This window comes from Bradyrhizobium cajani, assembly GCF_009759665.1.
GTDB classification, from domain to species: Bacteria; Pseudomonadota; Alphaproteobacteria; order Rhizobiales; family Xanthobacteraceae; genus Bradyrhizobium; species Bradyrhizobium cajani.
Map to the genome: position 1 here is coordinate 56,781 of NZ_WQNE01000015.1, position 57,671 is coordinate 114,451.

Annotated in this window: 47 protein-coding genes (2 of these 47 cut by a window edge); 22 read left to right on the forward strand and 25 right to left on the reverse strand. The window is 64.4% G+C overall.

The annotated features are described in order from the left end of the window. The 5 genes from GPL20_RS19115 to GPL20_RS19135 form a co-directional block, all read left to right on the forward strand. Positions 1-717: the 3' portion of a sensor histidine kinase gene (locus tag GPL20_RS19115; protein ID WP_157331050.1), read on the forward strand. 1,176 nt of this gene lie to the left of the window's left edge; 717 of the gene's 1,893 nt are visible here — the last part of the coding sequence; its start codon lies beyond the left edge, outside the window; its stop codon occupies positions 715-717. A gap of 85 nt (positions 718-802) precedes the next feature. Further along, positions 803-1,783 (forward strand): ABC transporter substrate-binding protein, encoded by a 981-nt coding sequence (locus tag GPL20_RS19120; RefSeq protein WP_157331051.1) that lies wholly within the window; start codon positions 803-805, stop codon positions 1,781-1,783. Positions 1,784-1,893: 110 nt separating this feature from the next. Beyond that, positions 1,894-3,573, forward strand: coding sequence for a DUF3300 domain-containing protein (locus tag GPL20_RS19125; protein WP_157331052.1), 1,680 nt, complete (start codon positions 1,894-1,896; stop codon positions 3,571-3,573). After that, complete coding sequence (locus GPL20_RS19130) at positions 3,570-4,487, forward strand: DUF2950 domain-containing protein (protein WP_157331053.1); 918 nt, start codon at positions 3,570-3,572, stop codon at positions 4,485-4,487. The genes GPL20_RS19125 and GPL20_RS19130 overlap by 4 nt, the downstream gene beginning before the upstream one ends. A gap of 13 nt (positions 4,488-4,500) precedes the next feature. After that, a complete protein-coding gene (locus tag GPL20_RS19135) occupies positions 4,501-4,941 on the forward strand; it encodes a hypothetical protein (protein WP_309143217.1) in 441 nt (146 codons plus the stop codon). Between the two features lie 17 nt (positions 4,942-4,958). On the opposite strand, the gene GPL20_RS19140 is transcribed toward GPL20_RS19135, so the two are convergent. The 13 genes from GPL20_RS19140 to GPL20_RS19200 form a co-directional block, all read right to left on the reverse strand. Beyond that, the gene (locus GPL20_RS19140; RefSeq protein ID WP_157331055.1) at positions 4,959-8,111 is read right to left on the reverse strand and encodes an efflux RND transporter permease subunit; all 3,153 of its coding nucleotides are present in this window, start codon (positions 8,109-8,111) and stop codon (positions 4,959-4,961) included. Continuing rightward, positions 8,108-9,349 (reverse strand): efflux RND transporter periplasmic adaptor subunit, encoded by a 1,242-nt coding sequence (locus GPL20_RS19145; RefSeq protein WP_157331056.1) that lies wholly within the window; start codon positions 9,347-9,349, stop codon positions 8,108-8,110. Before GPL20_RS19145 ends, GPL20_RS19140 begins: the two co-directional genes overlap by 4 nt. A 44-nt stretch (positions 9,350-9,393) precedes the next feature. Further along, positions 9,394-9,711, reverse strand: a complete 318-nt coding sequence (locus GPL20_RS39590) for a hypothetical protein (protein ID WP_157331057.1) — start codon at positions 9,709-9,711, stop codon at positions 9,394-9,396. A 17-nt stretch (positions 9,712-9,728) separates the two neighbouring features. Continuing rightward, on the reverse strand, positions 9,729-10,286 hold the full coding sequence (locus GPL20_RS19155; RefSeq protein ID WP_167533104.1) for an HdeD family acid-resistance protein: 558 nt from the start codon (positions 10,284-10,286) through the stop codon (positions 9,729-9,731). 153 nt (positions 10,287-10,439) lie between these two features. Then, positions 10,440-11,552, reverse strand: coding sequence for an ABC transporter permease (locus tag GPL20_RS19160; RefSeq protein WP_157331059.1), 1,113 nt, complete (start codon positions 11,550-11,552; stop codon positions 10,440-10,442). Further along, entirely contained in the window at positions 11,553-14,333 is a 2,781-nt protein-coding gene (rbbA, locus tag GPL20_RS19165; protein ID WP_157331060.1) for a ribosome-associated ATPase/putative transporter RbbA, read from the reverse strand. Further along, positions 14,330-15,400, reverse strand: coding sequence for an HlyD family secretion protein (locus GPL20_RS19170; RefSeq protein WP_167533105.1), 1,071 nt, complete (start codon positions 15,398-15,400; stop codon positions 14,330-14,332). Before GPL20_RS19170 ends, rbbA begins: the two co-directional genes overlap by 4 nt. 81 nt (positions 15,401-15,481) lie before the next feature. After that, positions 15,482-15,967, reverse strand: coding sequence for a DUF992 domain-containing protein (locus tag GPL20_RS19175; protein WP_157331062.1), 486 nt, complete (start codon positions 15,965-15,967; stop codon positions 15,482-15,484). Next, complete coding sequence (locus GPL20_RS19180) at positions 15,968-16,567, reverse strand: hypothetical protein (RefSeq protein WP_157331063.1); 600 nt, start codon at positions 16,565-16,567, stop codon at positions 15,968-15,970. It lies immediately after the preceding gene. A gap of 6 nt (positions 16,568-16,573) precedes the next feature. Continuing rightward, complete coding sequence (locus GPL20_RS19185) at positions 16,574-17,695, reverse strand: AI-2E family transporter (RefSeq protein WP_167533111.1); 1,122 nt, start codon at positions 17,693-17,695, stop codon at positions 16,574-16,576. A gap of 31 nt (positions 17,696-17,726) precedes the next feature. After that, on the reverse strand, positions 17,727-17,966 hold the full coding sequence (locus GPL20_RS19190; protein ID WP_157331065.1) for a hypothetical protein: 240 nt from the start codon (positions 17,964-17,966) through the stop codon (positions 17,727-17,729). A 31-nt stretch (positions 17,967-17,997) separates the two neighbouring features. After that, on the reverse strand, positions 17,998-19,437 hold the full coding sequence (locus GPL20_RS19195) for a basic amino acid/polyamine antiporter (RefSeq protein WP_157331066.1): 1,440 nt from the start codon (positions 19,435-19,437) through the stop codon (positions 17,998-18,000). Between the two features lie 136 nt (positions 19,438-19,573). Continuing rightward, positions 19,574-19,804, reverse strand: coding sequence for a DUF6894 family protein (locus GPL20_RS19200; RefSeq protein WP_157331067.1), 231 nt, complete (start codon positions 19,802-19,804; stop codon positions 19,574-19,576). Positions 19,805-20,046: 242 nt separating this feature from the next. On the opposite strand from GPL20_RS19200, the gene GPL20_RS19205 reads away from it, so the two are divergent. Beyond that, a complete protein-coding gene (locus tag GPL20_RS19205) occupies positions 20,047-20,757 on the forward strand; it encodes a Bax inhibitor-1/YccA family protein (protein WP_157331068.1) in 711 nt (236 codons plus the stop codon). 18 nt (positions 20,758-20,775) lie between these two features. Here GPL20_RS19205 and GPL20_RS19210 read toward each other — a convergent pair whose 3' ends face one another. Continuing rightward, positions 20,776-21,279 (reverse strand): DUF1269 domain-containing protein, encoded by a 504-nt coding sequence (locus tag GPL20_RS19210; RefSeq protein WP_157331069.1) that lies wholly within the window; start codon positions 21,277-21,279, stop codon positions 20,776-20,778. Between the two features lie 408 nt (positions 21,280-21,687). Between GPL20_RS19210 and GPL20_RS19215 the strand changes: the two genes are divergently transcribed. The 8 genes from GPL20_RS19215 to GPL20_RS19250 all read left to right on the forward strand — a co-directional run bounded on the left by GPL20_RS19215 (position 21,688) and on the right by GPL20_RS19250 (position 33,002). Then, entirely contained in the window at positions 21,688-22,776 is a 1,089-nt protein-coding gene (locus tag GPL20_RS19215; RefSeq protein ID WP_157331070.1) for an efflux RND transporter periplasmic adaptor subunit, read from the forward strand. Then, complete coding sequence (locus GPL20_RS19220) at positions 22,773-25,832, forward strand: efflux RND transporter permease subunit (protein WP_157331071.1); 3,060 nt, start codon at positions 22,773-22,775, stop codon at positions 25,830-25,832. The genes GPL20_RS19215 and GPL20_RS19220 overlap by 4 nt, the downstream gene beginning before the upstream one ends. 109 nt (positions 25,833-25,941) lie before the next feature. After that, positions 25,942-27,375, forward strand: a complete 1,434-nt coding sequence (locus GPL20_RS19225) for a basic amino acid/polyamine antiporter (RefSeq protein WP_157331072.1) — start codon at positions 25,942-25,944, stop codon at positions 27,373-27,375. A gap of 25 nt (positions 27,376-27,400) precedes the next feature. Beyond that, positions 27,401-28,663: an arginine deiminase gene (gene arcA, locus GPL20_RS19230; RefSeq protein WP_157331073.1), complete on the forward strand. Its 1,263-nt coding sequence runs from the start codon at positions 27,401-27,403 to the stop codon at positions 28,661-28,663. 626 nt (positions 28,664-29,289) lie between these two features. Then, positions 29,290-30,510, forward strand: coding sequence for a sensor histidine kinase (locus GPL20_RS19235; RefSeq protein WP_309143216.1), 1,221 nt, complete (start codon positions 29,290-29,292; stop codon positions 30,508-30,510). A 56-nt stretch (positions 30,511-30,566) separates the two neighbouring features. Beyond that, complete coding sequence (locus tag GPL20_RS19240; protein WP_167533106.1) at positions 30,567-31,196, forward strand: response regulator; 630 nt, start codon at positions 30,567-30,569, stop codon at positions 31,194-31,196. Positions 31,197-31,354: 158 nt separating this feature from the next. Continuing rightward, positions 31,355-31,990, forward strand: coding sequence for a response regulator (locus GPL20_RS19245; protein ID WP_254125313.1), 636 nt, complete (start codon positions 31,355-31,357; stop codon positions 31,988-31,990). 85 nt (positions 31,991-32,075) lie between these two features. Beyond that, entirely contained in the window at positions 32,076-33,002 is a 927-nt protein-coding gene (locus GPL20_RS19250; RefSeq protein WP_157331075.1) for a cation diffusion facilitator family transporter, read from the forward strand. A 178-nt stretch (positions 33,003-33,180) separates the two neighbouring features. Here the strand turns inward: GPL20_RS19250 and GPL20_RS19255 are convergent, their stop codons facing one another. The 11 genes from GPL20_RS19255 to GPL20_RS19305 all read right to left on the reverse strand — a co-directional run bounded on the left by GPL20_RS19255 (position 33,181) and on the right by GPL20_RS19305 (position 44,046). Beyond that, positions 33,181-33,468, reverse strand: coding sequence for a YciI family protein (locus GPL20_RS19255; protein WP_157331076.1), 288 nt, complete (start codon positions 33,466-33,468; stop codon positions 33,181-33,183). A gap of 76 nt (positions 33,469-33,544) precedes the next feature. Continuing rightward, on the reverse strand, positions 33,545-34,519 hold the full coding sequence (locus GPL20_RS19260; RefSeq protein WP_167533107.1) for a sugar ABC transporter substrate-binding protein: 975 nt from the start codon (positions 34,517-34,519) through the stop codon (positions 33,545-33,547). A gap of 42 nt (positions 34,520-34,561) precedes the next feature. Next, on the reverse strand, positions 34,562-35,539 hold the full coding sequence (locus tag GPL20_RS19265) for an ABC transporter permease (protein WP_157331078.1): 978 nt from the start codon (positions 35,537-35,539) through the stop codon (positions 34,562-34,564). Further along, the gene (locus tag GPL20_RS19270) at positions 35,536-36,486 is read right to left on the reverse strand and encodes an ABC transporter permease (RefSeq protein ID WP_157331079.1); all 951 of its coding nucleotides are present in this window, start codon (positions 36,484-36,486) and stop codon (positions 35,536-35,538) included. Before GPL20_RS19270 ends, GPL20_RS19265 begins: the two co-directional genes overlap by 4 nt. Then, positions 36,479-38,002: a sugar ABC transporter ATP-binding protein gene (locus GPL20_RS19275; RefSeq protein ID WP_157331080.1), complete on the reverse strand. Its 1,524-nt coding sequence runs from the start codon at positions 38,000-38,002 to the stop codon at positions 36,479-36,481. Before GPL20_RS19275 ends, GPL20_RS19270 begins: the two co-directional genes overlap by 8 nt. Further along, entirely contained in the window at positions 37,999-39,393 is a 1,395-nt protein-coding gene (locus GPL20_RS19280) for an FAD-linked oxidase C-terminal domain-containing protein (RefSeq protein ID WP_157331081.1), read from the reverse strand. The genes GPL20_RS19275 and GPL20_RS19280 overlap by 4 nt, the downstream gene beginning before the upstream one ends. A 57-nt stretch (positions 39,394-39,450) precedes the next feature. After that, positions 39,451-40,335 carry an intradiol ring-cleavage dioxygenase gene (locus GPL20_RS19285; protein ID WP_157331082.1) on the reverse strand — a complete coding sequence of 295 codons (885 nt, stop codon included), beginning with the start codon at positions 40,333-40,335 and terminating at the stop codon, positions 39,451-39,453. Positions 40,336-40,350: 15 nt separating this feature from the next. Then, positions 40,351-41,253 carry an NAD(P)-dependent oxidoreductase gene (locus tag GPL20_RS19290; protein WP_157331083.1) on the reverse strand — a complete coding sequence of 301 codons (903 nt, stop codon included), beginning with the start codon at positions 41,251-41,253 and terminating at the stop codon, positions 40,351-40,353. Positions 41,254-41,274: 21 nt separating this feature from the next. Further along, positions 41,275-42,642, reverse strand: coding sequence for an amidohydrolase family protein (locus GPL20_RS19295; RefSeq protein WP_157331084.1), 1,368 nt, complete (start codon positions 42,640-42,642; stop codon positions 41,275-41,277). Positions 42,643-42,646: 4 nt separating this feature from the next. Continuing rightward, the gene (locus GPL20_RS19300; RefSeq protein WP_157331085.1) at positions 42,647-43,726 is read right to left on the reverse strand and encodes a maleylacetate reductase; all 1,080 of its coding nucleotides are present in this window, start codon (positions 43,724-43,726) and stop codon (positions 42,647-42,649) included. Beyond that, the gene (locus tag GPL20_RS19305; protein ID WP_157331086.1) at positions 43,723-44,046 is read right to left on the reverse strand and encodes a Dabb family protein; all 324 of its coding nucleotides are present in this window, start codon (positions 44,044-44,046) and stop codon (positions 43,723-43,725) included. Before GPL20_RS19305 ends, GPL20_RS19300 begins: the two co-directional genes overlap by 4 nt. A gap of 106 nt (positions 44,047-44,152) precedes the next feature. Between GPL20_RS19305 and GPL20_RS19310 the strand changes: the two genes are divergently transcribed. From GPL20_RS19310 to GPL20_RS19345, 8 genes are all read left to right on the forward strand, one after another. Further along, on the forward strand, positions 44,153-45,076 hold the full coding sequence (locus GPL20_RS19310) for a LysR family transcriptional regulator (protein WP_157331087.1): 924 nt from the start codon (positions 44,153-44,155) through the stop codon (positions 45,074-45,076). Between the two features lie 13 nt (positions 45,077-45,089). Then, on the forward strand, positions 45,090-46,535 hold the full coding sequence (gene xylB, locus GPL20_RS19315; protein WP_157331088.1) for a xylulokinase: 1,446 nt from the start codon (positions 45,090-45,092) through the stop codon (positions 46,533-46,535). 130 nt (positions 46,536-46,665) lie between these two features. After that, the gene (locus GPL20_RS19320; protein ID WP_157331089.1) at positions 46,666-48,189 is read left to right on the forward strand and encodes a sugar ABC transporter ATP-binding protein; all 1,524 of its coding nucleotides are present in this window, start codon (positions 46,666-46,668) and stop codon (positions 48,187-48,189) included. Further along, complete coding sequence (locus tag GPL20_RS19325; protein WP_157331090.1) at positions 48,182-49,222, forward strand: ABC transporter permease subunit; 1,041 nt, start codon at positions 48,182-48,184, stop codon at positions 49,220-49,222. The genes GPL20_RS19320 and GPL20_RS19325 overlap by 8 nt, the downstream gene beginning before the upstream one ends. Before the next feature lie 96 nt (positions 49,223-49,318). Further along, a complete protein-coding gene (locus tag GPL20_RS19330) occupies positions 49,319-50,266 on the forward strand; it encodes an ABC transporter substrate-binding protein (RefSeq protein ID WP_157331091.1) in 948 nt (315 codons plus the stop codon). 167 nt (positions 50,267-50,433) lie between these two features. After that, positions 50,434-50,901, forward strand: coding sequence for a MarR family winged helix-turn-helix transcriptional regulator (locus GPL20_RS19335; protein ID WP_254125311.1), 468 nt, complete (start codon positions 50,434-50,436; stop codon positions 50,899-50,901). A 46-nt stretch (positions 50,902-50,947) separates the two neighbouring features. Then, positions 50,948-52,648: an FAD-dependent oxidoreductase gene (locus GPL20_RS19340; RefSeq protein WP_157331092.1), complete on the forward strand. Its 1,701-nt coding sequence runs from the start codon at positions 50,948-50,950 to the stop codon at positions 52,646-52,648. Between the two features lie 552 nt (positions 52,649-53,200). Further along, a protein-coding gene (locus GPL20_RS19345; RefSeq protein WP_167533108.1) for an Ig-like domain-containing protein crosses the window boundary here: on the forward strand, positions 53,201-57,671 show its 5' portion. The gene runs 9,719 nt beyond the window's last position; the window shows 4,471 of its 14,190 coding nt (coding positions 1-4,471); it begins with the start codon at positions 53,201-53,203; its stop codon lies beyond the right edge, outside the window.

Sequence of the window (57,671 nt, forward strand, 5' to 3'; positions counted from 1 at the left end):
TCGCGCCAGCGGCTTGCAGAGCTTGCCCATGTCAACCGCTATTCGGCCGTCGGCGAACTGACGACGTCGATTGCGCACGAATTGAACCAGCCGCTCGGATCCATCCTGACCAACGCCGAGACGGCCGAGCTCATGCTCAAGGCCGCATCGCCGGACCTCGACGAGATCCGGCAGATCCTCGCCGACATCAGGCGCGACGATCAGCGGGCAAGCGAGGTGATCCGCAGGCTGCGCAGCGTCCTGAAGAAGACGCCGTTCGAGGTCAGGGATATCGAGCTCAACGACACGGTGCGGGAGGTGATCGGCCTGGTGACTGCCCTGGCCCACGGGCGCCGTGTCGCGTTGACCTATATGCCTGCCTCCGCCGATCTGCACGTCAAGGGCGATCCCGTGCAACTTCAGCAGGTCATCCTCAACCTGATCATCAATGCGATGGATGCGGTCTCGGACGCCGACGTGAAAAAGCGGGAGGTCTTTGTATCGACCGCACGCACCGGCAATCAGGCCGAGATCAGAATTTCCGATACCGGTCCGGGGATCGATTCCGCCGATCTTGGCAGTGTCTTCGATCCGTTCTTCACGACCAAGCCGCAAGGCATGGGCATGGGACTTGCGATTGCGCGGACCATCGTCGAGGCCCATCACGGCACGATCGCCGCCACCAACCTGCTATCGGGCGGCGCACTGTTCACGATCAAGCTGCCGATCATCCGCTGACCGCCGGTATCTTGATCTTGATCAAGACTTCAGATTCGGCAAGGCCGTTTCCTCTCGCAGTTGCGTGGGGGATTGGCGGGTGGCCATGAGACGCCGTGAGTTCATGTTGCTGGCGGGCGCGGTGGCTGCGTTTCCGGTCGTGACGACAGCCCAGGACAGGGTGCCGTTCGTCGGCGTGCTGACCGGCAATGTCGCCGGCGATCCCGGTGCGCAGATGCGTGTCGACGCCTTTCAGCAGGGGCTCGCCGATCTCGGCTGGATCGCCAATCAGAACTACCGGCTCGAAGTGCGCTGGCCCGGCCCCAATCCGGCGCGGCAGCAACTGGAGGCCCTCGAGCTCGTGGCGGCCGCGCCGGACGTGCTGTTTTCGACCAGTACGGGAACGACGCGGGCACTCCGCGATGCAACGCAGCGGATTCCCATCGTCTTCGTGGGGCTCTCCGATCCGGTCGGGACCGGCCTCGTCGCCAATCTGGCGCGGCCGACCGGAAATCTCACCGGCTTCTCGCTCTACGAGCACTCGATGAGTGGAAAGTGGCTCGGACTGCTCAAGGACATGGTGCCGGCCATGACCCACGCGTCGCTTCTGTTCAATCCGGACTCGGCACCTTATGCGCCGTTCTATCTTGGTGCCGCGCATCAGATGGAGGCCCGTCTGGGCCTGAAAGTCGGCGCCGCCAGTGTCCGAAGTGGCGCCGAGATCGCTGCGACCATCGAGACGGCGGCACGCGAGGGGAGCGGCATCGTCGTGCTGCCCGACGGCGGATTTTTCGGCACGCAGAGCGCAGCAACGATCGCGTTGCTCGCACAGCGCCGGGTGCCGGCGATCTTTGCGGTGCGCTTCTATGCAGCGAACGGCGGGCTGATGTCCTACGGCGCCGATCTCACCCAGCAGTTTCGCGACGGAGCCGGTTATGTCGATCGCCTTCTGCGCGGCGCCGACATCCGCGCGCTTCCGGTGCAATTCGCCACCCGGTTCGAGCTCGTCATCAACATGAGAGCGGCCAATGCCCTCGGGCTGACCGTACCCGGCCGGCTCTTGATGGAAGCCGAACTGATCGAGTGAAGAAGAACTCTTGCGTCGCGGCAACGGGCCGCGCCGTTTCGTTGATCTCGATCAACGAACACCGGTGTCGCGGCCCGATCTTCCCGACTGGAAGTCGAAGGGAGGACGTGATGTTTCGCTGCGGCAAGACCTTGATGGCGCTTTCGCTCGTCATGGCGATCCCGATCGCTGCGACGGCGCAGACCCCCACGCCGACGCCCCCGAGCACGCAGGCGCAGCCGGCTAGTTCGGCGGCGCCCGTGGCCGAGCTCCTGAAACCCGAGCAGCTCGAGGCCCTGGTTGCGCCGATCGCGCTCTATCCCGACGAGCTCTTGGCCAATGTGCTGGCCGCCTCGACCTATCCGCTCGAAGTGGTGCAGGCCGACCGCTGGCTGAAGGAGCGCAAGACCCTCAAGGGCGATGCGCTGAAGACGGAGGTGGACAAGCAGGGCTGGGACGACAGCGTCAAGGCGCTCGCCAGCACCGCCGAAGTTCTGACCATGATGAACGACCAGCTTGAATGGACCAAGAAGCTCGGCGATGCCTTTCTCGCCCAGCAGCCCGACGTGATGGACGCGATCCAGCGCCTGCGCAGCAAGGCCTACGACAACAAGAAACTGGTCACCACCAAGCAGCAGAAGGTCAGCGTCCAGACCCAGGAGGGCAAGCAGGTCGTCGTGATCCAGCAGGCCGATCCCGCCGCGCTGTATGTGCCGTATTACGATCCGGCGACGGTCTACGGCACCTGGCCCTATGCGGAGTATCCGCCATATTATTGGGGCTATCCCTCCTATATCGGCGCCGGAATGGTCGCGGCCGGCCTCGCCTTTGGCACGGCCTGGGCCATCGGGCGCTGGGGCAATTACTGGGGCGGCGGCTGCAACTGGGGCAACCGCAACGTCTACGTCAATCACCGCACCACGAATATTGGCAACGGCTGGCAGCACAATCCCGCGCATCGCCAGGGTGTGCGCTACAACAACACCAACGTCCAGCAGCGCTTCGGCAACAACAATATCAAGGCCGGCGCGTCGGACCGGATGGATTTCCGCGGCCGCGACGGCAACCAGGTGCTGCGCCCGGATCAGGGAGCACGTGATCGGGCTGGGGATCGGGCAGGCGATCGTGCGGGAGATCGCGCGGGTGACCGTGCCGGAGATCGGGGTGATCGTGCCGGCAATCGTGGCGATCGGCCCGGCGGTGGCGACCGCGCTGGTGCCGGAGATCGCGCCAAGGGCGGCGGTGACCGGGCGAAAGGTGGCGGCGATCGCGCCAAGGCTGCCAACCGTGCCGGCGGCGGTGCGGCTACCCGTGGCGGTGGTGGCAATCGCGGCGGCGCGATGAACGTTTCCTCCGGCCGATCGGCGGCCGCAGCATCGGCGCGCGGACGAGCCAGCATGGCGAGCATGCCGCGCGGCGGCGGCGGACCGAGCTTCGCCGGACGTGGTGGCGGTGGTGGCATGGCGATGCGCGGCGGTGGAGGCGGCGGCTTCCGCGGTGGCGGCGGAGGAGGCGGCTTCCGCGGCGGTGGTGGCGGTGGCCGACGTTCCGACATCGCTTTGAAGCACGATGTCGTCTTGCTTGGACACCTCGCCAGCGGCCTCGGCTACTACCGCTTCAGCTATATCGGCAGCGACAAGGCCTATGTCGGCGTGATGGCGCAGGAGGTCGAGCAGGTCGTGCCCGATGCAGTGACCCGCGGCAGCGATGGCTACCTGCGTGTCCACTATCAAAAGCTCGGGCTGAAATTTCGCACCTACCACGATTGGGTCGCTGGCGGCGCGAAGATCCCTGCGGAGGTGACGCCATGACCGGTCTGATATCGTTCCGTCGCGCGGTGTTGCCGGGAATCATGGCACTGGCGCTGCTTGGCTCCGCGTCACAGGCGCAGCAAGCCTACAAGACGCCGGAGGATGCGGCCGCCGCGCTCGCGGCCGCGGTCAAGAGCGGACCGAGCGACATCCTGAAAGTGCTTGGGAGGGCCGCCGAAGACATCGTCTCCTCCGGCGATGAGATCGCCGATACCGACATACGCCAGCGATTCACGTCGATGTATGACACCAAGCACGGCATCAAGGCGGAGGGCAACAAGACCGCGACCTTGCTGCTGGGACCGGATGATTTTCCGTTCCCGATTCCGCTGGTCAACACCAAGGCCGGCTGGGAGTTCGACACCGACGAGGGGCGCATCGAAGTGCTCCGCCGCCGCATCGGCCGCAACGAGCTCGACGCGATCCAGACCGCGCTCGCCTTTGTCGACGCGCAAAACGAATACGCCGACAAGGACCGCGGCGAGGGCGCCGGCGTCTACGCGCAGCGCATCGTCTCCTCACCCGGCAAGAAGGACGGCCTGTTCTGGCGCGACGACAGCGATCCGAGTCCGCTCGGCGCGCTGGCGGCCGAGGCCTCGAAGGAGGGCTATCGCGCAGGCGATGTCGGACCTGCGCCCTATCACGGCTATTACTTCCACATCCTCAAGGGGCAGGGCCCGGATGCGCCCGGTGGCGCGCTCAATTATGTCGTCAAGGGCAAGATGATCGGCGGCTTCGCCCTGATCGCCTGGCCTGCTGAATACGGCAATTCAGGCGTGATGACCTTCCTGGTCAATCATGCCGGCACCGTCTACCAGAAGGATCTCGGCAAGCGCACGGCGTTCATCGCCGAGCGCACCACGCTGTTCGATCCCGATCAGACCTGGAAGAAGGTCGATGCCGCAAAACCCTGAACGGCGTGCGTCCATGCGCTTGCACGCGCTCCGCCTGATCGCGGTCCTCTTGCTGGCACTCGGGTTCGCCGCACCGGCGACGCCATCCTTCGCACAAGCGGCCGGTCACGTCCGGATCAAGATCGTCAAGGCCGGCCTTTTGGTCGGCGGGGGCGCGGGAAGCGGTGCGCTGACCTATCGCGGCAAGAGCTACCCGTTCAGGGTCACCGGCACGAGCTTCGGCATCACGGTCGGCGCCACGATCGGCCGGCTCGACGGCTGGGCCTCGGGCATCCGCGAGGTCAGCGACTTCGCCGGCACCTACAGCTCCGTCGGCGGCGGCTTTGCCCTGGTCGGCGGCATCAATGGCGTCCATTTGCGCAACGAGAAGGGCGTGACGATCGTGCTGCAAGGCCCGAAGGCGGGCCTGGAGCTTGCGGCCAATATCAGCCGGATCACGATCGCTTTCAGATGATGGCGGCCTGAATTCTTCTAGACCGCATTGCGGTCCGACGAATTCGTTCGATGGCTTGATTTGAGACCCAGCTTCACACGCTCGCGCATGCGCTGGAAGATCACATAGAGCATCGGTACCAGGAAGATCCCAATTGAGCTTGCGGCCAGCATGCCGGCGAACACCGCAGTGCCCACCGCTCTGCGGCTGAGTGCAGCGGCTCCGGTTGCGATGACGAGCGGCAGGAGGCCGAGGATGAAGGCCACCGACGTCATCATCACCGCGCGAAAGCGCGTATGGGCGCCCCGGACCGCAGCTTCCTCGAGCGCGACACCCGCCTCGCGCTGCTCCTTGGCGAATTCGACGATCAGGATGCCGTTCTTGGCGGCGAGGGCGATCAGGACGACCAGCCCGATCTGGCCGTAGAGATCGAGGTTGAGGCCCGCGACCTTGATGCCGAGATAGGAGCCAAGCACGCCAACGACCACCGACAGCAGAACCGGAATCGGAATGACCGTGCTTTCGTAAAGTGCGACCAGGAACAGATAAGCGAACAACACAGCCAGCATGAGCACGATGCCGGTCTGGCCGGCGGCCTGCTGCTCCTGATAGGCGGTGCCGGTCCATGCGAAGCTGTAGCCTGAGGGCAGCACGGTATCGGATATCTGCGCCATCGCGGCCAGTGCGGTGCCCGAGGAGACGCCGGGTGCGGGGCTGCCGTTCACCGTTGCGGAGCGGTAATTGTTGTAGCGGGTGATGACCTGCGGCCCGGTCACGATCTTGATGCCGGCCAGCGACCGTATCGGCACCATTTCGCCGGTGCTGTTGCGCACGTAAATCCGCCAGATATCCGACATATCGGCGCGATCGAACGCCTCGCCCTGAACATTGACCTGCCAGGTGCGTCCGAACAGGTTGAAGTTGTTGACGTAGATGCCGCCGAGGGTCGCCTGCAGGGCGGTGAAGATGTCGTTGACAGCGACGCCCAGCGCCTGGGCCTTGCGGCGATCGATATCGAGATAGAGCGATGGGTTGGTGGCAGTGAAGGTGGAGAAGACGCGCGCAAGCCGCGGATCGGCATTGGCGGCGCCGATCAGCGCATTCGTGACGCTGGAGATCGCGGCCGGGCTCTGCCCCTCCAACGCCTGAAGCTGGTACTCGAAGCCGCCCCCGGTTGAGAGCCCGATGATCGGCGGCAGGTTGAACGGCAGCACGTTGGCCTGGCGGACCTGCGCGCCGGCCGCGAATGTCTTGCCGATCAACGCCTGCGCCGAATCTGCGGCCGCCCTCCGGTCGGCGAATGGCTTCAACCGTGCCACCACCAGCGCGCTGTTCGGCTCGGAGGCGCCGTCGAGCAAGGAGAAGCCGATCACCGCCAGCACGTGATCGACGGCGGGCATCTGTTTCAGCGTGTCCTCGATCTGCCGGGTCACCTCACTGGTCCGCGCCACCGACGCGCCGTCAGGCAGCTGCACCGAGGTGAAGAAGGCGCCCTGGTCCTCCTCCGGCAAGAATCCGGTCGGCGTTATCAGCGACATGCCGAAGATGCCGGCCGCAAAGCCGGCCACCAGCAGGAGTGACAGGGCGGCCCTGCGTACGAGATAGCGGACGCCGCCGCCGTAGCGGTCGCGCAGCCAGTCGATGCCGCCGAGCACGCGTCCCATGATGCCGCGCCGGGGTCCGCCGTGGCGCAGCAACAGCGCGCACAGTGCCGGAGACAGCGTCAGGGCGTTCAACGCCGAGATCGCCATGGCGGCGCTGATCGTCACGGCGAATTGACGAAACAGGGTGCCCGAGATGCCGGGAATGAACGCGATCGGCACGAACACCGACAGCAGCACCAGGGTGATCGCGATGATCGGGGCGGTGATCTGGACCATCGCCTTCTTGCTGGCCTCGGACGGAGACAGGTCCGGCTCCTCCGCCATGACGCGCTCGACATTCTCCACCACGACAATGGCGTCGTCCACGACGATGCCGATGGCGAGCACCATTGCGAGCAGCGACACCGTGTTGGCCGAATAGCCGAACACGAGCAGGACGGCGAAAGTGCCAATCAGGCTCACAGGCACGGCGACCGCCGGAATGACCGTGGCGCGGAGATTGCCGAGGAACAGATAAACCACGAGCACGACCAGGAGAAAGGCCTCGCCCAGCGTTTGCAAGACCTCCGCGATCGTATCCCGCACGAAGCTCGTGGAATCGTATTGCACGAGATAGCTCAGCCCTGCGGGAAAGCGGGTGGACAACCGCTGCATCGTGTCCGCCACCGCCCGTGCGGTGGTCACGGCATTGGCGCCCGGCGAAAGATAGATTGCGATCGGAACGGCGGCGCGTCCGTCGATCCGCGCTTCGCTGTCGAGATTTTGCGCGCCCATCTCGACGCGCGCGACGTCCTTCACCAGCAGCGAGGAGCCATCCGGATTTGCGCGCAGCACGATGTTGGCGAACTGGTCGACGGTGGCGAGCCGGCCCAGGGTCTGCACGTTGAACTGAAACTGCTGATCGTCGCTGATCGGCCGCGCGCCGATGCGGCCGACGGCGGCCTGGACACTCTGGGTCCGGATAGCGGCGATGACGTCCGACGGGGTCAGATTGAGGCTGGTAAGCCGCTGCGAATCGAACCAGATCCGCATCGAATAATTCATTTTGGCGAACAGATTCGCCTGACCGACCCCCGGCGTGCTCGCAAGCGCATCGAGAACGTTGATGATGGCGTAGTTGGTGATGAACAGCGGGTCCTGGCGGCCATCGGCACTGTAGAGCACCAGGAATTGCAGGATCGACGAGGAGCGCTTCTGCACCGTCACGCCCTGTTGTTGCACTTCCGTCGGCAACTGGGACAGCGCACTCTGCACGCGATTGTTGACATTGACCGTGTTGATGTCGGCATTGGTGCCGAGCGCGAACGAAACCGTCAGCGTGTAGCTGCCGTCGTTGCCGCTGGTCGATTTCATGTAGAGCGCGCGGTCGACACCGATGACCTGCGCCTCGAGCGGTTGGGCGACGCTGCTTTCCACGACTTCGGCGGAGCCGCCGGGGAAGTTCGCGGCGACGGTAACTTGCGGCGGCACGATGTCCGGGAATTGCGCCACCGGGATCTGCGTGAGCGCCAACGCGCCGGCGATCGTGATGATGAAGGCGATCACCATCGAGAGCCGGGGACGATCGACGAAAACTCCCGAAATCATTTGCTGCGGTCCGCCGGGCCCGTCCGAACCGGGGCCCCGTGATTGGTTCGAGGAGCTGCCTCGCTGGCTGCGTCCTTCATGCTTGACAGGATGAGTGCACTCGCCGGATCCGCAGAGACGGTCTGACCCGGCCGAACCCGTTGCAAGCCTTCGGCGATCACCTTGTCGCCGGCCGCAAGCCCGTCGATGACGGAGGCGATCGTCGGGGTCGATTGTCCGAGCTGGATGCGTCGCTGCTCGGCCTTGTTGTCCGCGCCGACCACGAGAACGTAGTCGCCTCGCTGGTCCGACAGCACCGCCGAACGCGGAATCGCGAGCACTTCGATCGGCTGAACGCCTTCGAGCACGACGGTGACGAACTCGCCGTCGGTCAGCTCGTGCACTGTGACGCCTGCCGCGGACGGGGCGCGCAGGATCGGGTTGACGATCTCGCCCCGCACCGTGATCGTGTCGGTATTCTGCGCGATGCTGTTGTCGACGAAATTCAGCTTGCCGGACTGACCGTACATGCGGCCGTCGGGCAGGCGCAGCCGGATCGTCACCGCCTCGAGGCCGCCTTGCGGACCGTATCGTTCGCGCAGCTCGAGCCCCTGGCGCAGCGGTACGGGAAACGTGACGTACATCGGATCCTGGCTGACGATCGTGGCCAGCACGCCCGAGGAGGGGCCGACGATGTTGCCTTCCGTCACCGTCGTGCGACCGATCTTGCCGTCGATCGGTGCACTGATCACGGTATAGTCGAGATTGATCTGCGAGGCCTTGACTTGCGCCTGCGCGGCCTGCACCTGGGCCTCCAGGCTGCGCTGGTTCGCGAGCGCCGCATCATAGGTCGATTGCTGTCCGGCCGGCCCCCCGAGCAGAGTCCGCGCGCGCTCCGTCGTCAGCCTGGCATTCTCCAGCGTCGCCTCGAGCTGCGCCACCTGCGCCTGTTTGGCCGCGAGATCGGCTTCGAACGGACCGCGCTCCAGGCGATAGAGCTGGTCGCCCTTCCTGATCTCGGCGCCCTCGGTGAACAGCCGCTGTTCCAGAAACGCGGTGACGCGCGCGGCAACATTGACCCGGTTGATCGCCTCGATCCGACCGAGAAACTCGCTGGTCTCGGTGATCGGTCGCCGCGTCGCCTCGACGACGCCGACCGCCGGCGCGGGCGGGGCAGGTTGCGTCGGGGCAGCGCGGTGGGCCAACACGATCACCAGGCTCGCCGCCAGCAGTCTTATCGGGACATCAGCAAGGTTCATTGTCCGCTTCCTTGCTCAGGCCAGAACTGGCTTCGGAAGGCGCGCTAGCGCCAGCGCCATCCGCAATGGCGGCGGCCGCGATGCCACCAGCAAACCCAGCGGCGGCGCCGGCGCGGTGGCGGCGGACGCCAGCCGGGACGAGGAGGCGCGCCCCAGCCCGGCTGCTGCGGCGGTCCCCAGCCTGGCTGCGGTCCCCACTGTGCCTGCATCAGGTCCGCCGGCTTGTCGACCCGCCCGAGATCGGGATCGATCGGCATCGCTTGCGCGACGCCGACGAGCCGGGTGCCGGCGGCGCCGATCGCGGCGGCGGCAAGGGCATTCGTTGCGAAGCCGAGGAAGGCACGGCGGCTGGCGGCATCCATTGGGCTGTTCTCCTCTGTCATGCGCTCGTTCGCAGCGATTGCAGGGCGTAGAGCAACCACGCGAGACCATGCGAGATCAGGTCGATGCCTAGCAGGAAGCCAAGTGCCCACACGCTGATGTCGGGAAAGCCGAACAGGATGAGCACCCCGGCGACGACGGCGAAGACGCCGGAGATCAGCATCATCCAGCCGTTCTGTCGCCAATAGGCGAAACTCAGCATGCATCGAATGATGCCCGATGCGAACAGCACGGCGCCGAGCAGATAGGTCAGGATCAGTGCGCCCGATGCCGGCTGGGTGAGCAGGATGAGACCGAAGACAAGGTACAGCGCGCCGAGAACGATGCGCCACAAGAAGCCGCCCCATCCCTTGGTCCAGAACGCATGTGCGATCTCGAACCCGCCGGCAGCGATCGCGGTGAGCCCGATCAGCTTCACGCTGATGATGGTGGCGAACGCAAGGTCGCCAAGCGCGAACAGGCCGGCGGCGATCAGGACGATACCGAGGAGCGCGCAGGCCCACAGCGGCGGGGCACCCACGGCATCGAGGCTCCCGCGACCGTCATACACTGTCATGCGATCCTCCTGGGCAACGGCGGCTCGATCGACATGCATCGGACGGTAGCTACGAACAGCCCGCGCGGACATCGGACGAAACCCTGAGCAGCAGGGCGGGAATGTTCCCATCCATTCCCTGCGGCCGCGGGCGTGATCGGATCCTGCGGAACCTCATCGCAGGAACTGCCGGAAGCGACGAAGGGACAGGAAGAACAATGCGCCGCCAATGGCGAGCAAGGCGGCGAGCTGCGGCCATACGACGGCCAGCCCGGCACCGCGAAACAGGATGGCCTGGGCCAGGATCACGAAATGGGTGTTCGGCGCAGCGAGCATGATGGTCTGAATCACATCGGGCATGCTCTCCCTCGGGGTTGTGGCGCCCGACAGCATTTGAAGAGGCATCAGCACCAGCATCAGGAGCAGACCGAACTGCGGCATCGTGCCGGCGGACGTGGCAAGAAAGATGCCCATACTGGTTGTCGCGAACAGATAGAGCGCGGTGCCGAACAGGAACAGCGGGACCGAGCCGCCGATCCGGACCGCCAGCAATCCCTGCACGACGAAGACGAGGGATACGCTCGCCGCGACAAGGACAACGAGCCCCATCGACCAGATCTTGCTCGCCATCACCTCGAAGGGCGTCACCGGCATGACCAGCAGGTGTTCGATGGTGCCGTGCTCGCGCTCCCGGATCAGCGCTGCGCCGGTCAGGATGATCGACAGCATCGTGACCGAGGAGATGACGTTGTTGATGGCCCCGAACCAGCCCTTGTTGAGCTCGGGATTGAAGCGGGCGCGCAGCGCCAGATCGATCGGCAGGGGCGCGGCCGAGCGATAGCGAGACAGGAACTCGCCGACCTCGTCGCCGACGATGGACTGGATGTAGCCGCTTCCGGTGAATGCCTGCGACATCCGCGTCGCATCCACATTGAGCTGGATGGCGGGCGATCGTTGCGCCAGCAGATCGCGCTGAAAGTTGGGCGGGATGTTGATGGCGAAGGTGTCCAGGCCGGCATCCATGCGGGTCATCATCTCCGCTTGCGGGATCAGGCGAGGCACCGTGAAATAGGGCGGTTTGAATGCGGTGATGATGCGCGTGGCGGCCGGGGACCTGTCCTCGTCGACAATGGCGAGCGCCGCCTGGTTCAGCGTCTCCGGCTGCGCCCTGGAGGCGGTATAGATCGAGACCGTGAAGGCATAGACGATCAGCGCGAGCATCATGGGATCGCGGAACAGGCCGCGGAGCTCTTTGATGCCAAGCTGAACGATATTACCTGTCCGCATCTAATTCGCTTGCTTCTTGAGGAGCGCGACACCGAGTGCGAGCAGCACGGGGATGGTGACGATCAGGGCCAGAAACGGTCCGGACAGATCGCCGAAGTCCAGCCCCTTGGAGAAGGTGCCGCGGGTGATCGTGACGAAATGGGCCGTCGGATAGATCCGTCCGATGACGGCGCCGGCACCCTGGAGCGAGGAAACCGGATCGACCAGCCCCGAATATTGCGTGGCCGGGATCATGGTGAGCAGGGTGGTGGCGAAGATCGCGGCAATCTGGCTCGCCATGAACGAAGAGATCACAAGGCCCATCGCGGTGGTGACGATGACATACAGGAGCGCGGCCGACGTGAACGCGACGAAGCTGCCGGTGAAGGGAACGCCGAATGCGAATACGGCAAAGGCGGTCAGGAGAAAGAAGTTGAGCATGGCGAGCGCCACGTAGGGGAGCTGCTTGCCGATCAGGAACTCGAGCCGCGTCACCGGTGTGACGTAGAAGTTGATGATCGAGCCGAGCTCCTTCTCGCGCACGACGCTCAGCGTCGCCAGGATCGCCGGGATGATCAGGAGCAGGATCGGGATCACGGCCGGCGCCATCGCGACGATGCTCCTGATGTCGGGATTGTAGAGGAAACGAACCTCGATCTGGTAGTCGCCGGTGGTGGCGGTGTTGCCATAGAGCTGCCGTGCGCGCTGCGCGAGCCAGGTCGCGTGCATCGCCTGCACATAGCTGCGCACCGTCTCCGCGCGCGATGGCATCGCGCCGTCGACCCATGCGCCGATCTGGACGTTGCTGCCGCGCGCCACGTCGCGTCCGAAACCGGGCGGCAGTTCGATGGCAAGGCTGAGCTCGCCGCTGCGCATGCGACGATCGAGATCGTCGTAGTCGGTGATTGGAGCGAGTTCGGTGAAATAGCGCGAGCCCGCGATCTGGAGGACATAGTCGCGGCTGATCGTGGTGTCGTCGCGATCCATGGCGGCGAAGGAGAGGTCCTCGACGTCCATATTGATCCCGTAGCCCATCACGAACATCAGGATGAGACTACCGAGAATCGCAAGGGTGGCGCGGATCGGATCGCGCTTGAGCTCGAGTGCCTCCCGCCGCGTGTAGGCGAACATCCGGCGCGGATCGAAGAAGCGCGATGCGGCATGCGTTGCGCCGTGCGTCTTCACCGTGGCGGTGGTTGCAATGTGAGGCGTGGCGGTCGTCTTCGCCGTGTCCGTCGCGGCGATCGCGTCCTCGAGATAGGCAACAAAAGCCTCTTCGAGGCTGCCGTCGCCGCGCCGTGCCGCGATCTGTTCTGGAGTGCCGCTGATCATCACCTTGCCGGCATGCATCAGCGAGATGCGGTCGCAGCGCTCCGCTTCGTTCATGAAGTGCGTGGAGACGAAGATGGTGACGTTGTCCCGCCGCGACAGGTCGGACAGGGTCTGCCAGAAGCTGTCGCGCGCCACGGGGTCGACGCCGGAGGTCGGCTCATCCAGGATCAGGATATCGGGCGCGTGGATCATGGCGACGGCAAGCGACAAGCGCTGGCGGACGCCGAGCGGCAACGCGTCCGGCAATGCGTCGATGACATTGGCGAGGTCGAAGCGCTCGACCATGTCGCGGACCCGGCCGTCGATCGTATCGGGAGCCAGCCGGAACAGGCGTGCGTGCAGCTCCAGGTTCTGGCGGACCGTCAGCTCGGAATAGAGCGAGAACGCCTGCGACATGTAACCGACGCGGCGGCGGATATCCATGTCATTGGGATCGACCTCGCGCCCGAACAGTCGGGCCTCGCCTTCGCTGGCCGGCAACAGCCCGGTCAATACCTTCATGGTGGTGGTCTTGCCGCAGCCGTTGGAGCCGAGGAAACCGAAGATCTCGCCGCGAGCGATCCGGAAGGTCACATGATCGACGGCCGTGAAGTCACCGAATTTGACGGTGAGCCCCTCGGCTTCGATCGCGACGTCATCGCCCTGGTCGCTCCGACGGGGCGGGATCACCACCTCCCTGTGCTCCCGTCGCTGCTCTTCAGGCAGCAGAGCGATGAAGGCGGCATCGAGATTGCCGGTCCCTGTCTGCTGCAGCAGTTCGGCCGGCGTGCCGGTGGCGAGCACCGACCCGTTGTCCATCGCAACGAGCCAATCGAAGCGCGCGGCTTCCTCCATATAGGCGGTGGCGACGATGACGCTCATGCCGGGACGATCTTTGCGGATGGTCTCGATCAGCTCCCAGAATTGCCGGCGTGAGAGCGGATCGACGCCGGTGGTCGGCTCATCGAGGATCAGCAGATCGGGATCGTGGATCAACGCACAGCAGAGGCCGAGCTTCTGCTTCATGCCGCCGGACAGCTTGCCGGCGGGTCGGTCTGCGAAGGGTGCAAGGCCGGTGTCTCTCAGCAGCTGTTGAATTCTCTCCTCGCGCTCGTGCCGGTCATGACCGAACAGGCGACCGAAGAAATCGACATTCTCGAACACGGAAAGCGTCGGATAAAGGTTCTTGCCGAGGCCCTGCGGCATGTAGGCGATCTGCGGGCAGGTCCGCCGCCGGTGGGCGGCGTCGATCATGTCGCCGCCGAGCACGTGAACGTGGCCGTCCTGGATCGCGCGCGCCCCGGCGATGAGCGAGAGCAGGCTGGACTTGCCGACGCCGTCAGGTCCAATCAGTCCCACCATGCGGCTTGCGGGAATGTCGAGCGTGATGCCATCGAGCGCGCGCGTCGCGCCGTAGGACAGCCGGACCGCCTCGAGGCGTACCACCGGCGCAGGGACAGAGGGGTGAGATGGACCCGGCGCGTCGCTCATTTGACCAGATGTTCCGTCAGTTGCGCCGGCCACTCGGCGTTGGGATCGAGACGAACGAAGGCGCGACCGGGTAGCCCGGTCTTGACCTGTTCGATGTTTCTTCGCAGCAGCTCCGGCGAAATGTGCGCTCTGACGCGGAACATCAGCTTCTGGCGCTCCTCCTCGGTCTCGACCGTCTTGGGTGTGAATTGGGCAACGCTGGCAACGAATGTGGCCCTGGCTGGGATGACCCATTGCGGCGCGGCGTCGAGCACGAGGCGAACCTCCGAACCGATGGCCACGCGACCGGCCTGCGCCGTCGGCAGGAAGAAGGTCATGTAGACGTCGCCGAGGTCGACGAAGTTGAGAACGCGTCCGCCGGCGCTGAGGACCTCGCCCGGTTGGGCCACGCGGAATTGGACGCGACCATCGCGCGGTGCGCGCAGCGTCGAGTCGTTGAGGTCGGCCTTGATGCTCTCGATCGCGGCCTTGGCCGCCTCGACGGCCGCTTCCGCGTCGACCACCTGCGCCTTGGCCGCGCCGATCGCGGCTTCCGAGCCGGCGAACTGGGCTTCGGCCGCCGCCACAGCCGCGCGCGCGCCGTTGGCGGCCGCTCGATCGTCGTCGAGCACCTGCTGCGGGACCGCATTGGTTCTGATCAATTGCTCGGAACGCTGGAGCTTGCGATCGGCCGCATCCAATTCCGCGCTGCGCTGCGCGATCACGGCAGTCGCAGTCTTCTTCTCGGCCTCGCGCTGGGTCACGAGACTCTTGGCGGTCTCGATGCCGATCGTGGCGCGCCGCAACTGCGCCTGGGCCTGGCGGTATTGCGCCTCGAGCTGCAGGGTGTCCATCTGCGCCAGCGCCTGTCCCGCGGTGACCAGATCGCCTTCCCGCACCAGGATGTCCCGGATGCGCCCTGGCGCCTTGGCGGCGATGTCGATCTCGACGGCCTCGATGCGGCCGTTGCCACTGGCAAATCCGCCCGGAAGGTTGTCGCCGCCAAGTCTCTGCCAAACGAAGTAACCGGCTGCGCAGAGAGCCGCGACCAGGACGACGATCAGCCAACGTTTTCGATTGCGCTTCATGGTCGAAGCCGTTCTCATTGATGCCGGGCGGAGCTGTTCCCCGTCCGCCCCGCCGTTCTGCGCGAGGTCACGGGGCACGGGTCATCGCGGGCCTCGTGGTCCCAGTGTCAGGTTGGTCACTCCGGCTGCGAGATTGAGTCCGATCGAGCGCTCGATCGAGAGCGGCTGGAGCATGATACTCCGCCGCGAGCCGCCGATCAGGACATTGGCCCCGAGGCCGGGCCCCAATGCGATGTTGGCGCTCGCGCCGACATAATTGCCGCGCAAGGTGCCGGGACCTATCCTCGAATTCCTGGCGAAGACCGCCCAGGACAGCGTGCCGGCGCTGGTCACGCCGAGATCAAGGCCAACGCGTCTGATGCGTCCCTCGTAGACGTATTGCCGGGCGGTGCGCAGCGGGGTGAATACACAGCGCAACGACTGCGCCGATCCCAGCACCAGTCCGACGCGTGGCTCCAGGAAGCACAGCAGCCTGCCGACCCTGAATCTCTCCGCGCGCGCGGGCGAGGAGACGGCGAAAAGAACAGCCAATGCGCTGATGGCCGCAAGATATCGCGATGATCGCATTCAAGCCTCCGCCTGGTGCCTGGCTTCCGGCGCGTCGACTGATGGCCGCTGGTCCTGGCGCAGCCAGAACGCGAGGGCGAGGCCGATCAGCAGCACGGCGCCGAGCAGGAAAAAGAAGATCGACTGCTTCAGCCAGGATATCGCCGGAACGGCGACGCCCATGGCAAGGCCGAGAAAGGCAATCTGCAGCGACAAGAGGCTCACGCCCGCAAGGAACGTGCCGAGCGCCAGCAGCGTCAGCAGGACAAGGCCGGTCGCCGGCGTGGGAAGCAGTTGCTGAACCCCGGCGAGCAGCATGATGTTCATCGTGATCAGGACAGCGATCCAGTGCAGCGCCTGGGTCCAGATCAGACGGATGCGGTTCTCCCTGCCTTCGGTCTCCGGCCATTTGGTGACGACGCAGACCACGCCGATGGCGAGCGCGAGAAATTCCCAATAGCCTACCAGCGGCTGGTGCGAGACGTTGGTATAGGCGACGCCGGCGATCGCGAGCGTCAGCGCAACGAGATAGGGAAGCTGCTGCCACAGAAAACGCGCTGTCCCCGCTCGCGTCGGTGGAGGCTCCGAGGCATCGCGTTGCTGCGCATCGATTTCGGTCATGGGTTGTCACTCACGCTTGTTCGTCGCCGGCTCGAGATCTTCGCTAAGGTAGTCCTCGACATAGAACCTGATGATCGCGACCCGGCCGATGGCAACGAGCGGCATCGCCAGCGCAATGCCCATGACTCCGAACAAGGCACCGAGAAGGACGATAGCAACCAGTGTCCAGGCCGGCGGTGTCTCGACTGCTTTGCGCTGGATCAGTGGACCGATCACGTAGCCTTCGATCGACTGGATGATCGAATAGACAACGACGGCCCAGACCAGCAGCGAGGCGCCGAGCGGCATAGCCACGAGTGCGATCGGAATCGCCGCGATGATCGGTCCAAGATAGGGAATGAAATTCGACAGGCCCGCTTGCAAGCCGAGCACGAACGGGCCCGGCAGCCCGATCAGATAAAGCGCAAGCCAGACGCACGCCGTCATCAGGATGATGCGAATCAGCTGGCCGACGAACCATAGCCGCATGACGCTGCCCATCTCGTCCATCACGGCGCGGGCGCGGGCGCGGTAGGATGGCCTGACCAGCGTGACCAGGCTCTCGCGGTGGCTCGTGGGATCGAAGCCGAACAGGATGCCGAGGAACAGAACCACGAGCATGCCGGTCAGAAGGCTCGACGCTCCACCCAGCAGAAAATGAGCGTGGCTGAGAAACCGGCCCTGGTTAGCGAACAGCCATTGCGCAAAGTCACGCCCCCATTCCGGGCCGAGCAGGTCCACGCCATAGGACAAGAGGTGCTCCTGGAGGATGTCGACCTGGGTATCCATGACCTTCAGCAACAGGCGCGTCTGTTCCGGCAGCTTTCCCGCACCCCAGGCCAGGCCAAACCCCGATATGGCCGAGAGCAGCAGGAGGACGAGTGTGAGACGCCAAGCGCGACTGAGGGGAAGGACCGGCGCCAGAGCGCGTGCCGCAGCATCCAGAAAGGCTGCAAACAGCACGCCCGCGAAGACAATGAGGAGGCTGGATACCGTTTGCCACACCAGGAACAGAGCGACGCCGACAGCGATCAAGGTGAGGCCGGTCGTGAGAATGCTCGGCTGACCCGTTTCCCGGGATTTGTCGACGGGGTCCTCGTGCAGAACGATCTCGTGAACCCGCTCTGGTGCCATCCTCGTATCGCTCATCGATCGATCCACTGCCATGCTTAGCGGTGCCTCAGGTGCCGAGGCGGCGGCTGCCATAATGAGGATGCCTGCCGCCGCGATGACGCCAGTAGCGGTGCTTGAACGGTCTCATGGTGGTGTTTGGCGTTGCCTTGCTCGGCGCGGTCGCGCCGGTTTGCTTCGTTGCCGCGGCACTGTTGTCTTTCGGTTGGGCCAGAGAGAGGGGTGACGGTACGGCGACGGTCACCAGTCCGCCCAGGATCAGGGCGTGGCACACGGCCCGGATATTCATGCGTGCGTCTCCATGCGATCAGCGATATCAGTCAGATCGAGATGGCTCCGACAGCCAGCCCGTAGATCCCGGCGCCCGCGGCGATTGCGAGCGCTCCGAACAGGACGGACTCGACCGGCTTGAAAAGTCTTTCCTTGCGCTCGCGCCTTGCGATCAGGAATAGCAGCGTTCCGGGCGCGTAGAGGATTGCGGACAGCAAGAGGAATTTCGGTCCGCCGGCATAGATCATGCCGGCGGCGTAGAGCGTTGCGATGCTTGCGCCGATCCCGTCGACGGTGCGGGCGCGCTCGCTGGCGACGTAGCCCTCGCCGGACGACGCGAGCTTCAGGCCATATGCTGCCACGAGAAAATACGGGATCAGCGTCATCGCGCTCGTCATCTTCAAGGCGAGCGTGAAGGCATATTCGGCAAACCAGCTCACGATGAGAAACGCTTGTATGACGGAGTTGGTGAGCCAGAGCGCACCGACGGGGGCCTTGTGGGCATTCTCGCTTGCGAGAAAGGTCGGCATCGTGCGCTGGATCGCGGCGGAGTGCAGGATCTCGGCCGCAAGCAACGACCAGGACAGATAGTTGCCGAGGATCGCGATCAGCAAGGCCATGCTGATGAACACGCTGCCCCAGCGGCCGACGATCGATTCCATCACACCCGCCATTGACGGCGTCGGCAGGTCTGCAAGTTCGGGGCGCGACAGAACGCCGTAGGACAGCAGCGTCACGAGGACGAGAAGGCAGAGCACGGTCAGAAAACCGCTGACGGTTGCGATGCCGATATCGGCCCGATTGCTGGCGTAGCGCGAATACACGCTTGCGCCCTCGATCCCGACAAAGACGAAGACGGTGAGCAGCATCGTGCTGCGGACCTGGGTCACCACATCCCCGAAGTCCGGCTGCGCCGTTCCCCAGAAATTCCGCGCGAACAATCCGCCGTCAAAGGCGGTCACAGCCACGACAATGAAGAGCAGGATCGGAATGATCTTTGCGAAGGTCGCGGCCGTGTTGAGCGCAGCCGCTCCCTTGATGCCGCGCAGCACCAGAAGATGCACGCTCCACAGCAGCAGTGACGCCACAGCTATGGCGGTCGGTGTCGTGCCGTCGCCGAACACCGGGAAGAACTGCCCCAGTGTGGCCTTGATCAGAATGAGACAGGCGACATCCGCAAGACAACAACCGATCCAGTAGCCGACGGCGGAAGCGAACCCGATGTAGTCGCCGAATCCGGCCTTGGCATAGGCGTAGATGCCGGCATCGAGCTCGGGCTTGCGCTGTGACAGCGATTGGAACACGAAGGCCAGCGCAAGCATGCCCGTTCCCGCGATGACCCAGGCGATGATCGCTCCGAGAGCGCCGGTGGAGCGTCCAAACTGAGCCGGCAATGCGAAGATGCCAGAGCCGACCATCGACCCGATCACAAGCGCGATCAGCGCGTTGCGCGAGAGATTCTGACCGGCCTCGTTTGCCGAAGCAGCCATGATGGATGGCCTTCCAATCCGAGGCGGCCGCAGATCCAGCCGACCCCCGGCGAAGACCTTAGCGGCCCGTCCCGGGGGCGCACATCAGGGATTCCCTGTAGGCCACGGGGCAGGAAATCGGCGGGCGCGCGGGACCTCAGGGCCTGCCGACGGATGTGGCCGCGCCGTTCTCGCTCGCGCAGCCGGGGGCGGGCATCGTCGCGCGGGCGACGAGCACGACACTGCCGCGGAAGAATTCGCCGGACTTCGCAAGCTCGGCGGCAAGCCGCCTGGCATGCAGGACGGCTGCGTCCTGCTCCGCGTATTCGCATCCGACCCCGTCGGCCGAGAGGCCGTATTTGTCGGCAATGTGGAAGAAAAAGCGCATGCCTTCGATTAGGCGGGCGTGCGGCAGGCCTCCAGTGACAAAGCCGTAAGGAGTCCCGCAGGACCTGAGGCAAAGAGTCCCGGCTTAACGATTGGCAATGAACGCGATGCTGCGTTCCGGCCGCTGGTAAATTTCGTCGGGAGCCGGGTGGTTTTCGCCGGCCGCCTTCGGGTGATTGTCCGATGTTGCCACGCAGGTTCCAAGCCTAGCGTTGCTCCACACGGACCCACAGGAGGCATGCGATGTCGGATTACGATCAGAAACTGACGGCTGGAGGCACGGCCGGCAGCGCGATCACGGTAGACGCCGGATTGCGCGATTACATGCTGCGAATCTACGCCTACATGGCCGGAGGCGTCGGCTCGACTGCCGTCGTCGCCTGGCTGACCTATGAGGTCACCGGTCCCGCACTGCTGCAGAGCCCGTTGATGTGGGTCTTCATCCTGGCGCCGCTCGCCTTGGTGTTCTTCATTGGCTCGCGCATCAACACTCTGTCGGTATCGACGGCGCGGCTCCTGTTCTTCGTCTATGCAGCCCTGGTCGGGATATCGCTTTCGATCTTGCTGCACATGTACACCAGCTCGTCGATCGCGCGCGTCTTCTTCATCGCGGCAGCGATGTTCGGAGCGCTCAGCCTTGTGGGCTACACGACCCAACGCGACCTTTCCGGATTGGGTACATTCCTGTTCATGGGCCTGATCGGGATCATCATCGCCAGCGTGGTCAACCTGTTTCTTTGGTCGACCGCGCTCGACTGGCTGATCTCGATCGTGGGCGTCGGCGTATTTGCCGGCTTGACCGCCTACGATACGCAGCGGATCAAGGCGATGTACGACAGCGCGGATAACCATACTTCCGCTGGCCGCAAGTCGATCATCGCCGCGCTGTCGCTCTATCTCAATTTCCTCAACCTTTTCATGATGCTGCTGCGTCTCGCGGGCGGACGACGCTGAGACGCGAGGGGCGGCGGCTCAGGCCGCCGGCCGCTCCACCACGCTGGCGAGTGCGTCGCGCAGCACCTTTTCCTTGGTTTCGTCCAGGGACGTCTTGAGCACGACGCCGCCGGCATCCTTGATCTCCTTGATCACCTTGTCCGCGGTCATGTGCTTGATCAGGACGAACAGCGCGGCGTTGCCGGGCTGGAGGCTGGTTGACAGGCTCTTCATGAATGAATCGTCGATGCCGAAGTCCGAAAGCGCGCCGCCAAGCGCACCGGAAGCCGCGCCCACTGCGACGCCGAGGATCGGGTTGAGAAAGATGACGCCGATGAGAAGCCCCCAGAAGCTCCCCGTCATTGCGCCCATAGCGGTCGTGTTGACGAGCTGATTGAGCTTGATGCTGCCTGATTCCGTTTTCACGGCGATCACGGCGTCGCTGATCGTGATCAGATATTCCTTCTGGAGCTTGAGCAAGCGCTGGCGCACTTCTTCGGCCTTTGCTTCGGATGGATACACGATGGCGACAAGATCGGACATGGAGGCCTCCCGTTGGGTCAAAGCAAGTGCAGAGCCGGAACATGGACGCCGACGCTATCGCAGGCGCGTCGCCTCCGGGATCAGAGGAAACCCTGGAGCCAGCCGGTGAATGTCCCGATACCCGCAAAGCGTACGTGCTGCATGCATCTTGAGGCCGGGCGGCGCACGGCGCTTCGTCGCGCCACCGGCTGCTTGGTCCAATGCACCGCGCGTCGCAGCGGTAGCAGGTGCCAAATATGCACCACTCGCGGCGTACGCGATATCGGGTGATCGCCTGATCACCGGAATCCTCCGAGCATTGCCGGACTCATCTCCGATTGTGGTCGCGGCCGCTCAGTAGATTTACCGATACAAGCCAGACAGCTTCTGGACAAAATCATTACCGGGTAGTTGACCGGTGATCATGTCATGCCGACGCGACCCCTGAACACGACGCTTCTCGCAGGGTTGGCAGCGCTGCTGCTGAGCGCCTGCGAGAGGGACGCGGCCAAGGAGGCTACGCCGGCGCCACGGCCGGTTCGCACGACGACGGTCGAGAAGCGCGAGCAGTTGACGCCGCTCACGTTCACCGGGCGCATCGAGGCCGAGGACGAGGTGAGCGTTGCGTTCCGGATCGGCGGGCGGCTGCTTTCGAACGATACCCGGCTTGGTGATCGCGTCGAAGCCGGCCAGCTTCTGGCGCAACTGGAGTCCCAGAACGAATTGAGCGCGTTGCGGCAGGCGCAGGCAGCGCTCGTGGCAGCGCAAGGCCAGCTTACGCAGGCCAGCAACCATTACCAGCGCCAACAGACGCTGTTGGCGCAAGGCTGGACCACGCGCGCCAATTTCGAGGCGGCGACGCAGGCGCAACAGACGGCCCAATCCCAGGTCGATGCGGCGCAGGCCCAGGTAAGCTCCGCCCACGACCAGGTCGGGTTTACCGAACTGCGCGCCGATGCGCCGGGCAAGATCACCGAGACCGGGCCCGCCGCCGGCGAGGTCGTCCAGGCCGGACAGATGATCGCGCGGATTGCGCGACAGGATGGTCGCGATGCGGTCTTCGACGTGCCCGCTCAATTGGTGAGAGGTGCGCTCGCCGGTCTGCGCGTGACCGTTAACCTGACCAACGATTCGGAAGTGGCGGCGCACGGACGCATTCGCCAGGTCGCCGCGCAGGCCAATCCCGTCACGCGGACCTTCGAGGTCAGGGTCGGTCTCACGGATCCGCCGACCGCGATGCGGCTCGGCGCGACCGTGGTGGGCCGCGTTGAAGCCAGCAACGGACCGATGATCGATGTTCCGGCGACGGCGTTGACCAGGATGAATCAGCAGCCGGCTGTCTGGGTTCTCGATCCCTCGACCAACAGGGTCTCCGTCCGGAATGTCGAAGTCCAGCGATTTGATCAGGCGCAGGTGATCATCTCGCAGGGACTGGATACCGGCGAGATCGTCGTCACTGCTGGCGTTCAGGCACTTCATCCCGGTCAGAAGGTGCGTGTGCTCGGATCAGAGCCATGACCGGGATCAACCTTTCGGAATGGGCGCTCAAGCACCGCTCCCTCGTCATCTACCTCATGCTCGTGGCGGTCGTTGCCGGCGTCCTGTCGTACTTCCGGCTGGGGCGGAATGAGGATCCCGCCTTCACCATCCGGACCATGGTCGTTCAGGCGGCCTGGCCGGGGGCGACGGCCGAAGAGACGATGAAGCAGGTGACGGAACGGCTCGAGCGCCAATTGCAGGAGACGCCGCACCTGGACTTCCTGCGCAGCTTCACCGGCGCGGGGCTCACGACGATTTTCGTGAACCTCGAGGGAAGCGCCAATGCGAGGGACGTCGCCGACACCTGGTACCAGGTGCGCAAGACCATCGGGGATATCCGCCACACTCTGCCGGCAGGTGTTGTCGGGCCGGCGTTCAACGACGATTTTGGCGATACATTCGGTATCGTCTACGGTTTTACCAGCGATGGTTTTACCCAGCGCGAGCTGCGCGATCACGTCGAGGCGATCCGTTCGCGTCTCCTGGGCGTACCGGACGTCGCCAAAATCGAGCTGCTGGCTGCGCAGGACGAAGTGATCTTCGTTGAATTCTCCAAGCAGGAACTCGCAAACCTCGGTGTCGATCGGGCCGCTCTGATCGCTGCACTGCAGGCGCAAAACGTCGTGATGCCGTCCGGAACGATCCAGACCGGCACAGAGAGAATTTCGCTTCGGGTGTCGGGAAGCTTCCGGTCCGAGCAGGACGTCGCCGATATCAACTTCGCGGCCGGCGGTCGCATGCTCCGCCTGAGCGATCTGGCGACGGTCCGGCGGGGTTACGCGGACCCGCCGCAGCCGCTGTTTCGGATCAACGGCCATCCCGCAATCGGGCTAGCGGTGGCCATGCGCGACGGCGGGGATATCCTTGCTCTCGGCAGGAACATCAAGCAGACGATGGCGATGATCACCGCCGACCTTCCGATCGGCATCGAGCCGAGCCTCGTCGCCGACCAGTCCGTCGTGGTGAGCAAGGCGATCGGCGAGTTCATGACGTCGCTCGGCCAGGCAATCGCCATCATTCTCGTCGTCAGCTTCATCAGTCTCGGCATTCGTCCTGGCCTCATCATTGCGCTGGCGATTCCGCTCACGCTCGCAATCGTATTTCCGGTCATGGAGCTCCTGCGCATCGATATGCAGCGGATATCGCTGGGCGCGCTGATCGTGGCGCTGGCGCTGCTGGTGGATGATGCCATGACGACGACCGACGCCACGCTCAACCGGCTGGCCCTGGGCGACAGCAAGATCGAGGCGGCGACCTATGCCTATCGCGTCCACGCGCTTGCCATGCTGGCGGGCACGCTCGTGACCATAGCCGGCTTCATTCCCGTCGGCTTTGCTGCAAGCGCGGCGAGCGAATACACCTTCTCGTTGTTTGTGGTGGTTGCGATCGCGCTTCTGGCGTCCTGGTTCGTCGCAGTCTTCTTTGCGCCGTTGCTCGGCGCCGTCATCCTGGTCCCTCCGCAGCAGGGCGCTACCGCACCCGGAGGCATTTTTCGGCTCTACAGAAAGTTCCTGATACGGGCGATCCGTGCCAAATGGTTGACCATCGGCGGGACGGTCGCGCTGTTCATCGCGTCCATGCTCGCGCTTCCGCTCGTTCCGCAGCAGTTCTTTCCCCTGTCCGATCGGCCGGAGCTTCTGGTCGATCTCAGTCTGCCGCAGAACGCATCCATCCGCGCCAGCGAAACGGCGGCCAAGCGGCTGGATGCGGTGCTGACGGGTGATCCCGACGTCGCACATTGGAGCACCTATGTCGGGCGCGGCGCGATCCGCTTCTATCTGCCGCTCAACGTGGAATTGCCCAACGACTTCTTCACGCAGGCGGTCGTCGTGGCCAGGGATGTGGCGGCGCGCGAGCGCCTGCTCGCGAAGTTGAAACGGTTCCTTTCTGAAGAACTTCCGAACGCCGTCTCCTCGGTTTCGCCGCTCGGCCTTGGTCCGCCGGTTGGATGGCCGCTGCAGTATCGCGTCAGTGGCCCGGACGTGGAGCGCGTGCGTGACATCGCGCTCAAGGTCGCGCAGATCGTCGCCTCCGACCCGAGCGCCAGGAGTGTGAATTTCGATTGGATGGAGCCCGATCGCCAGCTGCGTATTCGTGTCAACCAGGATGAGGCTCGGCTGCTTGGCCTCAGTTCGCAGGCCATTTCAGCGGTTCTCAACACGGTGATATCCGGCACAGCCGTGACGCAGGTGCGGGACGATATCTACCTGATCAGCGTGATGGCGCGCGCCAATGACGAGCAGCGCGTCTCGCTGGCGGGCCTGCGGACCCTGGAGGTGCCGATTCCGGGCGGAAACACCGTTCCGCTGAGTCAACTCGCCTCGTTTGAATACGATCAGGAATTTCCGCTGATCTGGCGGCGCAACCGCGTTCCTACGCTCACGGTCCGGGCCGCCATTCCCGACAGCGTATTGCCGGACGCCGTCGTCAAGTCGCTGGCGCCGGCCATCGCCGACCTTGGGAAGACGCTTCCGCCGTCCTATCACGTGGTGGTCGGCGGCACGGTCGAGGAAAGCCGGAAATCGCAAGCTTCCGTCATGGCCGTCGTGCCCATGATGCTGTTCGTCATGTTCACTGTCCTGATGCTGCAATTGCAGAGTTTCCCGCGACTGCTGATGGTCGTGAGCGTTGCGCCGCTCGGTCTCATCGGAGTCGTCGCGGCGCTGTTGCTGGCCGGGCGGCCTCTGGGCTTCGTCGCGATCCTCGGCGTTCTCGCGCTGCTCGGCATGATCAGCAAGAATGCGGTGATCCTGCTCGGACAGATCGAGGTGGAGCGTGCGCAGGGGAAAGGCCCGTGGGAAGCCGCGGTGGATGCCAGCAGCTCCCGATTTCGTCCGATCATGCTGACGGCCGTCTCGACCGTCCTCGGCATGATTCCAATTGCGCCGACGGTATTTTGGGGGCCGATGGCCATTGCGATCATGGGGGGTCTGCTGGTCGCGACCATTCTGACGCTGGTCCTTCTGCCGACAGTGTATGTGGCCTGGTTCGGCGAGAAGGAGGGGGCGCCCGCGGCGGATCAAGGACGAGGGTAATCCCTGAGTTCGATTAGGTGATCACCCGATAGGCCGCGCCCGACCCGCGGCGCATGGTCAGGGCTCGCCGGCCGAAACGTGGCCGCCGCTTGCGGTTCGGGGCCTTCATATGACCGAGACGCCATCTGCTCAGAAGCTCTCGCTATTCGCACTCACCGCAATGGTCGTCGGCTCCATGGTCGGCTCGGGCATCTTCTCGCTGCCGCGAACCTTTGGAATCGCAACCGGTCCGTTCGGCGCCATCTTCGCCTGGTGTATCGCCGGTGGTGGCATGTACATGCTGGCACGCGTCTTTCAAACGCTGGCCGAGCGAAAGCCCGATCTCGATGCCGGCGTCTATGCCTACGCCAAAGCGGGCTTTGGCGACTATCCTGGCTTCCTGTCGGCGTTCGGCTACTGGATCGGGAGTTGCATCGGCAACGTTTCCTACTGGGTTCTGATCAAGTCGACCCTCGGAGCCTTCTTTCCGATCTTCGGCGATGGCAATACGATTGCCGCGATCATCGTCGCATCCATTGGAATCTGGCTGTTCCATTTCATGATCCTGCGGGGCGTGCAGCAGGCCGCAGCCATCAATACGATCGTCACGATCGCGAAGATCGTCCCGATTCTGGTCTTCATCGTCATCCTGATCGTCGCCTTCAAGATCGATCTGTTCCGCGCCAATTTCTGGGGCGGCGAGGGCATGCCCCAGTCGGGCCTGTTCGAGCAGATCCGGGCGACCATGCTGGTCACCGTGTTTGTCTTTCTTGGCATTGAAGGCGCGAGCGTCTATTCGCGTTACGCCAAGGAACGCGCGCATGTCGGCGCTGCGACGATCCTTGGCTTCGTGATGGTGACGAGCCTCATGGTGCTCGTGACCATGCTGCCCTATGCCGTGCTGCCGCGCGCGGAGATCGCCGACATGCGGCAACCGTCGATGGCCACGGTTCTGGAGGCGGTGGTGGGGCATTGGGGCGCGGTCTTCGTCAGCATCGGCCTTCTGGTCTCGGTCTTGGGAGCCTATCTCGCCTGGTCCCTGATCTGTGCCGAAGTGCTGTCCGCGGCCGGCCGGACCAGGGACATGCCGCGACTGTTCGGAACTGAGAACGCCAACAAGGTGCCGGCTGCCGCGCTGTGGCTGACCAATGTAATCGTCCAGCTGTTTGTCATCAGCACTTACTGGTCGCAGGATGCGTTCTCGCTGATGCTCAATCTGACGAGCGTCATGTCGCTCATTCCGTTCTTCCTTGTCGCGGCCTACGGCCTGTTGCTCGCCAAACGTGGCGAGTCCTACAAGAAGGACGCGGGCGACCGCAGGCGTGATCTGGTCTTTGCCGGCATCGCGACCGCCTACACGCTGTTCCTCATCTATGCCGCCGGAATGAAATTCCTGTTGCTGTCGGCGATCCTCTACGCGCCGGGCACGGCCCTCTACTTCTGGGCACGACTCGAACAGAAGGCAAAGGTCTTCACACTGGTCGAATGGGTCATCTTCATCGCAGCCGCGATTGGCGCCGTCGTCGGCGTCCACGGCCTGGCCACCGGCTACATCACCATCTAGGCCCGTATTTCCGGAGGGATCGTTCATGGCAAAGCAGACGTCCGACTCGGGGACCGCCTTCGGTGTTCATTCGGAAGTTGGCCAGTTGCGCAAGGTGATGGTCTGCTCGCCGGGCCGCGCCCATCAGCGCCTCACGCCGACAAACTGCGACACGCTGCTGTTCGACGATGTGCTGTGGGTCGACAATGCCAAGCGCGATCATTTCGATTTCGTGCAGAAGATGCGCGACCGCGGCATCGAGGTCGTGGAGATGCACAACTTGCTCACAGATACTGTGGCGATCCCGGAAGCGAGAAAGTGGATACTCGACAACCAGATCGTTCCAAACCAGGTCGGCCTTGGGCTGATCGACGAGCTCCGCGGCTATCTGGAAAGCCTCAAGCCGCGCGAACTGGCGGAGACTTTGATCGGCGGGTTGTCAACCCACGACTTTCCCGAGGCCCATGGCGGCGAGATGCTCAAGCTGATCAGAGAGGCGGCAGGCATGACGGAATACCTGCTGCCGCCGCTTCCCAATACGTTGTACACGCGCGACACGACCTGCTGGATCTACGGCGGCGTGACGCTGAATTCGCTGTTCTGGCCGGCGCGCCACGAGGAGCCGATTCTTGCGGCCGCCATTTACAAGTTCCATCCGGATTTTGCCGGCAAGGTCAACGTCTGGTGGGGTGATCCGACCCGGGATCACGGCTTGGCCACGCTGGAGGGCGGCGATGTGATGCCGATCGGCAAAGGGAACGTTCTGATCGGACTGAGCGAGCGGACGTCGAGACAGGCGATCAGCCAGCTCGCCGCGGCCTTGTTCAAGAAGCAGGCGGCCGAGCGCGTGATCGTGGCGGCCATGCCCAAGCTCCGCGCGGCGATGCACCTGGATACCGTCTTCACCTTCGCCGATAGGGATTGCGTGTTGCTCTATCCGGATATCGTGAACAACATCGCCGCCTTTTCCTATCGGCCGGCCAACAATTCCTCCGGCATCGAGCTGCGCAAGGATGAGAAGCCCTTCGTCGACGTCGTGGCGGAGGCGCTGGGCCTGAAGAAGCTGCGCGTGGTGGAGACCGGGGGCAACGCCTACATGCGCGAACGAACCCAATGGGACAGTGGAGCCAATCTCGTCTGCGCCGCCCCGGGCGTCGTCTTCGCCTATGACCGCAATACCTATACCAACACGCTGCTGCGCAAGGAGGGGATCGAGGTGATCACCATCGTCGGCGCTGAGCTCGGGCGAGGTCGCGGCGGCGGCCACTGCATGACCTGCCCGATCGTCCGGGATGCGGTCGACTATTAGGTGCATGGCGATAGCGAGCGCTTTCGGCCTTTTACGAAACAATGAACGATTGAATCAACCGGTGATTTAGGCGCGGTGCACTAACACGCGCGCCAGCATAGCGCAAAGATGGAAAAAGAAGTCCGGCACGAGAGCAGTCGCTAGTCCAGTCACGCAACCCTGTGCAATGGCCCCAGTGAGCCAATAGAGCATGATCCGGAAAAGTGTGCAGCGGTTTTCCGAAAAGATCATGCTCAAACAATAACCTAAAGCGCGATGACGATTCATCCTCATCGCGCTTTAGTGCGCCCGGCGATGTTCGGGCAGTGCCCATCGCACCTCATCGCAACCACCTTGTCGAGCGCGTTTCGGGGCCCCGATCCAGCATCGTTGATTCTTCGTCGCACCGAATTGACGCCGCTGGTATGGCGCAAACTGCATATCGCCCTCTGCAGCGCGCAAATCACAAATTCGAGATTTTAAATCAGGGGGAATACTACCTGATGGTGTGGGTAGTCCGGAGGATGTATAATCGGTCGGCCCCAAGGGCGCACGTCTTCCGGTTCGGTGTGGATGTCTTGCCACGGGGCGGGGCGGGAGAAGACCCTCGATATTGTTTCAATATCGCGGAGTCGACGGAATTGTGAGTGCGTACCGTGAAGGCACATGGCTCCCTTGCAAGCGAGTCCGATCAAACCGGCCCTAGGAACTGGTTGCGAGTCGGCGCGCAAGAATCGATCAGCGAGCTCCATTGGACGTCTTCGACGGATCTCCTGTTCGTCGTGCGCCGATCCTTCGGAGAGCGCTTTGCATATGAAGGCATCAATCCTGCGTTCGAGTCTCATCTCGGCCTCGCATCGGAAGACGTCCGCGACATGGATGTGTCTGATTGCCTGAACGGAGATGACGCCAGATCTGTCTGCGAGGCGCTTCAGGCATGTCTCGCCGAAAGAAGGGAGATCAAGATCCGCCAGCGCCTCGCGCTTGGCGGTACGCTGCGCACCATGGAAACGATCGTGATGCCTGTCGGAGGTCCCGAGATCGGCAGTGTGGTCCTGTTGATCGGAAGCCACCGTCCCATGTGCGATGGGCCCTTCGAAGACCTTGCCGGAGAATGCGGTGACCGGCCCGATTTGAATGTTGGCCTGGTGACCATTCAGGAGGGCATCCAGCAGCGGATCGCGTCCGATCTCCACGATTCAACTTGTCAGCATCTGATCGCCGCGAGTCTCGGTCTTATGCGAATCCGGAGCAATCTTGGCCAATCGGTCTGGGCCGAGCGGCTTTGCGACGAGATCGATGGCTCGATCGATGAGGCCCTCCGGGAAATCCGTGCTTTTGCCTATCTCTTGCATCCGCGGAATCTGGCGGGTGAGGGGCTGAAGGCCACGATTGAGCAATACGCGGAGGGATTTGCGGCGCGCACGTCGCTGCGGGTGACGGTCGATATCGTGTCGGACGTCGATCGGCTGCCTTACGCGACGAAGCGCACGCTGCTGCGCGTCGTCCAGGAAGCCCTGACGAACGTCTTCCGTCATGCGAAGGCGACGGAGGTGACCATCGTCATCGAGACGGCCGATGGCCACTTTCATTTGAGGGTCAGCGACAATGGGCGCGGACTCCCGATTGATCTCGGCAGGCGCGGCCACAAAGCTGTATCGATCGGCGTCGGAATCCCCGCGATGCGGGCGAGGTTGCGTGGGATCGGAGGTACGCTCGATATCCGATCCAATCGGACGGTGCCGCATTCCGGGACCGTCTTGTGCGCAGTGTTTCCGCATTGCCTCGCCGCGAGCAGGGGGACTAGACGAAGGAGCGCAACGACGATAGCAGCCCGCGCAGGCGCGCATTTGACGAAGAAACATTAGCCTCGCGGCGGCAGGCCGGGTCGGCTGTGCCAATGCGAAGATGCTGGAGTGCTGCCATGAAGCGGTTTCTCATTGCGGACGATCACGAAGCGGTACGGTCGGGCCTGAGGGCGGTGCTCGAACAACGTGCCGACTGGGAGGTGGTGGCCGAGGCGAATGACGGCGGCAAGGCGGTGGCCGCCGCGATCGAGAGCCGTCCTCACGTCGCCATCGTCGACTTCTCGATGCCGCGTATGACAGGCGTGGAGGTGGCGCGGCGGATCAGGGATTATCCGCTGCAGACGGAAGTCCTGATCTTTACCGTACATAATTCGGGTCTGCTCGCGCAGCAGGCATTCGAGGCCGGCGCCCGTGCATTCCTGGTGAAGTCGGATGCGAACAAGCTGCTGCTCGCGGCCGTCGAGTCGCTGCTGCTGCACAGGCCCTTCTGCACCAGAAGTCGTTTGACGGATCTTGATCGCAAGCCGAGCACTGACGGCGAGCGATGTCACGAGCTCACGGCCCGTGAACAGCTGGTCGTCAAGCTGGTTGCGGAGGGGTACAGCAACAAAGGGATCAGCGCGATCCTCAACCTCAGCGTCAAGACGACCGAAACCCATCGGGCAGCGGCAATGCGCAAGCTGGAGGTGAGCTCGGCGGCGGGCCTCGTCCGTTATGCCGTTCGTGCCGGGTTGATCGACGCCTGAATGCAGACATCGGCTGCGGGGGCCTGAGTACCTTCGCCGCGAGATCTCAGGGTTTTGTCGGATAACCATTCCACCGGCAGGCCGTATGATTGATCGTCTTTGCTGCCGGTTTGCCGCCGTTGACCACCGGGAAGGCCTCTGGGCAAACGGGAACGACCGTGAAACGCATCTTGATTGCGGATGATCATGAAGTCGTGCGCTCCGGACTTCGCGCGATCGTTGAAACGCGTTCCAACTGGATCGTGAGCGGCGAGGCGACCAACGGGGAGCAGGCTGTCGCGCTCGCGCTGGAAACCAGGCCGGACATCGTGATCGTCGACTACTCAATGCCCATCATGAACGGCCTGGAGGTCAGCCGCCGCCTCAAGGCGCTCCACCTTCGCACCGAAATCCTGATCTTGACGATGCACGAAAGCGAAGAGCTTCTGACCGAAGCCATTCTGGCGGGGGTGCGCGGCTTCCTGTTCAAGTCCGATGCCCGCAAGCACCTCATTTCCGCCATCGAAGCCTTGCTCGACGGCGGACCGTACTTCACCAGCATCCTGCTGGAGAAGCTGCTTCATGACTACCAGGCGAACAAGCAGAACCGGGCCGACATGCTGCTGACCTCGCGCGAGCAGAGCGTGGTCCAGTTGATCGCTGAGGGCCACACCAACAGGTCGATAAGCGCGATCCTGAAGCTGAGCGTGAAGACGGTCGAGACCCACCGTGCATCCGCAATGCGCAAGCTCAGGATGTCATCCACCGCCGAGCTGGTCCGTTATGCGATCCGCAAGAAGCTGGTTGCACCCTGAAGAGGGCGATCGGAGCGACAATTCCGGCGGCACGGTCGTTTCGGCGCCGCAAACGCCGTATCGCACGGAACCAAAGGACAGGACGTTGAAGACGGAACAAGGCGTCCTCCGCATCTCCATTGCCGTCACGCTTCTTTTGTCCGGCTTCGGCATCCTGTTCGGCCTCCTGTCGGGCTCCTTCGTGATTGTGTTTGACGGTGTCTACGGGCTGACAAGCGCCACCATGACGGTCCTCGCCTTGTTCGTCTCGAACCTGATTGTATCGTCAACGGCGAGCGGTCCCGCCAAGAGCAATCTGGTCAAGCACTTCACCATGGGTTTCTGGCACCTGGAGCCCATGGTCCTCGGCCTGAACGGCATGCTGCTGACGGGAGCGTCGATCTACGGATTCATCAACGCGGTCGGCAGCATTATGACGGGCGGGCGTCCGCTCGCCTTTGATCATGCCGTCGTCTACCCGGTGGTGACGTTGATCATCGCGGTTGCCATGACCATCTTTACCCGCGCAGCGAACCGGAAGTTCAAATCGGACTTCGTCGCACTCGACGCCAAGGCATGGCTGATGTCGGCGGCTCTTGGCGCCGCTCTGCTCGTAGCCTTCGTCTTCGGCCTCATGATCCAGGGATCAAGCCTCGAATGGGTGTCGCCCTATATCGACCCGGCAGTGTTGGGGCTGGTGTGCCTGGTGATCATTCCGATTCCGGCCAGAACGATAAGGCAGGCGCTGGCGGATATCCTGTTGGTCACGCCGTCCGATCTCAAGCAGCATGTCGATGAGGTCGCGAGCGAGATTGTGCGGCGCCACGGCTTCCTGTCCTACCGCTGTTATGTGGCCAGGGTGGGCCGCGGCAGGCAGATCGAGCTCAATTTCATCGTGCCGACGGACTGGCCGCCAACCCGGCTGCAGGACTGGGACCGCATTCGCGACGAGACCGGTGAAGCGATCGGCGATGACAATCCCGATCGCTGGCTTACCATCGCCTTTACGGCGGATCCCGAATGGGCCGACTGATGCACGCCGTGCCGGTGGTGTAGGCAAGATCCCCGGCGAGCGAAACCTACTATGCTTCTCCGAGAGGTCGAGGCTCATTCAGCCGCGGCTGCGCGCCCGACGCAGACGCGGCGCGCCTGATCGATACGGATGGTCGGATGACCGTATGTGGTGCTTGAGGCGCCAGCGTTGAGATCTCTCAGCCCTGGCGACGCAGAAAGCCCGTGATCGTGACCTTTTCCCAGATGCCGGCCGCGGCAAAGGGATCTGCGCGGTTGAAGGCTTCGACCTCCGTCCGGCCCGACGCCTCGATCAGGAACAGGCTGCCGATCATGGTCTGGCCATCGTCGGAGACGAGCGGCCCCGACACCACGATCTTGACCCCAAAGCGCGAGGTGTCGCTCAGGAAAGCCTTGTGGGCGTCGTAGTTGGCGAGCCGGGTCGACAGCGCGCCGGTGCGGTCGAGGGCGTGAATGGCGAACAGCATGATGGTCTCCGTTTCTTACTTCAGTTCTTGGGACGGCCGCGGGAGCGGCCGTCCGGATTTGCGGTGATCGGCTGGCTTATTTCGCGCTGAGCTTGGCGGCGTCCTCGAAGGTCGGGCAGGTCCGCTGCTCCAGTGGCACGTCGAACGGCTGGTAATTGTCCTTGGTGATGACGGTCGGCTTCAGCACGATCTCGGCGATGACAGGCTGGTTGCGCAAGGACCGGATCGCCATCATGGTGCCGAGGCAGCCTTGCGCAAATCCGTTGTAGTCGCCGCTTGCAAGCAGTTTGCCGGACTTGATCGCGTCGATCGCCTCCTTGGTGCCGTTGATGCCGATCACCTGCGCCTTGCGGTTCGCACCGTCGAGCGCCTCGATCGCGCCGACCGCCATGGCGTCGTTGGCGGCGAGCACGCCGTCGATCTGCGAGTTCGACTGCATCAGGTTCTCCATGACCTGAAGTGCCTGGAGCCGCTGGTAGTTGCCGGGCTGCGAGGCCAGCAGCTTGGCGCCCGGGCTTTCCTTGAGTGCATCGTTGAATCCGCGGACGCGGTCGACATTGGTCAGCGAACCCTTGACGCCCTCGATGATGACGATGTTGCCCTTGCCGCCCAGCGTCTTGAGCAGGAAGCGCGCGGTCTCCAGGCCAAGGCTGTAATCGTCGGCGCCGACGAAGGAGAGGAACTTTCCGCCGGCGGAGCGGTCGGTGATGTTGACAACGGGGATCTTTGCCTCGTTGATCTTCTCGACTCCCGGCACCATCGCCTTGTAGTCGACCGGCGTGAACACGATAGCGCTCGGCTTCTTCACCACGACGTCCTCGATCTGGCTGAGCTGCTCGGGGATCGAGTCCGGCTTGGTCGGGATGTATTGCAGCGTCTTCGCGTTCAGCGTCTTCGCCATGTTGTCGGCGCCCACCCGCACCGTCTGGAAGAACGGATTGGTCTGGTTCTTTGTGAAGACGGCGATGGTCTCGCCGTCGGCACGAACCTCGGTGGTGAACGCGGCCGCCATCAGCAGCGGCAGCGCCAGATAGCCCAGTTTCTGTCTCATGTTGCCTCCATCCCTCATTTTGCTTGTTGGATTTCTAAGAGCTCATTGCGCGCGGCGGCGGGTCTTCATGTCGAGCCAGACCGCGAGAATGACGATGATGCCGGTGACCAGCGGTTGCCAGTTGGCGCTGACCGAGAGCAGGTTCATGCCGTTCAGCACCAGCGTCAGGATCAGCGCGCCGATAAACGTGCCGAACACGGTGCCGACCCCGCCGAACAGTGAGGTGCCGCCGATCAGCACGGCCGCGATCGCGGGCAGCGTCAGGCTTTCGCCGATGTCGGCCTCCGCGGAATTCAGCCGCGACAGGAAGATGATCGAAGCAAGCCCCGCCATGGTGCCGGACACGGCATAGACCAGCAGCAGGCGCCGCGCGACGGGGATGCCGGAGAGGCGCGCCGCCACCGGATTGGCGCCGATCGCGTAGATCTCCTGGCCCCAGATCGTCCGCTGCGCGAACAGCGTCCCGATTCCGAGGAACACCAGCAGCAGATAGACCGGGATCGGCAGGCCGAACAGATAGCCGCTGCCGATCTGGCGGAAGCCGGCCGGGAAGCCGTGCAGGGTCTCGCCCGCCATGTACCAATAGGTGAGGCCGTTCAGCACCCAGAGCATGCCATAGGTGGCGATGAAGGAGGGGATGCGCAGCGCGGTGACCATGATGCCGTTGAGGAGACCGACGATGCCGCCGCAGGCAAGCCCGGTGAGAATGCCGAGCGCGGGCGAGCCGGTCTTGTGGATCACGGTCCCGGCGATACAGGCGGACAGCGCGACATTGGCGCCGACGGACAGATCGAGGCCGGCGGTCAGCACCACCAGCGTCAGGCCGGAGGCGATGAAGAAGGTCAGGCTCGCCTGCCGCAGCACGTTGAGGATGTTGCCGAGGCTCAGGAAGGAATCGCTGAGCACGGCGAGCACCGCACAGATCAGCAGCGCCGCGAGCAGGCGGTAGAACAGCTGGATCGCATCCTGCGACAGGAACGAGCGCGGCGGCGCGATGGCATCCTTGGTGATGTCGGTCATGCGCGGCTCCGAAGACCATCGAGGAACAGGGCAACGATGACGAGGACGCCGACGCTTGCGACCTGCACCGAGGACGGCAGCGAGATCAGGTTCAGCCCATTGCGCAGCACGCCCACCGCGATCACACCGAGCACGGTGCCGAGCAGCCAGCCATTGCCGCGCTCGAACGAAGTGCCGCCAACCGCGACGGCTGCGATGGCATCGAATTCGAGACCGAGGCCGGCGGTGGGATGGCCGGAATTCATCCGGGCCGTCATCAGCAGACCGGCGATGCCGGCCATGGCGCCGCCGATCGCGTAGACCGCGATCAGCAGCCGGTTCGGCGACAGGCCGGCATAGCGCAGCGCCTCGCGGTTGCCGCCGAGTGCGAAAATGTAGGTGCCGAAGCGGGTGTGATAGAGCAGGCCGTGAAACGCCGCATAGGTCACGAGCGCCATCACGATCGGCACGGGCACGCCGAGCAGCGTCGCGGAGTAGATGTCGCGCACACTGTGCGGGATGCCGACGACGCTCTGGCCGTCGCTGACGATCAGCGACAGCCCTTGCGCCATGCCGAGCGTGCCGAGCGTCGCGACGAAGGGCGGGATGCCGAGGATCGCGACCAGCCAGCCGTTGGCGATGCCGAAGGCGGCGCCAACGAGAAGCCCGGCGCCGAGCCCAAGCAGCATCGACTTGGTCGCGAGCGACACGATGGCGACGCAGAGCGAGGTCAGCGTCAGCACCGCGCCCATCGACAGGTCCAGCCCCTCCGTCATGATGATCAGCGTCATCGGAAGCGCGAGCATGGTGAGGATGGTCGACTGCACCAGCACGTTGGAGAGGTTGGCGACCGACAGGAAGCCGGGCGCGATCGCGCTGAACAGCGCGATCAGCAGCACCAGCACCATGGCAACGCCGGGAATGCGTTGGAGCGGGTTGGGTTGTGAAATGACTGCGGCCTCACGCATGATGCATCCCCAGTCGCACGATGTTCTCCTCGGTCAGTTCGTTGCGCGTCAGGTGCCCGGCGATGCGCCCCTCGCGCATCACATAGGCGCGGTCGCAGACATGGCAGATCTCGACCTGTTCGGACGAGATCATCAGGGCGGCCGCGCCCTCCGCGACGAGGCGGTCGATCAGGGCAAAGATCTCGGACTTGGCACCGATGTCGATGCCTCGCGTCGGCTCGTCGAAGATGAAGAGCTTCGAGCCGGCAGCCAGCCATTTGCCGATCACGACCTTCTGCTGGTTGCCGCCCGAGAGCAGGCCGACGGTCTGCCGCGCGCTCGGCGTGGCGATCCTCAGCTGCCTGATCAGGCTATCGGACGTACGCTGTGCGCCACGCTGGTCGAACAGGCCGCTTGGGAACAGCTTTCGCAGCGCCGACACCACCAAATTGTCGCTCACCGAGCGCAGCAGCGCGAGACCTTCACTCTTGCGGCTCTCCGGGATCAGCGCGATGCCGCGGCGGGTGGCGAGGTCCGGCTCGCCGGCAATGGCCTTGCCGTCGAAGATGATCTCGCCCGATGTCACGGGATCGGCGCCGAAGATGGCGCGCGCAACCTCGCTGCGGCCGGAGCCGACCAGGCCGCACAGGCCAACGATCTCGCCCCGGCGCACTTCGATGTTGATGTCGGAGATGCCGGTCGATGCGGTCAGGCCCTTGACCTCGAGCAGTATCTCGCCGGGCTTGTCGGCGAAATTGCGCGGATAGGTCATGTCGACGTTGCGGCCGACCATCATGCGCACGAGCTGGTCCGGCGTGACGTCCGCGGGTCGGACACCGTCGATGCGGCGGCCGTCGCGCAGCACGGTGATGCGATCGCCGAGCGCGAACACCTCAGCCATCCGGTGCGAGATGTACACGATGGACACGCCGTCGGCCTTCAGCCGCGCGATCAGCGCGAACAGCAGCTCGGTCTCGCGGTCGGACAGCGCCGCGGTCGGCTCATCCATCACGAGAATGCGGGCATTCTGGCTGATTGCCTTCGCGATCTCGACCATCTGCTGCTGCGCGACGCCGAGCTTGTCGACTGTGGTGGAGGGATCGATGTCGAAACCGATCGTGCCGAGCACGCGCCTGGCGTCGGCCAGGATCTTGCGCCGGTCGATGGTGCCGGGGATGCGGCCCTTCGGCTCGCGGCCGAGGAAGATGTTCTGGGCGATATCGAGATAGGGGACCAGCGAGAATTCCTGGAAGATCACGGCAATGCCGAGCTTCTGCGCATCGGCGGTCGAAGAGATCGCGACCTTCTCGCCGTTGTGGTAGAACTCGCCGGCGTCCGCGTGGTACGCGCCGCACAGCACCTTCATCAGGCTCGATTTGCCGGCGCCGTTCTCACCCAGCAGCATATGGACTTCGCCGGGGTAGACGGCAAAGGATACGTCATCCAGCGCCTTGACGCCGGGAAACTCCTTGCTGATACCCCGCAGCTCCAGCAGCGGTGTGGGCGTTGTGGCCTCGATCGGGAGCGCGTCGCTCATGCCTTGGCTCCACTCGCAAAGATCTTTCCGGGATTCATCAGGCCTCTGGGATCCAGCGCGGTCTTGACCTGTCGCATCACGTCAACGGCCTCGCCGAGCTCGTCGGCGAGATAGTCGATCTTGCCGAGCCCGATGCCGTGCTCGCCGGTGCAGGTACCGTCCATGGCGATGGCGCGGGCGACCATGCGGGCCTGCAGCGCCTTGGCGCCTTCGGCTTCGTCGGGCTTGGCGGGATCGATCAGGATCAGCATGTGGAAATTGCCGTCGCCGACATGGCCGACGATCGGCGCGATAAAACCGTGTTCGTCCGCATCGCGCCGGGTCTCGGTCAGGCATTCCGCGAGCCGCGAGATCGGCACGCAAACGTCGGTGATCACGGCGCGCGCGCCGGGCCGCAGGCCAAGGCCGGCATAGAGCGTGTTGTCACGGGCGTGCCAGAGTCGGCTGCGGTCCTCCGGCGCCTTGGCCCAGGCAAAGCCGTGGCCGCCATGATCGGCGGCGATCGCCTCCGCGGCCTCGGCCTGTTCGGCGACTGATGTCTCCGAGCCGTGGAACTCGAAGAACAAAGTGGGGGCCTCGCGATAGCCGAGCTTCGCGTAGGCGTTGATGCCGCGCATCATGACGTCGTCGAGCAGCTCGATGCGGGCTACGGGGATCGCGGACTGGATCACGGAGATCGCGGTGTCGACCGCGTTGTGCAGGGTATCGAAGCTACAGACCGCGGCCGAGATCGCCTGCGGCACGGGATGCACCTTCAACGTGATCTCGGTAATCACGCCAAGCGTGCCTTCCGCGCCGACGAACATCCGCGTCAGGTCGTAACCGGCGGCCGATTTGCGGGCGCGCTTCGCGGTCCGAATCACGCGGCCGTCGGCCAGCACCACCTCCAGCGCCATGACATTGTCCTTCATGGTGCCGTAGCGTACCGCCATGGTGCCGGAGGCGCGCGTGGAGGTCATGCCGCCGATTGAGGCGTCGGCGCCGGGATCGATCGGGAAGAAGAGGCCGGTGTTGCGCAGCTCCGCATTGAGCTGCTTGCGCGTGATGCCGGGCTGCACGACGACATCCATGTCGCTGTCGTGGATCGCCAGCACCTTGTTCATGCGCGCGAAGTCGAAGCAGACGCCGCCGGCGACCGAGGCCGCATTGCCCTCGAGCGAGGTGCCGACGCCGAACGGGACGATCGGCGTGCCTGCGTTCGCGCACATCTTCACGATGTCCGCGACCTCCTGCGTGGTTTCAGGAAAGACGACGATGTCGGGCGGCAGGTTACGGTAGTGCGACTCGCTCTGCCCGTGCTGATCGAGCACGCCGCGCGCAACGCTCGCGCGCGGGCCGATCATGCCGGTAAGGCGGTCGGCCAATATGCTCGTGCTGACCTGCGGTCCCATCCTTAGCTCCGTCTGCTCCCTGTTGCCGGACTCTTGCTGGTCCGGCGCCGCTTAAGCTTAGGCGGCTCTCGCGTTGCTCGCGACCTGCTTCAAACCGAAATCATAGTTGAGATGAAAATACTCGCTCTCCACCATGCGACCATCCGGCGCACGGCCGGCGGGGTGACGGACGAATTCGCGGATCAGGCTGTCCTTGACGCCGAACACCACGTCGCTGTCGAGATACTGGTCGCCGGCCACGAAGACATGGGTCACGAGCTGCTCGAAGCCCGGCGCCGAGATCATGAAATGCACGTGCGCCGGACGCCAGGGATGGCGGCCCTGCGCCTCCAGCATGTCGCCGACCGGCCCGTCATGTGGGATCGGATAGGCGGCGGGCTTGATCGACCAGAAATGGAAGCGGCCATTGGCGTCGGTGTGGAAGCGCGCGCGCATGGCGAGATCGCCGATGGCGTCGAGCTGCTGCACGTCGTAATAGCCGTCGTCGTCGGAATGCCAGACGTCGACGATAGCGCCCGCAAGTGGTTTTCCGTCGACGGTCGACACCGAGCCCGTGACCAGCATCGGATCGCCTTCCATCGGGCCGGAGATGTCGGCGCCGCTGTCCTTCTCCGGCGCGGCCTGGACGAAGAACGGGCCGAGCACCGTCGTCTCGGTCGCACCCTCCGGTACCGGATGGTTGATCGCATCGACCAGCATGGAGACACCGAGCGCATCCGACAGCAGGATGAACTCCTGGCGCTTGTCGTCGCACATGTGCCCGGTGCGGGTCAGGAAATCGATGCCGTATTCCCATTCCTTCTGGGTCGGCCGGACCTCACGGACGAAGGCATGAAGGTGGCGCACCAGCGCCTCGCTGACCTCTTTGATCCGGGGATCGGTCGCCCCCGCGATCCGCTCCAGCACCGCATCCGTGATCGTGGTCTCGTTGAAGTTGCGCATGGGTGTCTCCGTTGATCAGAGCTTCGGTTCGCCGAGGCCGGACAGACGCTCGATATGCTTGACGGTCGCGATGAAGTCGGTCTCGCCGTCGCCCTGTGCGACCAGCGAGCCATAGGTCTCGCGCACTTGCGCGGCGAGTTGAAGCGGCACGCCGACGGCGTGACCGGCGCCGAGGATGAGATCGAGGTCCTTGGCCATCTGCTTGCAGGAGAAGGTGGATTCGAAATCACGCGTGCGCAGCGGCGCGGTCTTGTACTTCACCATGGGAGAAGCCACCGCGCTGTCGTCCAGCACTTTCAAGATGTCCTGCCAGGCGATGCCGCCCTTGCGCGCCAGTGCCAGGCTCTCGGCCATCATGGCCGCCGACACCGCGATCATCAGGTTGACGGAGAGTTTTGCATAGCGCGCTTCCTCGGCCGGTCCGAGATAGGTCTGGGCGCGGGTAAAAGCGGCGAACACTGGCTTTGTGTTGTCGAAGGCGTCCTTCGGCCCCGAGACGAAGCAGGTCAGCGCGCCGGTATGAACGATGCTGGCGTTGCCGGAGACCGGCGAGCGAAGATAGGCAATGCCGCGCGCCTGCGCAGCGGCGGCGACCTCGGTGGAGGCCTCGACGCTCACGGTACTGGTCTCGATGAGCACAGCTCCGGGCGCCATCGCAGCGATGAGGCCGGCGGGGCCGAGCAACGCACCGCGCAAGGCAGCGTCATCGGGCAGGGACGTGACGACGGTAGCCTTGCCGCTCACGGCCTCGGCCGGTGAGGCGGCAATCGAAATGCCTTGTGCGCGCGCCTCGTTGATCCGTGCTGCGCTCTGATCGAACGCGGTGACGGCATAACCGGCCTTGGCGACGAGCACCGACATCGGCAGGCCCATCTTGCCGATCCCGATGAAAGCGACCTTTTTCGAAGTGTCTGTCATTGTTCTTGTCCGTTGGCGCCGCTAGGCGGCGCGTCCCTGTCGTTCGATGGCCTGCACTAGCCGCCGGCCGGATTGCGCGAGCAGCTGCTTCTTCGTCTCCAGCCCGTCAACCAGCAATTGGCCGTTGCGCTTCTTCCAGGTGCCACCGATCATGACGGCCTCGATGTTGGCGAGGCTCGTCTGCATCACGACGGTCGCGACGGGATCGTGCACCGGGAAGAGGTTGAGATCGGACGCGTTGATGATGACAAGGTCGGCGAGCTTGCCCGGCGTCAGCGACCCGATCTGGCTCTCGCGGCCGAGCATGCGCGCGCCTTCGGTCGTGATCCAGCGCAGCGCTTCGCGAACGGGGATCGTGGTCGTCGCCGGAATCGTGCCGCTCGCTTTTCGCGTCTCGGCATTGTCGAGCGCCCGCTGCATCGACAGCGCGACGCGTGCGGCAGAAAAGAGATCGCCGGCCAGCACGGATTCCAGATCGATGCCGATCGTCGGCCGAACGCCGCGCTTCAGCAGCCGTCCGGTGATCGGAAAACCGTGGCCCTGGATCATCTCGTTCTCCGGCGTGACCGAGAAGGACACGCCGAGATCGACCATCCGATCCAAGAGATCATCAGGCAGGTCGTTGCCATGGACGATGTTGATGCCCGCGCCGACCAGCCCCGCGTCGATCAGTTTCTCCCAGCCACCAGGCGTCTTGGCCGGGCCGCCACCCTGATGCATCGATGCGATCAGCTTCAGGTCTCGCGCCAGGCGGAAATCGTGCATGGCGACGTCGAGGGTCGAATAATGCGGGCCGAGGATCGCAAGCCCGAGCGTCACGAGTCCGTCGCGGTCGGCGAGGGGGCCAGCCAGCAGCCGCTCGACTTCGCGGCGCGGATGCGGGATCTCGGAGAAATGCGGCTCGCCCGGCTTCGGCTCCGGTTTCGGCGATCCGTGGAAAAACGCGGCACGGATGCCGCTCTCGATCAGGCCGCGCACTGCGGCATCGGTGTGATCGGGCGTCGGATTATTGTGGCACCAGTCGACCAGCGTGGTGGTGCCGCAATTGATCTGGTTCAGCGCGCCGACGAGGGTCGCGATGTGGATGTCCTCGGGCCGGAACACGGTCGCGAGCCCGGCATGCATGCGGCGGAAATATTCCAGCAGCGTCCAGTTCGCGGCATAGCCGCGCAAGCCCGTTTGCCAGGTGTGCATGTGCGCGTTGATGAGGCCGGGGATGACGATGCGCCCGGTGCCGTCAACGATCTCTGCCTCGCCGCTGCCGAGGTCGATCGACGGCCGCACGTCGGCGATACGGCTGCCCTCAACCAGCACGTCGCAGGTAGCGAAGTCGCCGATCGCGTCATCCATGCTGATGACGGTCGCGGATCTGATCAGCGTGCGCGGCATCGTCTCACGCCGCCGCTTTGATGGCGCTGGGCGGCTCGCCGGCCCAGGCGCGGGCGATCAGGTCGCGAATGGCGTTTCGTTCGAGCGGACGCGGATTCCAGTAGGCATTCGTCACCGCGAGATCGGCCGCTCTGTCGATGCCGCTCTCGGGCATCCCGACGTCGCGTAGCGCGACCTTCGCACCCAGTCGTTTCGCAAGTTCGAAAAGTCCCTGCGATGCGTCGGCAGCGCCGATCGCGCGCGAGATCCGCGCCATCGCGTCCGGCACAGCCGGTGCGTTGTAAGCCAGCGCATGCGGCAGCACGATGGTGTGGGTTTCGGCGTGCGGCAAATCGAAGGTGCCGCCGAGCGTGTGACAGAGCTTGTGATGCAGCGCCATGCCGACGGTGCCGAGGCAGACGCCGCACAGCCAGGCGCCATAGAGCGCCTCGGTCCGGGCCTCGCGATCGTCGCTCCTGGCGGCGATGGCGGGCAGGGCGCGGGCCAGCGCGCGGATGCCTTCTTCCGCCATCAGCGAGGTCACGGGATTGGTGTCGCGCGCGTAAAGCGCCTCCACAGCATGCGCGATCGCGTTGATGCCGGATGTCGCGGCGAGGGCCGCCGGCAACGTCAGGGTGAGGTCGACATCGTAGATCACGGTCTCCGGCAGCACGGCCGCATCGCGCACCGTGGTCTTCAGGCCGTTCTCGGTCTGGCCGACGATCGGCGTCATCTCCGAGCCGGCATAGGTGGTGGGGATGCAGAGCTGATTGACGCCGGTGCGCAAGGCGAGGGCCTTGCCAAGGCCCGTGGTCGAACCGCCGCCGAGCGAGACGACGCAGTCGGCCTCGCACGCCTTCATGGCCGCGAGGGCGCGCTCGGTGACCTCGACCGGGGTGTGCATGGTGGCGCCGGAGAAAAGTCCGGCATGGAGCGGGCCAAGCGCGGCCCCTAGGCTCTCGCCTTGCGCCTCCTGCTGCGGCGTCGTCAGCACCAGTGCGCGCTTGCCGCCGAGCCGCTCCACCTCGGCTTTGGCCGAGGCAAGCGTACCGCTGCCGAACACGACGCGGCAGGGCAGGTTTTCAAAGGTGAACGAACCGATCATGCGCCGGTCTCTTTGATGGGATAATCGACCTGGAAACGCCCGATCCGCAAGTCGCCAAGCGCCTCGCGGACGCGCAGATGTTCCGGGTGGGTGGCATAGGCCGCCAGCGCGGCCTGGTTGGCGAATTCGGAGAACAACACCACGTCGCAGGCGTAGTCGACATCGCTGACGTCCACGCCGACTTCGATATGGATAAGGCCGTCGATCCGGCCGCGCAGGCCCTCGAACAGGGTCTTGACCTTGACCCGGGCGGCGGAGCGCTCCTCGGGGGTCTCCCCGCGCAGCCGCCACATCACGATGTGCCTGATCGGGCCCGACATTTCCTGATTTCCTCGCCTGCGATTTGCTTCGTTAGCGTCATTTTGCCTTGCAGAAATCGGAAATAAAGGTCAAAATTTGTAAGTCTCTTTTCCTTATTCTGCAAAAATGGACCGGCTGCTCCAACTCGAGGTCTTCTCCAAAACCGCTGAACTCGGCAGTCTTTCCAAGGCTGCCGAAATCCTGCGGATGTCGAACGCGGCCGCGAGCCGTCATCTCAGTGCGCTGGAGGAGCGGCTTGCGGTCCGGCTGATCGAGCGCAACACGCGCCGCCAATGGCTGACCGAAGCAGGGCAGGAGCTGTTGCAGCGTTGCAGCACGCTGTTGAACGAGCTCGCCGAGGCGGAAGACGCCGTCTCCGACCGCGCGCTATCGCCGAAGGGCATGCTGCGCGTGACGAGCTCGCTGTCCTTCGCGATGATCTACCTCGCGCCGATGCTGCCCGCCTTCCGCGCGCTCTATCCCAATCTCAACGTGCAGATCATCAGCGCAAACCGCTACCCCGACTTCATCGAGGCCGGCATTGACGTCGCGATCCGCACGCGGGAGCACGAGCCGGATTCCAACATCATCGTCCGCCGCATCGGCCAGATGCATCGTGTGCTCGCGGCGGCTCCGTCCTACCTTGAGAAGCACGGCCGGCCGGAGCATCCCACCGATCTCGCCCGCCACAACATGCTGATCTACAATCTCGCCAATGATCCCTATTCGCTGCGGCTGAGCCAGGGCAGCACGACGCAGACGGTCCGGATCGCGCCGACGCTCGACAGCAATGACGGCCAGATCATCTGCGGTGCAGCGCGCGCAGGGCTCGGCATCCTGATCCAGCCGCTTTACATCGTGCAGGGCGATATCGCGGCCGGCCGGCTGGTGCCCGTCCTGAAGGGCTGGGAGCTGCCGCTGCTCACCATGAACATCGCCTATCAAAACCGCGTCAGGCTGCCGGCCAAGATCAGGGTGTTTTCCGACTTCCTGGTCAGCCACATCCGCGAGCATTCGGAGCCGGGGATCTGGATCGACGCGGCGAAGTGAACGGAACGCATCCATGTATCTCGGCATCGATCTCGGCACTTCGGCGGTCAAGACGGTTCTCGTCGACGGTGCCCAGCGCGTGATTGCAAGTGAGAGCCGGCCGCTCGCGACGGCGTCGCCGCAGCCCGGCTATTACGAGCAGGACCCGGCGCAGTGGATCGACGCAACCTTTGCCACGCTGGACGCCCTGAAGGCGTCGCATGCCGACGCGTTGGCGGCGGTCGAAGGCATTGGACTGTCCGGCCAGATGCACGGCGCCACGCTGCTCGATGCGAGCGCGAGGCCGTTGCGGCCCTGCATCCTCTGGAACGATGGACGTTCCGCCGGCGAGTGTCGTGTGCTGGAACGACGCTGGCCCGACTTGCGTGCGACGACGGGCAACAAGGCGATGCCGGGATTCACCGCACCGAAGCTGCTTTGGATCGCGACCCACGAGCCTGACATTTTTGCGGCGACGAAGCTCGTTCTGCTTCCAAAGGCCTACCTTCGCCTGGTGCTGAGTGGCGAGGCCATCGAGGACGTCTCGGATGCATCGGGAACGCTGTGGCTCGACGCAGCGCGCCGGGACTGGTCGGATGTGGCCCTGGCGGCGACCGGCCTGTCGCGCGATCACATGCCGCGTCTGGTCGAGGGATGTGCGCCCGCAACGACGCTGCGCGGCGAGCTCGCGCAGCGCTGGGGCATGCGCAGGCCGCCCATCATTGCGGGCGGTGCCGGCGACAATCCGGCGGGCGCCGTTGGCATCGGCGCGATCCGGCCGGGAACCGCGTTCGTGTCGCTGGGAACCTCGGGTGCCTTGCTGGCACCAACCGGCACAATCGCCGCCAACCCGGACCGCGTGGTGCATACGTTCTGCCACGCCATTCCCGACATGTGGATTCAGGCTGGCGCGATCCTCTCGGCCGCCTCCTGCCTCGCCTGGATCGCGCGCCTGTTCGGCGTTGCGGAGGCCGAGTTGCTGGCGCCGCTTGGATCGCGGCCGCAGGCGCCGTCGCCCGTGAGCTTCCTGCCTTATCTCGCGGGTGAGCGGACGCCGCACGACGATCCCGCCGTGCGCGGCATGCTCGATGGACTGAGCCATGGTACCGATCGCGGGATGATCGTGCAGGCCGTGCTCGAGGGCGTTGCCTTCGCGCTTGCCGACTGCCGCGATGCGCTCGCGGGTGCCGGCATTGCGATCACGGAGGCCGATATCATCGGCGGCGGTTCACGGTCCCCGTTCTGGCTCTCGGTGCTGGCAAGCGTGCTGAATGTTCCGGTCCATCGCTTTGCCGGAGGTGAGACCGGCGCGGCGTTCGGTGCGGCGAGATTGGGGCGGCTTGCTGTCACGGGTGAGGCAACGGCCGCAGTGTGCACGCGGCCGCAGCGCATCGAGACGTTCGAACCTGACGCAGGGCTGACCGATGCCTATGCCGAGCGGCTTTCTGCCTGGCGCGAACTGTATCGGCCGCGCCACTAGCATCGCCTCGGTGTTGCATTCTCGCGTGTTCGGTATTGCCCTGCGCCGCGGCCTTTTGTTTAATGCGTGAGCCGCGCTGACAAGACGATCGAGACGCGGGTGGGAAACGCATTGTGCGCCGGGAGGCACGATGAACGATCCGATCCTCGAGATGCGTGGGGTCTCAAAATCCTTCTTTGGCATCAAGGCGCTGCGCTCCGTCGATCTCACTGTCTATGCTGGCGAAATTCATGCCTTGATGGGTGAGAACGGCGCCGGAAAGTCGACGCTGATGAAGATCCTGTCCGGCGCCTACAGGCCTGATCCCGGCGGCGAGATCCGTATTGACGGACGGCCGGTACGGATCGAAGGCCCGCTCGGCGGCCGCGCCGCGGGCATCTCCATCATCTACCAGGAGCTGTCGCTGGCCCCCAATCTCAGCGTTGCCGAGAATATCTATCTCGGCCGGGAGATGTCGCGATCAGGTCTGCTGGCGCGCAGCGCCATGCGCGAGGGCGTCGGCCCGATCCTGAAGCGGCTGGGCGCGGACTTCCTGCCATCGACGCTGGTGGCGCATCTGTCCATGGGTCAGCGGCAACTCGTCGAGATCGCGCGTGCGCTGCACGCGAGATCAAGAATCCTGATCATGGATGAGCCGACCACCTCGTTGTCGGCCGCAGAAAGCGAGCGGCTGTTCGCGCTGATCCGCCAGCTTCGCTCCGAGGGGCTTGCCATCATCTACATCTCGCACCGCATGGACGAGGTCTACGCGCTCGGCGACCGCGTCACCGTGCTCCGCGACGGCCGGCTGGTCGGCTCCCTCGACAAGCAGGACATCCGCGCCGACACCATCGTTCGGCTGATGGTTGGACGTGATGTCTCCTCGTTCTACAAGAAGGATCACGACCCGGAGGCGGGAAGGGGGCATCCCGTGCTCGCGGCGATCGACATGGCCGATGGCCTGCGCGTCAAGGGTTGCTCGCTGACCGTGCATGCGGGCGAGGTGGTCGGCCTCGCCGGCCTGATCGGAGCTGGTCGCACCGAGCTTGCGCATCTCATCATCGGCGCCGCACCGAGAACGTCGGGCCGTCTCGAACTTGAAGGCCACCCGATCGACATTCGTAGCCCCGGCGCGGCGCTTGACGCCGGCATCGCCTATCTGACCGAGGACAGGAAGGCGCTCGGCCTGTTTCTCGACATGTCATGCCAGGACAACATCAATCTTGCGGTGCTTGGCCGCGATGCAAAGCTCGGCGGGTTCCTGGATCGTGACAAGGCGCGCGAGCGCGCCGACCGGGCCTTCGCGGGGCTCAGCATCCGCGCTGCCAATGTCGGCGTCGCCGCCGGTGGCCTGTCCGGCGGTAACCAGCAGAAGGTGCTGCTGTCGCGGCTTCTCGCCATTGCGCCAAAGGTGCTGATCCTCGACGAGCCGACGCGCGGCGTCGACGTCGGCGCCAAGTCCGAGATCTATTCGATCATCGACAATCTGGCCAAGGTCGGCGCCGCAATCCTGGTCATCTCGTCCGATCTGCCCGAGATCATCGGCATCTGCGACCGCGTCATCGTGATGCGGTCGGGACTTGTTGCGGGCGAGGTCAGGCGAACCGAGACGGCGCCGTTGAACCAGGAAGACATCATGACGCTTGCCACGGGGATGGAGCATCTCGATGCCTGACAATGTTGCTTCGGAGGCCCAGCCCGCCCCGACGACGACCAACGGTGCTGCCGCAGAGACAAAGCGCCAGCGGATGAGGGTGCTGATCAGTGCGCTCGGCATGCTGCCGGTCCTTTTGATTCTCTGTATCGGCTTCCACGTGCTGTCCGAGGGCCGCTTCTTCACGGGACAGAATCTCGGCATCGTGTTGCAGCAGGCCGCTGTCAACACCGTGCTCGCCGCGGGCATGACCTTCGTCATCCTCACCGGCGGCATCGATCTCTCGGTCGGCTCGATCCTGGCGGCCTCCGCGATGGCCGGGCTGACGCTGTCCAAGCTGCCGGAACTCGGGATGCTGTGGCTGCCGGCCGCGCTGCTCACGGGCCTTGGCTTCGGCGTCATCAACGGCGCGCTGATCGCGCTGCTCCGCCTGCCGCCGTTCATCGTCACGCTCGGCTCTCTCACCGCCGTACGCGGTCTGGCGCGACTGCTCGGGGCCGACACCACCGTCTTCAACCCTTCCATTCCCTACGCCTTCATCGGCAACGGATCGCTGACGATCATCCCCGGCGTCGCGTCGATCCCGTGGCTCTCGGTGATCGCCTTGCTCGTCATCCTCGTTTCGTGGCTGGTGCTGCGCCGGACCGTGCTCGGCGTGCACATCTACGCGGTGGGCGGCAATGAAAGCGCGGCGCGGCTGGCCGGCATCAAGGTCTGGGCCGTGCTGATCTTCGTCTACGGTGTCTCCGGGCTTTTCGCCGGGCTCGGCGGCGCCATGCAGGCGGCGCGGCTCTATGCGGCCAACGGCCTCCAGCTCGGCCAGTCCTACGAGCTCGATGCGATCACCGCCGTGATCCTCGGCGGCACCTCGTTCGTCGGCGGCATCGGCTCGATCTGGGGCACGCTGGTCGGCGCCTTGATCATCGCCGTCCTGTCGAACGGCCTCATCCTCATCGGCGTCTCCGACATCTGGCAATATGTGATCAAGGGTCTGGTGATCATCGGCGCCGTGGCGCTCGACCGCTACCGGCTGCAGGGCTCTGCCAGGACTTGAAGGGCCCGGCGCGCCCCCGAGTGCGCGTCGTTTGAGATTCCGTTGCGGCAACTGGTCTGCCGTGCCGGGGATGAAGACAGACCAGGGAGGAAGCCAATGTTGAAGACGATCATGCTCGCCGGCGCCGCGACGGCACTTGCCCTAAGCACCGCACCAACCTTCGCCAAGGAGCTCAAGTCGATCGGCGTCTCGCTGGGGTCGATGGGCAACCCGTTCTTCGTCGCGCTGTCGAAGGGCGCCGAGTTCGAGGCGAAGAAGACCAATCCCAATGTGAAGATCACGGCGGTCGGCTTCGAATACGACCTCGGCAAGCAGGTCACCCAGATCGACAATTTCATCGCCGCTGGCGTCGATCTCATCCTGTTGAACCCCGGCGATCCCAAGGCGATCGGGCCGGCGATCAAGAAGGCGCAGGCGGCAGGCATCGTCGTCGTCGCGGTCGACACCGCGGCCGAAGGCGCCGATGCCACCGTGACCACGAACAACGTGCAGGCCGGCGAGATCTCCTGCCAATATATCGTCGACAAATTGGGCGGGAAGGGCGATGTCGTCATCGAGAACGGTCCGCAGGTCTCTGCCGTGATCGACCGCGTCGTCGGCTGCAAGAACGTCTTCTCGAAGAATCCGGGCATCAAGGTGCTGTCCAGCGACCAGGACGGCAAAGGCTCGCGCGAAGGCGGGCTCACCGTGGCGCAGGGCTATCTGACCCGCTTCCCCAAGATCGACGCCATCTTCGCCATCAACGATCCGCAGGCGATCGGCACCGACCTTGCGGCACGCCAGCAAAATCGCAGCGGCATTGTCATCACGGCGGTCGACGGCGCGCCCGATATCGAGGCCGCGCTGAAAGATCCGCAGTCGCCGCAGATCCAGGCCTCGGCTTCGCAGGACCCGTTCTTCATGGCGCGGCGGGCCGTGCAGGTTGGTGTCGGCATTCTCAATGGCCAGAAGCCGGCCTCGACCGTCGAGCTGTTGCCCTCCAAGCTCGTGACCAGGGACAACGTCGCCGAGTACAAGGGCTGGACCTCGGATCGTTCTCAGTAGAACGCGTCCCGCTACCGGGAATGCTCGAAACACGTGATGACGGGTGGCGTTTTGATCGACGCCACCCGCGGCCAATACACGTGCGCTGATCGGCTGTACGAGCGCGCCGGGCCGCCTCCTGTGTTAGCCTTGCACGATCTCGATCGCTCGATTCGGAAGCACAATTCGTGAAAGCAAGGACATCCGGGACTGCGTGGCGGCATGCCAACATTGGTCGTCTGCTCAACAACGCGGTGCGTCGTTTCGAGGGCCGCGTGCTCGAACTGATGAGTGAGCGCGGCCACGACGAAACACGCATCGCGCATGTCGGCCTGACCCGCAATCTCGACGTGGAGGGGACGCGGCTCACCGAGCTCGCCCGCCGCGCGTCCATGAGCAAGCAGGCGATGGGCGAGCTGGTCGATCAATGCGCCGAACTCGGCCTCGTCGATCGCATCGCCGATCCGACCGACCGGCGCGCGCGCATCGTCATGTTCACCCCGGCCGGGCGCAAATGGCTGGACGCGTTCCGCGATGCCGTCGACATCGCCGAGCAGGAGATGCGTGCCGAGCTCGGCAAGACCGCGATGGACGCGATCCTGAAGGGGCTTGCGGTCTATGGCGCGGAGTTCGACACGCTCGACGATCCCGATTAGTCAGGTGACTTGACGAAATAGTCAGGCGACCTTACCATGCAGGATAATGCTGGTAGGGAGAAGCGTCTTGGAAACACGTCTGACGGCCTCGGTGCTCATCGTGGGCGGGGGGCCCTGCGGGCTGATGCTGGCCAATGAACTTGGCCGCCGCGGCGTGACCGCGATCCTGGTCGATGAAAAGCCGGGCACGGCATTCAATCCGCAAGCCAATGCGACGCAGGCGCGCTCGATGGAGCACTATCGGCGGCTGGGTTTTGTCGACGAGATCAGGCGTGAAGGTCTGCCCGCCGACTATCCGACCGACGTTGCGTACTTCACCCGTTACACCGGCTACGAGCTGGCGCGATTCCAGTTGCCGTCATCTTCGCGCGCAGGCGAACTCATCAAGGGCATGTCGGGCTCCTGGAGTGCGGCCGAGCTGCCGCATCGGGTCTCGCAGAAATATGTCGAGGCCGTGCTGCGCCGCCACGCTGAACGGCTCCCCGGCATAAAGCTGAACTATGGCCACAAGCTCATCAGCTACGTCGAAAGCGATGACGGCATCGTCGGCGACATCGAGTGTCTCGATGATGGCAGCCGCTTCCAGGTTCGAGCCGACTTCCTGGTCGGGGCGGACGGTCCGCGCTCGACGGTCCGGCAATCGCTGGGGATCGTCTATGGCGGCGAGACGGGGACGCAACGCGATTTCATGGGAGGCCGCATGCTGGCGGTCTATCTCCGTTCGCCCGAGTTCTACGCAAGCATCCCGCACGCCAGGGCGTGGATGTACAATTGCTTCAACTGCGACCGCCGCGCCTTCATGGCCTCCGTGAACGGACGCGACGAGTTCGCGTTTCACACGCAGCTCCGGCCGGGCGAGGACGAGAGTGCGATCACGGCCAACGAGGCCAAGGCGGCATTCCAGCGCGCCTGCGGCGCGCCGATCGAGTGCGAGGTGCTGTCCTTCCTGACCTGGACCGCCGGTCACGCGCTGGTCGCCAATGGCATGCAGCGGGGCAGGGTCTTCCTCGGCGGTGACGCGGCGCATCTGTTCACGCCGACCGGCGGGCTCGGCTACAACACCGCGATCGAGGATGCGGTCAATCTCGGCTGGAAGCTTGCAAGCGTCGTCAAGGGCGTGAGCCCGGCGACGCTGCTCGACAGCTACGAGGTCGAGCGGCGTCCGGTGGCGCTCCGCAACACCGACTATGCGCGGCGTTTCGCCGACTCCCTTGGCCTGTTCGCGCCGGCGCCGCAGATCGAGGACGCGACGGACGAGGGCCGCGAGGCACGGCGGACGGCAGGCGCCTATCTCGAACAGCACGCCCGTGCCGAATTCAACATCCCCGGCGTCACCTTCGGCGGACGCTACGACGGCTCGCCGATCATCGTCTCCGATGGCAGCGCGCCGCCGCCGGATACCGCGAACGTCTATGTTCCGAGCGCTTGTCCCGGCGGCCGCGCACCGCATGCGTGGCTGGAGGACGGCACGTCCCTGTATGACTTGTTCGGGTTCGAATGGACGTTGCTCCAGTTCGGCGAGGTCGCGTCGGCCCGCGCCGCTGTCTCTCAGTCCGTCCGCACGCTTGGGGTCGACGTAAAGCTCGTCACCCCGCCGGGAGCCTTGCGCGAACTCTATGAGGCGGACCTCGTCCTGATACGTCCCGACCAGATCGTGGCCTGGCGCGGCAGCGCATCACAGGTCGGAACGATCGGGCGCGTTCTTGCCTGCGCGCTCGGACACGATGCCAGCGACGGCGCGCGGTGACGGTCTCGGCCAGCCGAGGGAGGCATATGCCTCTCCGCCCATGCTTTGTCCGACATGTCAGGCGTGAAAGCCGATTTCTGGGGAAGCAAGCGTTGCCGGTCTTGCCGACCAGCCCTGGCGTCGGCCGGTCCGGCGAACAAGACGCTTGGCTGAATCTGAATAAATACAAATATAATCAATGGCTTGAGGCCAATCTGGCGCCGGGGTGCTGTCCCGGGCCAGGCGTTAATCGCGACGATAGAAGGCTTGGCCCCCACAGCTTTGGGACCTTTTCGGGGCAGGAACAATGTGCAACATTGGCCCGATTTTATCAATTTTTTAACCAATTGCGGTGGCGTCATGAACTACGCCGACAAGTCTTTGCCGGTCAGCCCTGATTGCGACTCTGTTCAATTCAACTACGAAGCCTTAGCGCAACGGTCACAGGTTCCCATCGTCAAGGTTCCTGACGCGCATCTCCTCTTCTCAGGAGAGTTCCAGCGCATTGGTTCTGACCTCATCCTCTCGGATGAACTCCATCGCGTCATCGTCCCGAACTATTTCAAGGAGCATGTGCGACCGCAGCTCGTGTCCCCCGATGGCGCGCAGCTGCCGGCCCAGGTCGTCGACGCGCTGACGGGATACACGGCCTATGCGCAGGCCGGCGCGCAGAGTCCCGCGGGCAAGGTCGTGGGCCACATCGTCAAGATCTCCGGCAGTGCCAGCATCGTCCGCAACGGCGTAACGATCGTTGCGAATGTCGGCGACGCCATCAATCAGAACGACGTGGTGCAGACCGGCAGCAATTCGACCCTCGGCCTCGCGCTCGATGACGGCACGACGTTCAACCTGTCCGAGAGCGCGCGGTTCATGTTGAACGATTTGACCTTTGACGCGAGCAGCACGTCGAACAGTTCGTTGATGACCCTGGTCGAGGGCGCTGCGAGCTTCGTCGCCGGTCAGGTGGCAAAGACGGGCGACATGAGGGTGGCGACGCCCACGGCCACGCTCGGCATCCGCGGCACCGCCGTCAATCTCAGCATTTCGTCGAGCGACGGAACGGTCTCGATCTCGGTCATCGACCAGCGCGACGGCCAGGTGCATGCAGTCCAGGTCTTCAGCAATACCGGCGCATTGATCGGCACCGTGTCGAGCAACGGCGCCTCGCTGACACTGACGCCGACCGCAACGTTCGACGTGATCGCGCGGCAGGTCGACAAGACGGCGGATCAGATCGCCCAGGAGTTCAACGCATTCCAGCAGGTCCTGAGCACCTATGATGCGGCCAAGCAGATCTTCCCAAATCTGCCGCAGCACACCGAAAATACGAACCCAACCAACAATAATGACGCCAATCCGAACTCCACCAGGTTTGCGGGAAGCCCGCCACTCAATCCTCCGGGAACGGAATATCACCCTCCAAGCACGACGCCCAAGGTCCAAACCGCGAGCGATGCGCCGCCGCCGACGACGGTGATCATTACCACGGCTGCTGCCGCAGATGTCGTGACGCCGACGCCGCCGCTGATCGAGCCGACGATCGTGGCCGTCAAGACCACCTCTATCCCCTTCATTGTGACCCCGCCCAACGTGGCTGCGATCACCTCCGGAGCAGGAAATCACACCGGCCCGGTCATGAGTGCGAGCGGCGACGTCGTCTACGATCCCGACGGCACCATATATTTCTACGATCGCACGACCGGCACGACGACGACGATCGCGTCTCCCGCGGGCGGCTGGAGCTACGGCTCGCCCACGATCAGCTCGGATGGACGCTACATCGTCTATGAGGGCTCCGATGGAAGCGGGACCTACGTGTTCGTCTACGGGATGGATTCCTCCGACCCGACCCACTACCACGTTCAAATCCAGCTCGGTCAGGGGTCTTCTCCCGCGGTGAGCGGTGACGGCAGCACCATCGTTGTCGAGCAGGGCGCGGGCAATATCGCCATCTATGACCTGCAGGGAAACCTGAAGGGGACGATCACCGCTGGAGCCGTCGGCAGTGCGGGCGCGCTGTGGACGCCGGCCATCAGCGCCGGCGGCCACATCATCGCTTTCTGGAATTCGGATTCGAGCAGTCCAGGTGGTTCGGGCCATCTGTACGCCTACGACCTGTCGACGGGAGGCCTGACTCAGATCGCGAACACTGCCTCGGGCGCCGGCAATATGCCGCCGACCGTCAGCGCGGACGGCCATCTGATCGCCTACCAGGGCGCGGACGGCTCCGGTCATTCGGAGATCTATCTCTACGATCTGAACACCGGCGCCGTCGTCTTCCACACTGGAAACCCGTCAGGCGGCAGCTACAATCCGGTCCTTAGCCCCGACGGCCATTTCATCGTGTTCTCGAGCGACGCGCGGCTGACCTCCAGCGACCAGAACAATTTCACCGACATCTACATCGTGGACGTCACGAACCCCGCTGCGCCCGTCTACAAGCTCGTGTCGGAGGGAAGCGGAGCTGCGTCCCACGGCGGCGTCGCGGTCAGCGCCGGCGGGCAGTATGTCGCGTTCGGAAACAGCAACCACATCTTCTTCGCCGATCCGACGTCGGGACGCAGCGTGGTGATTCTTGAAACTTCACAGTCGCCCGCGATCCTGACCGCAGCGGGTCAGATCACGGTTACCGGCGACTATTCCGGCGTTGGAATCGGCGTGACGGATCAATTCGGCCATCCAACGTCGGATTTCAAAGCAAAATTCGATGCCGCGGGACACATCAACTGGACCTTCAGCGAGGCCAAGAGCGATTTTGCGTGGCTGTCCTACGGTCAGGACGCGACACAAACATTCATCATCACGCTTTCTGCCAATAACGGGACGGTGACGATTCCCGTCTTCGTCACCGTGCACAACGGCATTCAGCCCGTCCTCAATACTGCGGACTTTGCACCGATTGCCACGCCGGTGAGTCTGGCCGAAGGGCAACAAAACACGGCGTACACGATCACCGCGGCGGATCTGCTCCACGGCGTCATCGACATCGACGGACCATTGCGGTCCATCACCGCGCTCTCGCTCCAGAGCGGTGGCGGCACCCTGTTGCAGGTCGACGGCCAAACCTGGACCTACACGCCTGATGCCGGATTCAGCGGTCAGGTCATCTTCAGCTACACGACGTCGGACTCGATCAAGAGCGCCAGCTCGACGGCAAGTCTCAACATCGCATTACCGCTCGCCATTACGGCGATCTCGCCGGACAGCGGCGTGGCGGGTGATTTCATCACGAGCAATACGAATCTGGTCGTTTCCGGCACGAACGGCTCGCTGACGAGCGGCGAGAAGATTCAGCTCAGCAACGACAATGGCGTGACGTGGACCGACGTCGTTCAGGATACGGCGACAAGCTGGAGCTTTGCCGATCCTCTGACGCATGCCGTAGGTTTCACTTACCGGGTGCGCGTCGTCGATTCCAACGACACTCCGATCAACGCGACCAGCCAGGCCGTCGTCATCGACACGGCACCGCCGGTCCTGTCGATCACCAGCGCGAGCGGGTTCACCAATCAGGTATCGCTGACCCTCACCGGGACGCTCGATCTCGCCGACGTCGGGGCCATCGTGACCGTGTTCGACGATGGCCAATCGATCGGCACGGCAACGGTGCAGGCCGACGGGAGCTGGACCAAGGTCGTTTCGCTGCATGCCGGCGCCAATAACCTGAGCTCGCAGGCGGCAGATGTCGCAGGCAACCTCGGAACGAGCAACACGATCGTCGTGACGCTGGATACGACGGCACCGTCGGAAACGCTGGCGATCACGGCGATCAGTTCCGACACCGGCACGGCCGGCGACTTCATCACCAGCGATACGACGCTGACGGTCTCCGGCAGCAATGGCGCGCTGGCCTCTGACGAGAAGATCCAGGTCAGCAGCAATGGCGGTGTGACCTGGGTCGACGTCACGCAGTCGACCGCGACGACCTGGAGCTACCTCGACCCGGCCACGCATGCCGCGAGCTTCACCTACCAGGTGCGCATCGTCGATCTCGCCGGCAATATCGGCACCACGGCCAGCCAGGCGATCACGATCGATACCACGGCACCGGCCGAGGCGCTGGCGATCACGGCGATCAGCTCGGACACGGGAACGGGTGGCGATTTCATCACCAGCGACACGATCCTGACGGTCTCCGGCACCAACGGCGCGCTGGCCGCCGGCGAGAAGATCCAGGTCAGCAGCGACGGCGGGACCACCTGGGCCGACGTGACGCAATCGACGTCGACGACGTGGAGCTATGCCGACCCGGCGACGCATGCCGCGAGCTTCACCTATCAGGCTCGCATCGTCGATCTCTCCGGCAACATCGGCACCGCCACAAGCCATGCTGTGACGGTCGACACCACCGCGCCGGCTGAGGCGCTGGCGATCACCGCGATCAGCTCGGACACTGCGACGCCCGGCGACTTCATCACCAGCGATACGACGTTGACGGTCTCCGGCAGCAACGGCGCGCTCGCCGCCGGCGAGAAGATTCAGGTGTCGGGCGATGGCGGCGTGACCTGGGCCGACGTCACGCAGTTGACGGCGACGACATGGAGCTATGTCGATCCGGCGACGCATGTCGCCAGCTTCACCTACCAGGCGCGCATCGTCGATCTCGCCGGCAATATCGGAACGACAGCCAGCCAGGCGATCACGATCGACACCGGGGCACCGGCCGAGGCGTTGGCGATCGCGGCGATCAGTTCGGACACCGGCACGGCCGGTGATTTCATCACCAGCGACACGACGCTGACGGTCTCCGGCAGCAATGGCGCGCTGGCCCCTGACGAGAAGATCCAGGTCAGCAACAATGGCGGCGTCACCTGGGCCGACGTCACGCAGTCGACTGCGACGACCTGGAGCCATATCGACCCGACGACGCACGCCGCGAGCTTCACCTACCAGGTGCGCATCGTCGATCTCGCCGGCAACATCGGCACCACGGCCAGCCAGGCCGTGACGATCGACACGACGGCGCCATCGGAGGCGCTGGCGATCACAGCCATCAGTTCAGACACCGGCACGGCCGGCGATTTCGTCACCAGCGACACGAGTC

Bases quoted from the DNA above. Each gene is read 5' to 3' on its own strand.
- GPL20_RS19285 (WP_157331082.1), bottom strand. From the start codon at position 40,335: ATGCGCAACTTCAACGAGACCACGATCACGGATGCGGTGCTGGAGCGG.
- GPL20_RS19260 (WP_167533107.1), bottom strand. From the start codon at position 34,519: ATGAGACAGAAACTGGGCTATCTGGCGCTGCCGCTGCTGATGGCGGCC.
- GPL20_RS39590 (WP_157331057.1), bottom strand. From the start codon at position 9,711: ATGGATGCCGCCAGCCGCCGTGCCTTCCTCGGCTTCGCAACGAATGCC.
- GPL20_RS19280 (WP_157331081.1), bottom strand. From the start codon at position 39,393: ATGGGACCGCAGGTCAGCACGAGCATATTGGCCGACCGCCTTACCGGC.
- rbbA (WP_157331060.1), bottom strand. From the start codon at position 14,333: ATGAGCGACGCGCCGGGTCCATCTCACCCCTCTGTCCCTGCGCCGGTG.
- GPL20_RS19270 (WP_157331079.1), bottom strand. From the start codon at position 36,486: ATGCGTGAGGCCGCAGTCATTTCACAACCCAACCCGCTCCAACGCATT.
- GPL20_RS19305 (WP_157331086.1), bottom strand. From the start codon at position 44,046: ATGTCGGGCCCGATCAGGCACATCGTGATGTGGCGGCTGCGCGGGGAG.
- GPL20_RS19220 (WP_157331071.1), top strand. From the start codon at position 22,773: ATGACCGGGATCAACCTTTCGGAATGGGCGCTCAAGCACCGCTCCCTC.
- GPL20_RS19125 (WP_157331052.1), top strand. From the start codon at position 1,894: ATGTTTCGCTGCGGCAAGACCTTGATGGCGCTTTCGCTCGTCATGGCG.
- GPL20_RS19140 (WP_157331055.1), bottom strand. From the start codon at position 8,111: ATGATTTCGGGAGTTTTCGTCGATCGTCCCCGGCTCTCGATGGTGATC.
- arcA (WP_157331073.1), top strand. From the start codon at position 27,401: ATGGCAAAGCAGACGTCCGACTCGGGGACCGCCTTCGGTGTTCATTCG.
- GPL20_RS19160 (WP_157331059.1), bottom strand. From the start codon at position 11,552: ATGCGGACAGGTAATATCGTTCAGCTTGGCATCAAAGAGCTCCGCGGC.
- GPL20_RS19240 (WP_167533106.1), top strand. From the start codon at position 30,567: ATGAAGCGGTTTCTCATTGCGGACGATCACGAAGCGGTACGGTCGGGC.
- GPL20_RS19265 (WP_157331078.1), bottom strand. From the start codon at position 35,539: ATGACCGACATCACCAAGGATGCCATCGCGCCGCCGCGCTCGTTCCTG.
- GPL20_RS19200 (WP_157331067.1), bottom strand. From the start codon at position 19,804: ATGCGCTTTTTCTTCCACATTGCCGACAAATACGGCCTCTCGGCCGAC.
- GPL20_RS19195 (WP_157331066.1), bottom strand. From the start codon at position 19,437: ATGGCTGCTTCGGCAAACGAGGCCGGTCAGAATCTCTCGCGCAACGCG.
- GPL20_RS19185 (WP_167533111.1), bottom strand. From the start codon at position 17,695: ATGAGCGATACGAGGATGGCACCAGAGCGGGTTCACGAGATCGTTCTG.
- GPL20_RS19155 (WP_167533104.1), bottom strand. From the start codon at position 10,286: ATGACAGTGTATGACGGTCGCGGGAGCCTCGATGCCGTGGGTGCCCCG.
- GPL20_RS19135 (WP_309143217.1), top strand. From the start codon at position 4,501: ATGCGCTTGCACGCGCTCCGCCTGATCGCGGTCCTCTTGCTGGCACTC.
- GPL20_RS19145 (WP_157331056.1), bottom strand. From the start codon at position 9,349: ATGAACCTTGCTGATGTCCCGATAAGACTGCTGGCGGCGAGCCTGGTG.
- GPL20_RS19215 (WP_157331070.1), top strand. From the start codon at position 21,688: ATGCCGACGCGACCCCTGAACACGACGCTTCTCGCAGGGTTGGCAGCG.
- GPL20_RS19180 (WP_157331063.1), bottom strand. From the start codon at position 16,567: ATGACCGAAATCGATGCGCAGCAACGCGATGCCTCGGAGCCTCCACCG.
- GPL20_RS19175 (WP_157331062.1), bottom strand. From the start codon at position 15,967: ATGCGATCATCGCGATATCTTGCGGCCATCAGCGCATTGGCTGTTCTT.
- xylB (WP_157331088.1), top strand. From the start codon at position 45,090: ATGTATCTCGGCATCGATCTCGGCACTTCGGCGGTCAAGACGGTTCTC.
- GPL20_RS19320 (WP_157331089.1), top strand. From the start codon at position 46,666: ATGAACGATCCGATCCTCGAGATGCGTGGGGTCTCAAAATCCTTCTTT.
- GPL20_RS19225 (WP_157331072.1), top strand. From the start codon at position 25,942: ATGACCGAGACGCCATCTGCTCAGAAGCTCTCGCTATTCGCACTCACC.
- GPL20_RS19130 (WP_157331053.1), top strand. From the start codon at position 3,570: ATGACCGGTCTGATATCGTTCCGTCGCGCGGTGTTGCCGGGAATCATG.
- GPL20_RS19290 (WP_157331083.1), bottom strand. From the start codon at position 41,253: ATGACAGACACTTCGAAAAAGGTCGCTTTCATCGGGATCGGCAAGATG.
- GPL20_RS19255 (WP_157331076.1), bottom strand. From the start codon at position 33,468: ATGCTGTTCGCCATTCACGCCCTCGACCGCACCGGCGCGCTGTCGACC.
- GPL20_RS19340 (WP_157331092.1), top strand. From the start codon at position 50,948: ATGCTGGTAGGGAGAAGCGTCTTGGAAACACGTCTGACGGCCTCGGTG.
- GPL20_RS19330 (WP_157331091.1), top strand. From the start codon at position 49,319: ATGTTGAAGACGATCATGCTCGCCGGCGCCGCGACGGCACTTGCCCTA.
- GPL20_RS19295 (WP_157331084.1), bottom strand. From the start codon at position 42,642: ATGCCGCGCACGCTGATCAGATCCGCGACCGTCATCAGCATGGATGAC.
- GPL20_RS19205 (WP_157331068.1), top strand. From the start codon at position 20,047: ATGTCGGATTACGATCAGAAACTGACGGCTGGAGGCACGGCCGGCAGC.
- GPL20_RS19170 (WP_167533105.1), bottom strand. From the start codon at position 15,400: ATGAAGCGCAATCGAAAACGTTGGCTGATCGTCGTCCTGGTCGCGGCT.
- GPL20_RS19300 (WP_157331085.1), bottom strand. From the start codon at position 43,726: ATGATCGGTTCGTTCACCTTTGAAAACCTGCCCTGCCGCGTCGTGTTC.
- GPL20_RS19310 (WP_157331087.1), top strand. From the start codon at position 44,153: ATGGACCGGCTGCTCCAACTCGAGGTCTTCTCCAAAACCGCTGAACTC.
- GPL20_RS19120 (WP_157331051.1), top strand. From the start codon at position 803: ATGAGACGCCGTGAGTTCATGTTGCTGGCGGGCGCGGTGGCTGCGTTT.
- GPL20_RS19190 (WP_157331065.1), bottom strand. From the start codon at position 17,966: ATGAATATCCGGGCCGTGTGCCACGCCCTGATCCTGGGCGGACTGGTG.
- GPL20_RS19275 (WP_157331080.1), bottom strand. From the start codon at position 38,002: ATGAGCGACGCGCTCCCGATCGAGGCCACAACGCCCACACCGCTGCTG.
- GPL20_RS19325 (WP_157331090.1), top strand. From the start codon at position 48,182: ATGCCTGACAATGTTGCTTCGGAGGCCCAGCCCGCCCCGACGACGACC.
- GPL20_RS19210 (WP_157331069.1), bottom strand. From the start codon at position 21,279: ATGTCCGATCTTGTCGCCATCGTGTATCCATCCGAAGCAAAGGCCGAA.